Here is a 57671-nt window from a genome sequence, read left to right on the forward strand (position 1 = left end):
GGTTTCCATTGAGCAAGTTTGTTGGTGATACCCCATTTTTATAAGCATACTTTGCCTGAGACTTGCAGTTTTCATTTAGCCATGGCAGTTCTATAATGAGACGCATTATCCAAGGTGCATTTTCTGTCACTTCCTCCAGAAGTGAATCGTTTAGCAACAGGACAGATTCCGCATGACTGACAACAATACCGCATTAAAGAAGGCTGGCCTGAAAGTAACGCTTCCTCGGTTAAAAATCCTTGAAGTGCTTCAGGGTCCAGACAATCACCATGTCAGTGCGGAAGACCTCTATAAACGTCTTATCGACATGGGTGAAGAGATTGGGCTGGCCACCGTTTATCGCGTGCTGAACCAGTTTGATGACGCGGGCATTGTTACCCGTCATAATTTCGAAGGCGGTAAATCTGTTTTCGAACTGACCCAGCAGCAGCACCACGATCACCTGATCTGCCTCGATTGCGGCAAGGTCATTGAATTCAGCGATGATTCTATCGAAGCGCGTCAGCGTGAAATCGCAGCCCGTCATGGCATCCGCCTGACCAACCACAGCCTGTACCTTTACGGTCACTGCGCTGAAGGTGATTGCCGCGAGAATGAACACGCGCACGACGCAAAATAAGTCAGCGTTCATACTCTGAGCCAGCCGAAAGGTTGGCTTTTTTTTGCCTTTTTTGGGCAATAAAAAGCCCGGTAGCGCAGCGCCACCGGGCGTAAAGTAACTTATTTATTGTTATTGCGTATCTCGTTCCAGATCTTATCGCAACGCTTTGCGACTTCCTGATCGTTACCGGTTTTACGCGCCTGGATACAGGCCTGGTAATCCATCACGCGAATATTCTCCTGCGTTGCAAACTGCTCATGCGCTTTCTCTTTCTTCAGCACATTTAGCACGTTCTGACAGGCTTCAATTTTCTCCGGCGATCCTTCCGCACTATTAATACAGGCGCTATACGCCTCCTTCAGACGGGAGTCCTCTTTTGGCGCCTGAGTCTGCGTGCACGCCACCAGCCCTGATGCCAACAGCGCGACGATTACGATTTTTTTCATCATGTGCACTCTCCATACCGGCAGGAGTCACCCCGCCGGTGCGTTCATCAGAAGATAGTGAATGGGGCGATAACCATGAATTTCACGTCACGTTCATCCTGGAAGATGTTGCCGTAACCGCCCGCGTAGCTTGGGATATCGGAGTGGTTGTCATACTGCGTGAAGTGCAGTTTGAACATCGTGCCTTTCGCGCGGCCATCCTGCAGGGTGTAGATAGCATCCAGGCTGTAGGAGGACTCTTTCAGGCGATAGTTTGGATCGTAGTACGCATCCGGCGTAGCCATATCGGCAGGTTTTGCGTCCCAGGCGTAAGCGTAAGAAGCGCCCACTGCCCAGCCCGGCAGGTTCCAGTTTTTCAGGTCATACATGGCGCCGAAGAAGACCGCTTTTTCGCCGTCGGCGTTGAAGTCAGAGCGGTTATCCCACCAGATATCAAGACGGCCGTTAGATGAGGCATAGGTTGGGGTCATACGCTGCAGGAAGTAGCCCTGCTGCCCTTCCGCCTTCACCCATGTGCCTTCCAGGCGTAAATCAACCTGGCCAACCTTGTAGCCGAAGGTCAACGCCTGCAGCCACGCGGTGCCGTTATAAATGTCATTTACACTGCCATCGCTGACTTTATCGCGCGTACCGTAGAACTGATAGCTGGTGCTCAGCGGGCTACCGGCGATATCAAATTTGTAGCTGGCTTTAGCAAAATACTGATCGATATAGCCTTCGGCCTGGCCAAATGCGGCTTCCAGAACCAAATCGTTTTTAAAGTCGTACTTCGCGCCCAGCGAGTGGAGGTATTCGACTTTGGTTTTCTTATCGTTCTGGTAGAACTTATCCATCTCAATGTGCCACGGCGCTTTGTACTCGTTGGTCCACATATAGGAGAAGCTCAACGCACCCGCATCACCATAGTCAAAGTTAGCCCCTGCTTCTGCACCCTGGTAAGTGCCCGGCATAAAGCTCCAGTGCGGCGCTAACAGCGTCTGGCCAGTTGGCTGAATATAGCCCCCACGCGCCCAGACCGGGCCGTATTTAAATTTCGCTGCGGCCTTATAAAGGCTGATACCACTTTTATCCCCGGACCAGTCTTCATCGTAGGCTTTATTGCTGGAGGAGAACGCAATTTCGTTCGGGTGACCGCTATCGCCGTTTTCAGCCATTTCAATCGCGGTAAATGCGGCAATATCCAGACCGAACATATCGGCGGCATAGCCTGACTGGAAGTCCAGGTTGGCGTTCCAGGTAGAATGAGAGAGGTTAGTTTTGTATTTATCTTCAGTGACGTCTTTACGGTCACGCTCACGCTGCCAGTAATAAATACCGCCCGTAAGGGTAGAATCTTCGATGAAACCTGCTGCTTTCGCCTCTGGCACAACCACCAGGCCCGACATTGCTGTCACACCGGCGATAGCCAGCGCCAGCGCACTACGTTTGCCACTGAACGTACGCATAGATTATTCCTCTTTGACGAATTAAAACGCCTTAAACGGCGAAAAACAGAAAAGACCAAATGGTCAGGGGTAGTTATAAATACCCTCGAATTAACTACCGTCTTTAGGTTATTTTTCGCGACGCGAATTATCAATGCTTTTCAGTGGGCAAAAGTCAGGATTATGACGAAGTGCACATAATTGGTAGTGGTTTGTAACATTTAGCGCGAGGCGAGGTTTGGCGGGGCAAGGCGTTAATTTCTGGAGGATAAAACCGTTAAATTTCGCTAATTTCTACTTATTCCGGACTGGTGAAAATATACAAACTTTTTTTTGAAAAATAAGTAGCACCGCATTGACCTGAAATTTCAGCCAGACCTATTTTAGCTCCGCTATAACGATATGATCATTCAATAAAAAAACGCCGCAATAAGCGGCGTTTGTTTCTCATTGACCAGAGCAGCAATATTATTCGCCGATCTTCGTCCAGGTATCACGCAGGCCTACGGTGCGGTTAAATACCGGTTTTTCAGCGGTGCTGTAACGGCTGTCCAGGCAGAAGTAACCTTCACGCTCGAACTGGAACGCTTTGCCCGCTTCAGCCGCTTTAAGCGATGGCTCCGCATAACCCTGTTTGATTACCAGCGATTCCGGGTTGATGGTTGCCAGGAAGTCTTCCGCTGCGCCCGGGTTAGGCACGCTGAACAGACGATCGTACAGACGAATTTCAACCGGCAGCGCGTGGGAAGCGCTCACCCAGTGGATAACGCCTTTCACCTTGCGGCCATCCGCCGGATCTTTGCTCAGCGTTTCAGCATCATAAGAGCAGAAGATGGTGGTGATATTCCCTTCTGCATCTTTCTCTACGCGCTCGGCTTTGATGACGTAGGCGTTACGCAGACGCACTTCTTTACCCAGCACCAGACGCTTGTACTGCTTGTTGGCCTCTTCGCGGAAGTCAGCACGGTCGATCCAGATTTCACCGCTGAACGGCACGTCACGGCTTCCCATTTCCGGTTTGTTCGGATGGTTAGGCATGGAGACCAGTTCACTTCCACCCTGCGGGTAGTTTTCGATAACCAGCTTAACCGGATCGATAACCGCCATTGCACGCGGGGCGTTTTCGTTGAGGTCTTCACGAATGCAGGATTCCAGAGACGCCATTTCGATGGTGTTGTCCTGCTTGGTCACGCCGATGCGTTTGCAGAACTCACGAATAGAGGCGGCAGTGTAACCACGACGGCGCAGACCAGAGATGGTTGGCATACGCGGGTCGTCCCAGCCTTCAACGTGCTTGTCGGTCACCAGCAGGTTCAGCTTACGCTTGGACATCACGGTGTATTCCAGATTCAGACGAGAGAACTCGTACTGGCGCGGATGCACAGGAATGGTGATGTTATCCAGCACCCAGTCGTACAGACGACGGTTGTCCTGGAACTCCAGCGTACACAGGGAGTGCGTAATGCCTTCCAGCGCATCGCTGATGCAGTGGGTGAAGTCGTACATCGGGTAGATGCACCACTTGTTGCCGGTCTGGTGGTGTTCTGCGAACTTAATGCGGTACAGCACCGGATCGCGCATCACGATGAACGGCGATGCCATGTCGATTTTGGCACGCAGGCACGCTTTGCCTTCTTCGAAGCCACCAGCACGCATTTTTTCAAACAGCGCCAGGTTCTCTTCCACGCTGCGATCGCGGAACGGGCTGTTTTTGCCCGGCGCGGTCAGCGTACCGCGGTATTCGCGGATCTCATCGGCAGACAGCTCGTCGACATACGCCAGGCCTTTGTTGATCAGTTCCACCGCATAGGCATACAGCTGATCAAAATAGTCAGATGAGTAGCAGATATCGCCAGACCAGTTGAAGCCCAGCCATTGCACGTCGTTTTTAATGGACTCAACGTATTCGATGTCTTCTTTTACTGGGTTGGTGTCATCGAAACGCAGGTTGCACTGGCCCTGGTAGTCTTGCGCAATACCAAAGTTCAGGCAGATCGATTTCGCGTGACCAATGTGCAGGTAACCGTTCGGCTCCGGCGGGAAACGCGTATGGACTGTGGTGTGCTTACCACTGGCCAGATCTTCATCGATGATCTGACGAATAAAGTTACTCGGGCGGGCTTCTGCCTCACTCATCGTGGATTCCTCAAAGCGTAAACAACGTATAACGGCGTATGATCTTATAAGCAGGACGTAGTGACAACCCTTAGTTACGGAAAATACGTATCAGATGAAAATAATGGGGGCGTTTGCTGCAAAAAAAAGCGGCGGAGGATATCCCCCGCCGCTTAAGGCATGACTCTACTCAGGAGCGATTACTTGCCTTTAATCTCATACAGTGGTGTCTGACCCGCAACCACCTGACCTTTTGCCTGGAGTACCAGACCGCTAAAGTCGTCGATGTTGCTGCACACAACCGGGCTAATCATCGAACGCGCGTTGGCGTTCAGGAAGTCCAGATCCATTTCCAGAATCGGCTGACCGGCCACCACTTCGGCACCCTCTTCCACCAGGCGAGTAAAGCCCTGACCGTTCAGCGCAACGGTATCGATACCCATATGGACAACGATCTCCGCGCCTTTTTCGGTTTCGAGGCAGAACGCGTGGTTAGTGTTGAAGATTTTCACGATGGTACCGGCCGCAGGAGATACAACGGTTTTGTCCGTTGGTTTCACCGCCACGCCGTCACCGACCGCTTTGCTGGCGAACGCTTCGTCAGGCACCTGCTCAAGCGCAACCACGTCACCGGTGACGGGAGAAACCAGCGCAGCGATGGTCACCGCGTTTGGCACCGCCTGCGGTTTTGCAGCCGCTGGCGCAGCGGCAGGTGCGGCAGAAGCTTCTGCAGCGGCTACCGGACCGGTGGTTTTCATGGCGTTAGCAATTTTCTCAGCCACGAAGCCGACGATGATCTGCACGCTGGTTTTGTTCAGGCGGATAACGCCAGAAGCTCCCAGACGTTTTGCCAGCGCTTCGTTCACCAGAGAAGAGTCTTTCACGTTCAGACGCAGACGAGTGATACAGGCGTCAATACCGGTCAGGTTGTCAGAACCGCCCACAGCGGCGATGTACTGACGCGCCAGGCCAGAAACGTCCTGCTCCTGAGCACCGCTCACGTTCACATCCTGACCATCCGCTTCGCTACCGGCCACAGCCAGCTCGCGACCTGGGGTCATCAGGTTGAATTTGGTGATAGTGAAGCGGAACACCACGTAGTAGATAACGAAGAACACCAGACCTTGTGGGATCAGCATCCACCAGTGGGTCGCCAGCGGGTTACGGGACGACAGCACCATATCCACCAGACCGGCGCTGAAGCCGAAACCGGCAATCCACTGCATGCTTGCAGCGATGAACACGGAGATACCGGTCAGCACAGCGTGGATCACATACAGAACCGGCGCAACGAACATGAAGGAGAATTCCAGCGGCTCTGTGATACCGGTGAAGAAGGCAGCGAACGCACCTGCCATCATGATACCCAGCACTTTCGCTTTGTTTTCAGGGCGCGCGCAATGATAGATAGCCAGCGCTGCACCCGGCAGGCCGAACATCATGATTGGGAAGAAGCCCGCCTGATAACGACCGGTGATACCTACCACCGCTTTACCGGCTTCGATGGACTGTGCGCCACCCAGGAAGTTAGGAATATCGTTAATACCGGCAACGTCGAACCAGAACACGGAGTTCAGCGCGTGGTGCAGACCAACCGGGATCAGCAGACGGTTGAAGAACGCGTACACGCCCGCACCGACGGAACCCAGTTTCTGGATGTGTTCACCGAAGTTCACCAGACCGTCGAAGATAACCGGCCAGATGTACATCAGGATGAACGCAACGAAAATCATCACGAAAGAGGTCAGGATGGGCACCAGACGGCGACCGCTGAAGAACGACAGCGCCTTTGGCAGCTCAACGCTGCTGAAGCGGTTGTACAGTTCCGCAGAGATAATACCGACGAGGATACCCACGAACTGGTTGCTGATCTTACCGAACGCGGCTGGAACCTGGTCCGCCGGGATCTTCTGGATCATGGAAACCGCAGCCGGAGAACAGAGCGTGGTCAGCACCAGGAAGCCCACGAAACCGGTCAGCGCCGCAGCACCGTCTTTATCTTTGGACATACCGTAAGCCACACCAATGGCAAACAGCACGGACATGTTGTCGATGATAGCGGAACCAGATTTAATGAAGAACGCCGCTAATGCGTTGTCTCCACCCCAGCCTACCGGGTCAATCCAGTAACCGACACCCATTAATATCGCTGCCGCCGGCAGCGTGGCGACCGGCACCATAAGCGCACGGCCAACCTTCTGTAAATAACCTAGAATACTCACTTTCTTCCCCCTATGAGACCCCGTTTCAGGCACGTTCTCTGCTGTGTTTTTTATTGTGTCACTAACTATTAATACAGTTGATGATTCACTGGCATTGTGAGTGTGTGAAAAATTAATTCGTATCGCAAATTAAACACCCATTTTTTGTGATTTTTGTCACCAAATATCGTAATCACCCCTCCCTTTCACTGGCTAACAGTCAAAACTTATTTTATCATTCAAAAAATCGAGACGGATTGATCCGGCCTGAAAGGTTCCAGGTTACGCTTAAGCATCAGGTTCCGATACCCATCCGCCCACTCTTCTACTTAAACTTTGAGGTGAACAATGAGACTGATTCCCCTGGCAACTGCTGAACAAGTCGGTAAATGGGCCGCTCGCCATATCGTTAACCGTATTAATGCCTTCAAGCCTACTGCCGATCGTCCCTTCGTTCTTGGCCTTCCAACCGGTGGTACTCCACTGACCGCGTACAAAGCGCTGGTTGAAATGCACAAAGCGGGCCAGGTTAGCTTTAAACATGTTGTGACCTTCAACATGGACGAATATGTTGGCCTGCCAAAAGAGCATCCAGAAAGCTACCATAGCTTCATGCACCGCAATTTCTTTGATCACGTTGATATCCCAGCTGAAAATATTAATCTGCTGAATGGAAATGCGCCGGATATTGACGCAGAATGCCGTCAGTACGAAGAAAAAATCCGTTCTTACGGTAAAATCCACCTGTTCATGGGTGGCGTGGGCAACGATGGTCATATCGCGTTCAACGAACCAGCCTCTTCTCTGGCTTCCCGTACCCGTATTAAAACGCTGACCCATGACACCCGCGTGGCAAACTCCCGCTTCTTTGACGGTGACGTGAACCAGGTTCCAAAATACGCCCTGACCGTTGGCGTAGGCACCCTGCTGGATGCCGAAGAAGTGATGATTCTGGTGCTGGGCGGCGTGAAAGCGCAGGCGCTCCAGGCTGCCGTTGAAGGCAACGTTAACCACATGTGGACTATCAGCTGCCTGCAGCTGCATCCGAAATCAGTTATCGTCTGCGACGAGCCGTCCACGATGGAGCTGAAGGTGAAAACGTTGAAATACTTCAATGAGTTAGAAGCTGAGAACATCAAAGGTCTGTAATTGAATAACCGCCTCTTCATCAAGAGGCGGCCGCTTTTTTAACCGGGGGTCGTTATGTACGCTTTAACCCACGGTCGGATTTATACCGGCCATGAAATTCTGGATGACCATGCGATTGTTATCGCCAATGGCCTGATTGAACGTGTTTGTCCGCTGGCAGAACTGCCGCCGGAGATTGAACAGCGCTCACTCAATGGAGCAACGATCTCCCCCGGTTTCATCGACGTACAGCTGAACGGCTGCGGCGGTGTGCAGTTCAATGATACCGCCGAGGCGGTGACGGTTGAAACGCTGGAAATCATGCAGAAAGCTAACGAGAAATCAGGCTGCACCAGCTATCTGCCAACGCTCATCACCAGCAGTGATGACCTGATGAAACAGGGTATCCGCGTGATGCGCGAATACCTGGCGAAATATCCGAATCAGGCGCTGGGCCTGCACCTGGAAGGACCGTGGCTGAACATAGTTAAGAAAGGGACGCATAACCCGGACTACGTTCGCAAACCGGACGCCGAACTGGTCGACTACATGTGTGCCAACGCTGATGTCATCACCAAAGTCACGCTGGCGCCTGAAATGACCGGTACGGAGGTCATCAGCAAACTGGCTGCCGCCGGGATTGTCGTTTCAGCAGGCCATTCAAACGCCACGCTGAAAGAAGCCAAAGCGGGCTTCCGCGCGGGCATTACCTTTGCCACGCACCTTTACAACGCCATGCCGTATATTACCGGCCGTGAACCGGGTCTGGTCGGGGCGATTTTCGACGAACCAGACGTCTACTGCGGCATTATCGCTGATGGCATGCACGTTGATTACACCAATATTCGCAACGCCAAGCGGCTGAAAGGTGACAAGCTCTGCCTGGTCACCGATGCTACCGCGCCAGCAGGTGCAAATATTGAGCAGTTCATTTTTGCCGGTAAAACAATATACTACCGCAACGGACTGTGTGTGGATGAAAACGGTACGCTGAGTGGCTCCTCTTTGACCATGATTGAAGGGGTGCGTAACCTGGTTGAGCATTGTGGGATTGCACTTGATGAAGTCCTGCGTATGGCCACCCTTTATCCTGCTCGCGCGATGGGCGTGGATAAACAGCTTGGCGGAATTGCACCAGGTATGGTTGCAAACCTGACGGCATTCACACACGATTATAAAATTATTAAGACCATCGTTAATGGTAACGAGGTCGTCACTGAGTAAGTAAAAGTATGACACCAGGCGGACAAGCTCAAATCGGTAATGTCGATCTCGTTAAACAACTTAACAGTGCGGCGGTATATCGTCTGATTGACCAACACGGTCCAATCTCGCGGATCCAGATAGCCGAACAAAGCCAGCTTGCTCCCGCCAGCGTGACAAAAATTACCCGCCAGCTCATTGAGCGCGGTTTGATCAAAGAAGTCGATCAGCAGGCCTCCACCGGGGGCCGCCGCGCCATCTCCATTATTACCGAAACCCGTAATTTTCAGGCCATTGGCGTCCGGCTTGGTCGTCATGACACCACGCTCACGCTGTACGATCTGAGCAGCAAAGCCATTGCCGAAGAGCACTACCCGCTGCCAGAGCGCACCCAGGAGACGCTGGAACACGCGCTGCTGAATACCATCGCGCACTTTATTGAAAGCTGTCAGCGTAAAATTCGCGAACTCATCGCCATCTCCGTCATTCTGCCGGGCCTGGTCGACCCGGAAAGCGGCGTTATTCGTTACATGCCGCATATTCAGGTTGAGAACTGGGCGCTGGTCGACGCGCTGGAGAAACGCTTTAAGGTGACCTGTTTTGTCGGCCACGATATTCGATCTTTAGCACTGGCTGAGCACTACTTTGGTGCGAGCCAGGACTGTGAAGACTCTATTCTGGTGCGCGTACACCGCGGTACGGGCGCAGGCATAATCTCCAATGGCCGTATTTTCATTGGTCGAAACGGTAACGTCGGCGAGATTGGCCACATTCAGGTTGAACCGCTCGGCGAACGCTGCCACTGCGGAAACTTCGGCTGCCTTGAAACCATCGCCGCCAACACGGCCATTGAACAGCGCGTTCGCCATCTGCTTGAACAGGGTTATCAAAGCCGCGTCACGCTGGACGATTGCAAGATAGCCACCATCTGCAAAGCCGCCAATAAAGGCGACGCGCTGGCCTGCGAGGTGATAGAGCAGGTAGGTCGCCATCTGGGTAAAACCATCGCCATCGCCATTAACCTGTTTAATCCGCAGAAAGTGGTGATCGCCGGAGAGATTGTTGAAGCGGAAAAGGTGCTGCTCCCCGCCATTGAAGGTTGTATTAACACCCAGGCGCTGAAAGCATTCCGCCAGAATCTTCCGGTGGTTCGTTCAAAGCTTGACCATCGCTCGGCGATTGGCGCGTTCGCGCTGGTCAAACGCGCCATGCTCAACGGAATTCTGCTCCAGCATTTGCTGGAAAGTTGATCGGACCTTATAGTAACGCCTTCTTTTTTTGATGTCGGAATGTCCATGACCATTAAGAATGTAATTTGTGATATCGACGGCGTGCTGATGCACGACAACGTTGCCGTGCCAGGTGCTGCGGAATTTCTTCACCGCATCATCGACAAAGGAATGCCACTGGTTCTACTCACGAACTACCCTTCTCAGACCGGTCAGGATCTGGCGAACCGCTTTGCCACCGCAGGCGTCGACGTGCCGGACAGCGTGTTTTATACCTCGGCAATGGCAACGGCGGATTTTCTGAAGCGTCAGGAAGGGAAAAAAGCTTACGTTGTCGGTGAAGGCGCGCTGATCCATGAGCTGTATAAAGCAGGCTTTACCATTACCGATGTGAACCCGGACTTTGTGATCGTCGGTGAAACGCGCTCCTTTAACTGGGAGATGATGCATAAAGCAGCCTACTTTGTCGCCAGCGGCGCGCGTTTTATCGCCACCAACCCGGATACGCACGGCCGTGGTTTCTATCCGGCCTGCGGCGCGCTCTGCGCCGGTATCGAAAAAATCTCTGGCCGCAAGCCGTTTGTTGTCGGTAAACCGAGCCCGTGGATCATCCGCGCCGCACTGAATACGATGCAGGCGCACTCAGAAGAAACCGTCATTGTCGGCGATAATCTGCGTACGGATATTCTGGCCGGTTTCCAGGCGGGGCTTGAAACCATTCTGGTGCTGTCTGGCGTCTCTCAGCTTGATGACATTGATACGATGCCGTTCCGCCCAAGCTGGATATACCCCTCCGTCGACGAAATCGACGTTATTTGATACCGAACCACGCCTCAGGGCGTGGTTTTTCATTTCCGCCGCCTGAAAACGTTACATCATCTAACAAAATCCGCCTTTCACTGAATAAACCTCAATAAAATCGCTATAGCCATACTCTTTTTTTAAGATTCAGCAATTACCATTGCACTTTTTACGTTTTCACCCGTAAAACGCTTGCGCCCCCTCCCCCTTTTGCGGCATTTTCATAAGCAAGCAACATCACAATGCAACAGGGTTAACGGAGAAGGTTATGTGTTCAATTTTTGGCGTACTGGATATTAAAACTGATGCGGGCGAACTGCGTAAAAAGGCACTCGAATTGTCCCGCCTGATGCGCCATCGCGGCCCGGACTGGTCAGGCGTTTACGCCAGCGACAAAGCGATTCTGGCTCACGAACGTCTGTCTATTGTTGACGTCAACGCCGGTGCACAGCCGCTGTATAACGAGAAAAAAACGCACGCGCTGGCTGTTAACGGTGAAATCTATAACCATCAGGCGCTGCGCGCCGAGTACGGCGACCGCTACGCCTTCCAGACCGGTTCTGACTGTGAAGTGATCCTGGCGCTGTATCAGGAAAAAGGTCCGGAGTTTCTCGACGATCTGCAGGGCATGTTTGCCTTCGTCCTGTACGACAGCGAAAAAGACGCCTACCTGATTGGCCGCGACCACATCGGCATTATCCCGCTGTACATGGGCCACGATGAACACGGCAACTTCTATGTCGCGTCCGAAATGAAAGCCCTGGTTCCGGTCTGCCGCACCATTAAAGAGTTCCCGGCAGGCAGCTATCTGTGGAGTAAAGACGGTGAAATCCGTCCGTACTATCAGCGCGACTGGTTCGATTATGACGCGGTTAAAGACAACGTGACGGATAAAGCCGAGCTGCGTCAGGCGCTGGAAGATTCCGTGAAAAGCCACCTGATGTCAGACGTCCCGTACGGCGTACTGCTCTCCGGCGGCCTGGACTCCTCCGTGATCTCCGCGATCACCAAGAAATTCGCGGCCCGCCGCGTGGAAGATCAGGAGCGTTCCGAGGCCTGGTGGCCGCAGCTGCACTCCTTTGCCGTGGGCCTGGAAGGTGCACCAGATCTGAAAGCCGCGCAGGAAGTGGCGAACCACCTCGGCACCGTGCACCATGAAATTCACTTCACCGTGCAGGAAGGTCTGGATGCGATCCGCGATGTGATCTATCACATTGAGACCTATGACGTGACCACCATTCGCGCCTCCACGCCGATGTATCTGATGTCGCGTAAGATCAAAGCGATGGGCATCAAGATGGTGCTCTCCGGTGAAGGCTCTGACGAAGTGTTTGGCGGCTACCTGTACTTCCACAAGGCGCCGAACGCCAAAGAGCTGCACGAAGAGACCGTGCGCAAGCTGCAGGCGCTGCATATGTTTGACTGTGCACGTGCTAACAAAGCGATGTCGGCCTGGGGCGTTGAAGCGCGCGTGCCGTTCCTGGATAAGAAATTCCTCGACGTCGCGATGCGCATCAACCCGCAGGACAAGATGTGCGGCAACGGCAAAATGGAAAAACATATCCTGCGTGAATGTTTTGAATCCTACCTGCCGGCAAGCGTGGCATGGCGTCAGAAAGAGCAGTTCTCTGATGGTGTTGGCTACAGCTGGATCGACACCCTGAAAGAGGTGGCGGCAAAACAGATTTCTGACCAGCAACTGGAAACTGCGAGCTTCCGCTTCCCGTACAACACCCCGGGCTCGAAAGAAGCGTATCTGTACCGTGAGATCTTTGAAGAGCTGTTCCCGGTTCCAAGCGCTGCCGAGTGTGTTCCTGGCGGTCCGTCAGTGGCCTGTTCCTCCGCGAAAGCCATTGAATGGGATGAATCTTTCAAGGCGATGAACGATCCATCAGGACGCGCGGTTGGCGTTCACCAGTCCGCCTACAAATAATCACAACAATTTCAAACAGGCTCCTCAGGGGCCTGTTTTTTTTGCCTCACATTTCACCACCGAAAACCGATTAATAACCAATAATTGCCGAATATTCGGCCACGCTGTTCGCAACCTAACCAAACAGTCACATTCCGGCTATTTTCGTTGAAAAAGGTGTTGACGCTGCAAGGGTCTATACGCATAATGCGCCCCGCAACGCCGATAAGGTAACGCGAAAAAAGATGGCTACGTAGCTCAGTTGGTTAGAGCACATCACTCATAATGATGGGGTCACAGGTTCGAATCCCGTCGTAGCCACCATCTTTTTTGCGGGAGTGGCGAAATTGGTAGACGCACCAGATTTAGGTTCTGGCGCCGCAAGGTGTGCGAGTTCAAGTCTCGCCTCCCGCACCATTCCCAGGTAAGCGTTGCACGGATGGGGTATCGCCAAGCGGTAAGGCACCGGTTTTTGATACCGGCATTCCCTGGTTCGAATCCAGGTACCCCAGCCATATTTCTTCGATTTTGCGGTTCTCCGCGGTATTGGGGTATCGCCAAGCGGTAAGGCACCGGTTTTTGATACCGGCATTCCCTGGTTCGAATCCAGGTACCCCAGCCATCGAAGATTGCAGTACTGGCTACGTAGCTCAGTTGGTTAGAGCACATCACTCATAATGATGGGGTCACAGGTTCGAATCCCGTCGTAGCCACCAAATTGAGATTATCGATTTGTTTCGGTAATAAAAAATTGTTGGGGTATCGCCAAGCGGTAAGGCACCGGATTCTGATTCCGGCATTCCGAGGTTCGAATCCTCGTACCCCAGCCAATTTAAAAAGTCGTTAAGCAGTCTGTTTAACGCAATTGGGGTGTCGCCAAGCGGTAAGGCTCTGGTTTCTGATACCAGCATTCCGGGGTTCGAATCCCTGCACCCCAGCCACTTAAAACAAACAAGCCCGCTCTGCGGGCTTTTTTGTGCCTGATGCCCTCACCCTAACCCTCTCCCACGGGGAGAGGGAATAAAGATTAGAGTCCGAGGGCGTATTTCAGGGCCTGGCGTTTCAAACCACCGGCACGTTCCGCTGCCATCAATCCAATATTACGCAGAATGCGCACCGGAGCCAGGTCATTGCTGAACCCGGCATAGAACAGATCCATCCCCGACTGCATGATGAAGTTATCCGCCATACGGCGCGTCTGATAGCGCTTCAGCACCTGATGGCTGGCCCAGGCTTCCGCATGAGCGCGTGCGTTGCCCAGCACGTCCAGTAACGCATCGACGTCACGGTATCCAAGGTTGACTCCCTGCCCCGCCAGCGGGTGGATGGTGTGTGCCGCATCGCCCACCAGCGCCAGCCCTTCTCGGGCATACTGCAGAGCATGACGGCGCGTGAGCGGGAATGCCCCTGCGGTGACCGGCGTCACGTTGCCAAGGCGGCTCGGGAAGTGCTGCAGGATTTCCCGCTGCAATTGTTCCATACTCAGCCCCTGCAGCTGGCGAATGCGCGCTGGCTTGTCGTACCACACCAGCGACGCCCAGTTATCGAAGAGCGGTAAAAACGCGTGCGGGCCGTTCGGGGTAAAATGCTGCCAGGTGCTGTCGCCCGGCGCGTTCTCGCACTGGACGGTAATCAGCATGCAGGACTGCTGGTACTGCCAGGCATGAACGCCAATTCCCGCCATCTGTCTGACCTGCGAATTAGCACCATCAGCCCCTACCACCAGCTTTACGGCCAGCTCATCGCCATTGTCCAGCGTCAGAACATAGCCGCCGTCATGGCGATGCAGTGCCTTAAGTGACGCAGGCATACGCAGCGTCACCTTCGGGTGTGCCTCCAGCGCCTGCCAGAGCGCCAGCTGGAGCACGTTATTTTCCACCATATAGCCCAGTCGCGGCAGCTTCAGCTCGGCGGCATCAAACGACACGTGGGCATTTTCCCACTCCCAGGTTTCAAGGCGGCTGTAAGGGTGCGCGCGCATCGCCTGCACCGATTCCCAGACGCCCAGGCCGCGCAGCAGATCGACGGACGCCGCGCTGATGGCGGAAATGCGCACGTCCGGTTTGCTGGCGGGATCGAATGCCGGCGGTGCCGACTGCTCAATTACCGTTACCTCAAATCCCTGCTTCGCCAGCCCCAGCGCCAGCGCGCCGCCGACCATACCGCCGCCGACAACGGCAACTTCGGTGTGTTGGAGTGTCATGGTCAATTTTCCTTATTGGAGAATCCTTTAAGTTTACCGGATTTTTGCGGTCCTGAGACACATAACCTTCATACTGGTCACAACCCCACCAAAGCATTACAATACGCGGCTTGCAATCCTGAGCTGAGCAAGTCGATGACTAAAAAACTCCATATAAAAACCTGGGGCTGTCAGATGAACGAATATGATTCATCCAAGATGGCCGATCTGCTGGATACCACCCACGGATACCAGCTGACTGAAAATGCGAAAGAAGCCGATGTGCTGCTGCTGAACACCTGTTCAATTCGTGAAAAAGCACAGGAAAAAGTCTTTCATGTGTTAGGCCGCTGGAAGCTTCTGAAACGGAAAAATCCGGACCTGATCATCGGTGTCGGTGGCTGCGTCGCGTCGCAGGAAGGTAAGCTTATCCGCCAGAGAGCCCCGTATGTGGATATCGTCTTTGGCCCTCAGACCCTGCACCGCCTGCCGGAGATGATCAATCAGGTTCGCGGCAACCGTAGCCCGGTCGTTGACGTCAGCTTCCCGGAGATCGAAAAGTTTGACCGTCTGCCAGAGCCGCGCGCCGATGGCCCGACCGCCTTCGTCTCGATCATGGAAGGCTGCAACAAATACTGTACTTACTGCGTGGTGCCCTACACCCGCGGTGAAGAGGTCAGCCGTCCGGCGGATGACATTCTGTTTGAAATCGCGCAGCTTGCCGCGCAGGGCGTTCGCGAAGTGAACCTGCTGGGCCAGAACGTGAACGCGTGGCGCGGCGAGAACTATGACGGCACCACCGGCAGCTTTGCCGAACTGCTGCGCCTGGTGGCCGCGATTGACGGCATCGACCGCATTCGCTTTACCACCAGCCATCCGATGGAGTTTACCGACGACATCATTGACGTGTATCGCGATACCCCTGAGCTGGTGAGCTTCCTGCACCTGCCGATTCAGTGCGGCTCTGACCGCGTGCTGAACCTGATGGGCCGCCCGCATACGGTACTGGAGTACAAATCCACCATCCGCAAGCTGCGTGAAGCGCGCCCGGATATTCAAATTAGCTCAGACTTTATCGTCGGCTTCCCTGGCGAAACCGCTGATGACTTCGAGCGCACCATGAAGCTCATCGGTGAAGTGAATTTCGACGTCAGCTACAGCTTCATCTTCTCAGCGCGTCCTGGCACGCCTGCGGCCGACATGGTTGACGATGTGCCGGAAGAGGAGAAAAAGCAGCGTCTGTATATTCTGCAGGAGCGCATCAACCAGCAGGCCAACGCCTGGAGCCGCCGTATGCTCGGCACCGTTCAGCGCATTCTGGTGGAAGGTACCTCCCGTAAAAGCATCATGGAACTGTCCGGTCGAACCGAAAATAACCGCGTGGTGAACTTCGAAGGCACGCCGGACATGATCGGTAAATTTGTGGACGTCGAGATTGTCGAAGTGCTCACCAACTCGCTGCGCGCGAAGGTGGTACGCACCGAGGACGAAATGGGCCTGCGCATTGCCGAGACGCCTGAATCCGTTATCTCTCGCACCCGCAAAGTCAACGACTCTGGTGTGGGTATCTACCAGCCGTGATCCTTCAGGCCTGCCTGTCCGGCAGGCCTTGTATTTCCTCTCATCGTCCCCAATATCTACCGCAACGCTTGCGCCTTTATTCTGTGGCGTGAATAATTTCGGTAATGACCGTTTTATTACGCCGTGTGGCGGCGAGTCAGTTAACTACTCAAAGAGGAACAGTTTGAACATAGATACGCGTGAAATTAGCCTTGAGCCCGCAGACAACGCTCGCCTGCTGAGCCTGTGCGGGCCGTTTGATGACAACATCAAACAACTGGAGCGACGTCTGGGTATCGAAATCAATCGTCGCGATAACCATTTCAAACTCACCGGACGCCCTATCTGCGTCAACGCGGCGGCAGATATTCTGCGCAGCCTGTATGTCGATACCGCCCCGATGCGCGGTGAAATTCAGGATATTGAGCCGGAACAGATCCACCTCGCCATTAAAGAGGCGCGCGTGCTTGAGCAAAGCGCGGAAAGCGTGCCGGACTACGGTAAGGCAATCAATATCAAGACCAAGCGTGGCGTCATTAAGCCGCGTACGCCAAACCAGGCGCAGTACATCGCCAATATCCTCGACCACGACATCACCTTCGGCGTGGGCCCGGCGGGTACGGGTAAAACCTATCTGGCGGTTGCCGCTGCGGTGGATGCGCTGGAGCGTCAGGAGATCCGTCGCATCCTGCTGACCCGCCCTGCCGTTGAAGCGGGCGAAAAGCTGGGCTTTCTGCCCGGCGATCTGAGCCAGAAGGTCGATCCGTATCTGCGTCCTTTATATGACGCGCTGTTCGAAATGCTGGGCTTTGAGAAGGTCGAAAAGCTCATCGAGCGTAACGTTATTGAAGTTGCGCCGCTGGCCTACATGCGCGGCCGTACGCTGAACGACGCGTTCATCATTCTTGATGAAAGCCAGAACACCACCATCGAACAGATGAAGATGTTCCTGACGCGTATCGGCTTCAACTCGAAAGCGGTGATCACCGGTGACGTCACCCAGATCGACTTGCCGCGCAGCACCCAATCCGGCCTGCGTCACGCCATTGAAGTGCTGGCCGAGGTCGATGAAATCAGCTTTAACTTCTTCCACAGTGAAGACGTCGTTCGCCACCCGGTGGTCGCGCGCATCGTTAACGCCTATGAAGCCTGGGAAGAAGCGGATCAAAAACGCAGGGCCGAACAGGCTGCGGAACGTAAGCGCGAAGCGCAGGAGCAAGAACAGAAATGAGTCAGGTGATCCTCGATTTACAGCTGGCATGTGAAGACAATTCCGGCATACCAGAAGAGGCACAGTTTCAGAAATGGCTGGATGCGGTAATCCCCCAGTTTCAGGAAGAATCAGAAGTCACGATTCGCCTGGTGGATGAAGCGGAAAGCCACGAGCTTAACCTGACCTACCGTGGGAAAGATAAGCCAACCAACGTGCTCTCTTTCCCGTTCGAAGCGCCGCCGGGTATTGAGATGCCGCTATTGGGCGATCTGATCATCTGCCGTCAGGTGGTTGAGCAGGAAGCCAAAGAGCAGCAAAAGCCGCTGGAAGCCCACTGGGCGCATATGGTGGTACACGGCAGCCTGCACCTGCTGGGCTACGATCACATTGAAGATGACGAAGCGGAAGAGATGGAGTCCCTCGAGACAGAGATAATGCTTGCTCTGGGCTATGAGGATCCGTACATTGCCGAGAAAGAATAGTCAGTTACTGACTACCATGCTGCCGCGCAGGGACATAGCGCGGCGGTTAACGTTGAACTAACAAGAGAACCCTTAACAAACGCCATGAGCGACGACAATTCACACAGTAGCGACACGACAACCAGTAAAAAGGGATTTTTCTCCCTCATTCTGAACCAGCTTTTCCACGGCGAACCGAAAAATCGTGATGAACTGCTGGAGCTGATTCGTGATTCCGGGCAGAACGACCTTATCGACGAAGATACGCGCGAAATGCTCGAAGGGGTTATGGACATCGCCGACCAGCGCGTCCGCGATATCATGATCCCCCGCTCGCAGATGATTACCCTGAAACGTAACCAGACCCTGGACGAGTGCCTCGATGTGATCATCGAATCCGCCCACTCGCGTTTCCCGGTCATCAGCGAAGATAAAGATCACATCGAAGGGATTTTGATGGCCAAAGATTTGCTGCCGTTTATGCGCAGCGATGCCGAAGCCTTCAGCATGGAAAAAGTGTTACGCCAGGCCGTGGTTGTGCCGGAAAGTAAACGTGTGGATCGGATGCTGAAAGAGTTTCGCTCTCAGCGTTACCACATGGCGATTGTTATTGATGAATTCGGCGGCGTCTCAGGTCTTGTCACGATCGAAGATATTCTTGAACTGATCGTGGGCGAAATCGAAGACGAGTACGACGAAGAAGAAGATATCGACTTCCGTCAGCTCAGCCGTCACACCTGGACCGTGCGCGCGCTGGCCTCAATTGAGGACTTTAACGACGCGTTTGGGACCCACTTCAGCGACGAAGAGGTCGATACCATTGGTGGGCTGGTGATGCAGGCCTTTGGTCATCTTCCGGCACGCGGCGAAACCGTTGACATCGACGGTTACCAATTCAAAGTCGCCATGGCCGACAGTCGACGTATTATTCAGGTTCACGTCAGAACGCCGGACGACTCACCGGTGCCAAAACTGGAAGATTAATGTAAATGGCATTTGCCCCATTGCTTGAACGCCAGCGCGTCCGTTTGCTGCTGGCGCTGTTGCTCGGAGCCAGCGGTACGCTGGCTTTTTCTCCTTACGATATCTGGCCCGCCGCCATTCTCTCCCTGATGGGGCTTCAGGGATTAACCCTGAATCGTCGTCCGGTACAGGCCGCTGCGATCGGCTACTTCTGGGGGCTGGGGCTGTTTGGTTCCGGCATTAACTGGGTCTACGTCAGCATCGCCCAGTTTGGCGGGATGCCGGGGCCGGTTAACGTCTTCCTGGTCGTCCTGCTCGCCGCCTATCTCTCGCTCTATACCGGTCTGTTCGCCGGCATTCTCTCTCGCCTGTGGCCTAAAACCACCTGGCTGCGCGTCGCCATTGCCGCGCCGGTTGTCTGGCAGATTACCGAGTTCCTTCGCGGCTGGGTCCTGACCGGCTTCCCGTGGCTGCAGTTCGGCTACAGCCAGATTGACGGCCCGCTGAAAGGACTGGCGCCGGTCATGGGCGTGGAGGCCATTAACTTCCTGCTGATGGTGGTGAGCGGTCTGCTGGTGCTGGCGCTGGTTACGCGCGGCTGGAAGCCGCTGGTGGTGGCGATTGTGCTGTTCGCCCTGCCCTTCCCGCTGCGCTATATCCAGTGGTTCACGCCTGAGCCTGAGCGCGCTATGCAAGTCTCCATGGTGCAGGGCAATATCCCGCAGTCGATGAAGTGGGATGAGAAAGAGCTGCTGAATACGCTGAAGATCTACGCCAACGCCACCGAAGAGGTGATGGGTAAATCACAGCTGATTATCTGGCCAGAATCTGCTATTCCCGATCTGGAAATTAACCAGCAGCCGTTCCTGAACATGATGAACGACCTGCTGGTGGCGCGCGGCAGCACGCTGATTACCGGCATCGTCGACGCGCGTCTGAATCAGCAGAACCGCTACGACACCTACAACACCATTATTACGCTCGGCAAAGACAGCGAATACAGCTATAACTCCACCGACCGGTACAATAAGAACCACCTGGTACCGTTCGGTGAATTTGTGCCGCTGGAGTCGATCCTGCGTCCGCTGGCACCGTTCTTTGACCTGCCGATGTCCTCCTTCAGCCGCGGCCCGTACGTTCAGCCCCAGCTGCACGCGCACGGTCTGGCCCTGACGGCCGCCATCTGTTACGAAATTATCCTCGGCGAGCAGGTACGGGATAACTTCCGTCCGGATACCGACTATCTGCTGACCATCTCAAACGATGCGTGGTTTGGTAAATCTATCGGCCCGTGGCAGCACTTCCAGATGGCACGCATGCGTTCCCTGGAGCTGGCGCGTCCGCTGCTGCGCAGCACCAACAATGGCATCACCGCCGTGATTGGCCCGCAGGGTGAAATTCAGGCGATGATCCCGCAGTTTACCCGTGAAGTACTGACCACCAAAGTCACGCCAACCACGGGGCTGACCCCTTACGCGCGCACCGGCAACTGGCCGCTGTGGATTTTGACCGCGCTGTTTGGCTTTGGCGCCGTGCTGATGAGCCTGCGTCAGCGTCGGAAATAATCTTATCCCTCATCCTGGCCCTCTCCCCATAGGGGAGAGGGAACAATCCGCGTACCGTTTCACCTCCCTGCTCCGCCTTTCCCCTCTCCCTTCAAGGGAGAGAGTCAGGGTGAGGGTGAATTTCATTTCTGGCACGCCTATTGCTTTGTTTATTCACGCAAACGCAGTTTGGCTTAACGTGCAACCTTGTCGCACCAGCGTAGATCATCGGTAGCACCGAAACGGTGCAACGGGAGATTATTGCCTCTGAATGGTGCGGCGCGCTTCGCAAAAATAAACAATAACGCAGCAAAATCTTTACATTAAGCCAGACTAAATGTTAACAAGCTTGCATAACACTGCACTCGCATCGCGCGAGATATAACAACATCACAATGGGTATCAATGCGTCACTGGCGCTGATAAGAAAGGAGTTGGGTATGCAATTACGTAAACTGGCCACAGCAATGCTGGTTATGGGAATGTCCGCAGGCGTGGTACACGCTGAAGACGCTCCGGCAGCAGGCAGCACTCTCGACAAGATTGCCAAAAACGGCGTAATCGTGGTCGGTCACCGTGAATCTTCTGTCCCGTTCTCTTACTACGACAACACGCAAAAAGTCGTGGGCTATTCACAGGATTACTCCAACGCCATCGTTGAAGCTGTGAAGAAAAAGCTGAACAAACCTGACCTGCAGGTGAAGCTGATCCCAATCACTTCACAGAACCGTATTCCACTGCTGCAAAACGGCACCTTTGACTTCGAGTGTGGCTCAACCACCAACAACCTCGAGCGTCAGAAACAGGCTGCCTTCTCTGACACCATCTTTGTCGTGGGCACCCGTCTGCTGACGAAGAAAGGCGGTGAGATCAAAGACTTTGCTGACCTGAAAGGCAAAGCGGTCGTTGTGACTTCCGGTACCACTTCTGAAGTGCTGCTGCACAAGCTGAACGACGAGAAGAAAATGGACATGCGCATCATCAGCGCGAAAGACCATGGCGACTCCTTCCGTACGCTGGAAAGCGGTCGTGCGGTGGCGTTTATGATGGATGACGCCCTGCTGGCGGGCGAACGTGCGAAGGCGAAAAAACCAGACAACTGGGATATCGTCGGCACCGCGCAGTCCAAAGAAGCTTACGGCTGTATGCTGCGTAAAGACGATCCGCAGTTCAAAAAGCTGATCGATGACACCATCGCTCAGGTGCAGACCTCCGGCGAAGCTGAAAAATGGTTCGACAAGTGGTTCAAGAACCCAATTCCACCAAAAAATCTCAATATGAACTTTGAACTCTCTGACGACATGAAAGCGCTGTTCAAATCTCCAAATGACAAGGCTCTTAACTAATTAGAACAACAGGGGCGGGATCTCCTGCCCTCTCGATTGTCGGGAAGCATGGACAGACTATACGCCGAGTGGTCGTTCCCCACTCAGCGCGAAAAATGAGCTTCTCACCAATCTTCGAGGGTAGCGCTGCTACCCTTTTTTTTCTGGAGTTTATTATGTCAATAGACTGGAACTGGGGCATATTCCTGCAACAAGCCCCGTTCGGCAACACCACCTATCTTGGCTGGCTGTGGAGCGGCTTTCAGGTCACCGTGGCATTATCGATAACGGCGTGGATCATCGCGTTTCTTGTCGGTTCTTTGTTCGGTATTCTGCGCACCGTCCCTAACCGTTTTCTTTCAACAATTGGCACCCTGTACGTGGAACTGTTCCGTAACGTTCCGCTGATCGTACAATTCTTTACCTGGTATCTGGTCATCCCGGAACTGCTGCCGGAAAATATTGGCATGTGGTTCAAGTCGGAGCTGGATCCGAACGTACAGTTCTTTGTCTCCTCCATGATGTGTCTGGGGCTGTTTACCGCTGCGCGCGTTTGCGAGCAGGTGCGTGCCGCCATTCAGTCATTGCCGCGCGGACAAAAAAACGCGGGCCTGGCGATGGGCCTGACCCTGCCACAAACCTACCGCTATGTGCTGCTGCCTAATGCCTACCGCGTTATCGTTCCACCGATGACCTCCGAGATGATGAACCTGGTGAAAAACTCGGCCATCGCCTCAACCATCGGCCTGGTGGATATGGCCGCGCAGGCGGGCAAGCTGCTGGATTACTCCGCTCACGCGTGGGAATCCTTCACCGCGATCACGCTCGCGTATGTTCTGATTAACGCTTTCATCATGCTGGTGATGAACCTGGTTGAACGCAAAGTACGCCTGCCGGGCAATCTGGGGGGCAAATAATGTACGAATTTGACTGGAGTTCTATTGTTCCATCCATGCCTTACCTGCTCGATGGCCTGGTGATCACCTTAAAGATCACCGCGATCGCTATCATCGTAGGTATCGTCTGGGGCACCCTGCTGGCGGTCATGCGCCTGTCGAGCTTTAAGCCGCTCGCCTGGTTCGCGACTGCCTACGTTAACGTCTTCCGCTCCATCCCGCTGGTGATGGTACTGCTGTGGTTTTACCTGATTGTTCCAGGCTTCTTACAGAATGTGCTGGGGCTGTCGCCGAAAACCGATATCCGCCTGATCTCCGCCATGGTGGCGTTCTCGATGTTTGAGGCCGCTTACTACTCCGAAATTATCCGCGCGGGTATCCAGAGTATCTCCCGTGGGCAGTCCAGCGCCGCGCTGGCGCTGGGAATGACGCACTGGCAGTCCATGCAGCTGATTATTCTGCCGCAGGCGTTTCGCGCCATGGTTCCGCTCCTGCTGACCCAGGGCATCGTGCTCTTCCAGGATACCTCTCTGGTTTATGTTCTGAGCCTGGCGGACTTCTTCCGTACCGCGTCGACCATCGGTGAGCGTGATGGTACTCAGGTTGAGATGGTGCTCTTCGCGGGTGCGGTCTATTTTGTGATTAGTTTAAGCGCGTCGCTGTTGGTCAGCTGGCTGAAGAAAAGGACGGTATAATGATTTCCCTGAAAAATGTTTCTAAATGGTATGGGCACTTTCAGGTGCTGACCGACTGCTCCACCGAAGTGAAAAAAGGTGACGTGGTGGTGGTGTGCGGGCCGTCCGGTTCCGGTAAGTCCACGCTGATCAAAACGGTTAATGGTCTGGAACCTGTGCAGCAGGGCGAAATTGTTGTTAACGGCACGAAAGTGAACGACAAGAAAACCAATCTCGCCCAGCTTCGCTCTCACGTTGGCATGGTGTTCCAGCATTTTGAGCTGTTCCCTCACCTCTCTATTATTGAGAACCTGACGCTGGCCCAGGTCAAAGTGCTCAAGCGTGATAAAAAAGCGTCGCGCGAGAAGGGGCTGAAGCTTCTGGAGCGCGTAGGGCTTTCTGCACATGCCGATAAGTTCCCGGCGCAGCTTTCCGGTGGCCAGCAGCAGCGTGTGGCGATTGCGCGCGCGCTGTGCATGGATCCGGTGGCGATGCTGTTCGATGAGCCCACGTCGGCGCTCGATCCTGAAATGATCAACGAAGTGCTGGACGTGATGGTTGAACTGGCGCACGAAGGGATGACCATGATGGTGGTGACGCACGAAATGGGCTTCGCCCGTAAAGTGGCTAACCGCGTGATCTTCATGGACGAAGGCAAGATCGTTGAAGACTCACCGAAAGAAGAGTTCTTCGCTAACCCGAAATCCGAACGCGCTAAAGATTTCCTCGCTAAAATCCTGCACTAATCTTCTCAGTGCGCAATCTGCGGATTGCGCACTGCTTCACGCTTTCACGCTCTGCTTCTCGTCGGCGTCACATTGCAGCGTTAACCTTGTCACAAAATAACGCTACGTATGGAGAACGCTATGGCACAGCCTATTATTCTCGATTGCGATCCGGGTCATGATGACGCGATCGCTCTCGTCCTCGCACTTGCCTCCCCTGAGCTCGACGTAAAAGCCGTCACCTCGTCTTCCGGAAACCAGACGCCTGACAAAACCCTGCGCAACGTGCTGCGCATGCTAACGCTGCTCAGACGCACCGATATTCCCGTCGCGGGCGGTGCCGTGAAGCCGCTGATGCGCGAGCTTATCATTGCCGACAACGTTCACGGTGAAAGCGGGCTGGACGGTCCGGCACTGCCGGAGCCAGGCTTTGCACCGCAAAACTGTACCGCCGTGGAGCTGATGGCGAAGGTGCTGCGTGAGAGCACGGTGCCCGTGACGCTGGTCGCCACCGGACCGCAAACCAACGTTGCGCTGCTGCTGAACAGCCATCCGGAACTGCATAATAAAATTGCCCGTATTGTGATGATGGGCGGCGCGATGGGGCTGGGTAACTGGACGCCTGCGGCGGAATTCAACATCTTTGTCGACCCGGAAGCGGCGGAGATCGTTTTCCAGTCGGGCCTGCCGATTGTAATGGCAGGGCTGGATGTTACCCACCGCGCACAAATTATGGCTGACGATATTGAGCGCTTCCGCGCCGTAGGCAACCCGGTTGCGACGACCGTGGCCGAGCTGCTCGACTTCTTTATGGAGTATCACAAAGCCGAGAAGTGGGGCTTCCATGGCGCGCCGCTGCACGACCCATGCACCATTGCCTGGCTGCTGAAGCCAGAGATGTTTACCACGGTAGAGCGTTGGGTTGGCGTGGAGACGCAGGGGAAATATACCCAGGGGATGACGGTGGTGGATTACTATTCACTGACGGGGAATAAACCGAATACGACGTTGATGGTGGATATCGACCGGGAAGCGTTTGTGGATTTGCTGGCGGAGAGACTCGCATACTACAGTGCGGCCTGATGCCCTCACCCTGGCCCTCTCCCGACGGGAGAGGGAAGAAACCTGCGCTTTTACCTATGGCTCAAACGGCCGACGCTGGAACTGATCGTGCCCGCATTTCGGGCACAGCGGCAGCACGTCCGGCGTATACACCGCAATATGGTGATGGCATTTCTCACACACAAGATTCCCCAGCCCCACGACTTCACCGCTCTGGTACACGCCGTGGTGGTTCAGGTCCTGAAACACCTCACGCCACTCCAGCTGCGTTTTGTCGGTGATGTCCGCCAGCTCCTGCCACAGGCTCTCTTTGATCACCCGCATAAAGACGCTGTCGGCTACCTCGTCCTGGCTCTCTTCGTAGCTACGCGCAAACTCTTCCAGGTCGCGGCGCACCGCGCGGGTTACCTCTTCCACTTCGGTTCGCGTTAACTCACCCGTTTGCGTCACGCGTGCGCGTGCCTGTTCAACCAGCGCGTCAATATCACGCTCGCCGTTACGCAGCCGTTCCGTCAGTGTCGCCACCAGTTCGCGGTAAAATTGAGCAACCTTGTTCATCATTTTGCCTCCCGGGTAAGTAACTATTTCTAATAATAGACCTTATTTCGACGCCGCTTTGTCAGGTGAAGCACAGACCCGGTAAATTCCTGCAAAGTGCATTTGTGCGAAAGGCTGTTTTGACGCGGGCGTTTGGGCTATGCTATGCGGATCTGAATTACCACATCCATTGGCTACATTTGTAGCTGTATTGAAAACAGGACCACTGGCTGCCATGCAAGAGCAATACCGCCCGGAAGAGATAGAATCAAAAGTCCAGCAACACTGGGACGAGAAGCGCACCTTTGAAGTAACCGAAGACGAGAGCAAAGAGAAGTATTACTGCCTGTCGATGCTTCCCTATCCTTCTGGTCGACTACACATGGGCCACGTGCGTAACTACACCATCGGTGATGTGATTGCCCGTTACCAGCGCATGCTGGGCAAAAACGTTCTGCAGCCAATCGGCTGGGATGCGTTCGGCCTGCCTGCAGAAGGCGCCGCGGTTAAAAACAATACCGCTCCGGCACCGTGGACGTACGACAACATCGCGTACATGAAAAACCAGCTCAAAATGCTGGGCTTCGGCTATGACTGGAGCCGCGAGCTGGCGACCTGCACGCCGGAATACTACCGCTGGGAGCAGAAATTCTTCACCGAGCTGTATAAAAAAGGCCTGGTGTATAAGAAAACGTCTGCCGTTAACTGGTGCCCGAATGACCAGACCGTTCTGGCAAACGAGCAGGTTATCGACGGTTGCTGCTGGCGCTGCGACACCAAAGTTGAGCGTAAAGAGATCCCGCAGTGGTTTATCAAAATCACCGCTTACGCTGACGAGCTGCTGAACGATCTGGATACCCTGGATCACTGGCCTGACACCGTTAAGACCATGCAGCGCAACTGGATCGGCCGTTCTGAAGGCGTGGAAATTACCTTTAACGTTGAGCACTACGACCAGACCCTGACCGTGTATACCACCCGTCCGGACACCTTCATGGGCGCGACCTATCTGGCCGTGGCCGCAGGTCACCCGCTGGCGCAGAAAGCGGCAGAGAACAACCCGGAACTGGCCACTTTCATCGACGAATGCCGCAACACCAAAGTGGCTGAAGCCGACATGGCGACGATGGAGAAAAAAGGCGTTGCAACCGGCTTCTATGCTAAGCACCCTCTGACGGGCGAAGCGATCCCGGTCTGGGCAGCAAACTTCGTTCTGATGGAGTACGGTACAGGTGCGGTCATGGCCGTTCCGGGTCACGATCAGCGCGACTACGAGTTTGCCACCAAATACAACCTGCCGATTAAAGCCGTTATTCTGGCCGCCGATGGTTCTGAACCCGACCTGTCCGAGCAAGCGCTGACTGAAAAGGGCACCCTGTTCAATTCCGGCGAATTCAGCGGTCTGAGCTTCGAAGAGGGCTTCAACGCCATCGCCGATAAGCTGGCCTCACTGGGCGTGGGCGAGCGTAAAGTTAACTACCGTCTGCGCGACTGGGGTGTGTCCCGTCAGCGCTACTGGGGTGCACCAATTCCAATGGTGACCCTGGAAGACGGCACCGTAATGCCAACCCCAGAAGATCAGCTGCCGGTGATCCTGCCGGAAGATGTGGTGATGGACGGCATTACCAGCCCGATCAAAGCCGATCCTGAGTGGGCGAAAACCACCGTTAACGGCCAGCCTGCGCTGCGTGAAACCGACACCTTCGACACCTTCATGGAGTCGTCCTGGTACTACGCGCGCTACACCTGCCCGCAGTACAAAGAAGGCATGCTGGATTCCGATGCGGCAAACTACTGGCTGCCGGTAGACATCTACATCGGTGGCATCGAACACGCCATCATGCACCTGCTCTACTTCCGCTTCTTCCACAAGCTGATGCGTGATGCGGGTATGGTGAACTCTGACGAACCAGCAAAACAGCTGCTGTGTCAGGGTATGGTGCTGGCAGATGCCTTCTACTACGTTGGCGCGAACGGCGAACGTAACTGGGTCTCTCCGGTTGATGCAATCGTTGAGCGTGATGAGAAAGGCCGTATCGTTAAGGCGACAGACGCTGATGGTCATGAACTGGTTTATACCGGCATGAGCAAGATGTCTAAGTCTAAAAACAACGGTATCGACCCGCAGGTGATGGTCGAGCGTTACGGCGCGGACACCGTGCGTCTGTTCATGATGTTTGCTTCTCCGGCTGATATGACCCTTGAGTGGCAGGAATCCGGCGTGGAAGGCGCTAACCGCTTCCTGAAACGCGTCTGGAAACTGGTGTACGAACACACCGCACAGGGCGATGCCCCGGCACTGAACGCCGCTGCGCTGAGCGAAGATCAGCAGGCGCTCCGTCGTGATGTTCATAAAACGATTGCGAAAGTGACCGATGATATTGGTCGTCGTCAGACCTTCAATACCGCAATTGCGGCTATTATGGAACTGATGAACAAGCTGGCGAAAGCCCCGCAGGATGGCGAGCAGGATCGTGCCATCATGCGTGAAGCGCTGCTGGCCGTCGTTCGCATGCTGAACCCGTTCACGCCACACGTCAGCTTCACCCTGTGGCAGGAGCTGAAAGGCGAAGGCGATATCGACAACGCGCCGTGGCCGGTTGCTGATGAAGCGGCAATGGTGGAAAACACCACGCTGGTTGTGGTACAGGTTAACGGCAAAGTGCGCGGTAAAATCACCGTGGCCGTTGATGCAACCGAAGAACAGGTTCGCGAACGCGCAGGCCAGGAACCTCTGGTTGCGAAATATCTTGAGGGCGTTACCGTACGTAAAGTGATCTACGTACCGGGTAAACTGCTGAATCTGGTCGTTGGCTAAGCGCGGGAGGAAACGTGCGACAACTGGCAACAATACTCTTATCTCTGGCGGTGCTTGTCACCGCGGGTTGCGGCTGGCACCTGCGCAATACCACGGCAGTGCCACCTGAGATGAAAACGATGATCTTTGATTCCGGAGATCCAAACGGACCGCTCAGCCGGGCAATCCGCAATCAGCTGCGTCTGAATGGCGTTGAGCTTATTGAAAAAGGTACGCTGCGCCAGGATGTACCGTCTCTGCGCGTACTGGGAATGACGCTGGGACAGGATACGGCGTCCATCTTCCAGGACGGCCGCACGGCTGAATATCAGATGGTGCTGTCGGTCAACGCGGCTGTACTGATCCCGGGTAAAGACATCTACCCGATCAGCGCAAAAGTGTATCGTTCGTTCTTTGATAACCCGCAAACGGCGCTGGCAAAAGATGCCGAACAGCAGATTATCATCAATGAAATGTACGACAAGGCGGCGGAACAGCTGATCCGCAAACTGCCAGGTATTGCAGCGTCGACAAGAGAAGGTTCTGACATTGTTGAGAAACCGGACACCGGCACGATTCCTGCTGCCACCTCTCTGGGTAAATGATGATCAGGCTGTATCCTGAACAACTCCGCGCGCAGCTCAATGAAGGGCTGCGCGCGGCGTATCTGCTACTCGGAAACGATCCGTTATTGCTTCAGGAAAGCCTGGATGCCGTGCGGCATGCCGCCGCCGCGCAGGGCTTTGATGAACACCATACCGTCCAGCTGGATAATAATACCGACTGGAATACCCTCTTCTCACTCTGTCAGGCGATGAGCCTTTTTGCGTCGCGCCAGACTATTCAGATCCTGCTGCCGGAGAATGGCCCTAACGCGGCTATCAATGAACAGCTGGCCACGCTCGTCAGCCTGCTTCACAGCGATCTGCTGCTGATTGTGCGCGGCAACAAGCTCACCAAAGCGCAGGAAAATGCGGCGTGGTTCACCCAACTCGCGACCCACGCAGTGCAGGTCACCTGCCAGACACCTGAACAGGCGCATCTGCCAAAATGGGTGGCGGCAAGAGCAAAGCAGAACAATCTTCAACTGGATGATGCAGCGAATCAGCTGCTTTGCTACTGCTATGAAGGCAACCTGCTGGCCCTGGCACAGGCGCTGGACAGGCTCTCCCTGCTCTGGCCGGACGGTAAACTGACGTTACCACGCGTTGAGCAGGCTGTTAACGATGCCGCACACTTCACGCCGTTCCACTGGGTTGATGCATTGCTGTCGGCGAAAAGTAAACGCGCCCTGCATATTCTGCAACAGCTGCGTCTGGAAGGCAGTGAACCCGTCATTCTGCTGCGTACGCTGCAGCGTGAACTGCTGCTGCTGATTACGCTCAAACGTCAGTCTGCCCATACGCCGCTGCGCGCTCTTTTTGATAAACACCGGGTGTGGCAAAACCGCCGGGCGATGACCACTGAGGCCATCAACCGCCTGAGTCATGAACAGCTGCGTCAGGCTGTGCAGCTTCTGATGCGCGCGGAGCTCACCTTAAAACAAGATTACGGCCAGTCGGTGTGGGCGGAGCTGGAAAGTCTTTCCCTGCTGCTCTGCCACAAGGCGCTGGCAGACGTTTTTATTGATGGATAGTATGCATTCTTTACAGGCCCTGTATGGCGGCACCTTCGACCCGGTACATTACGGACACCTGAAGCCGGTGGAAATTCTGGCGAATCTGATTGGCCTGCAGCGCGTCACCATCATGCCCAATAATGTCCCGCCGCACCGTCCCCAGCCTGAGGCCACCAGCGAGCAGCGAAAAGAGATGCTCGCTCTGGCTATTGCAGATAAACCGCTCTTCAGACTTGATGAACGGGAATTGCGTCGCGACACCCCTTCGTGGACATCGCAAACGCTGCAGGAGTGGCGGGCCGAGCAAGGGCCAGACCAGCCGCTGGCCTTTATCATTGGCCAGGATTCCCTGCTCAACTTTCCTACATGGCATAAGTATGAAACCATTCTGGAGAACAGCCATCTGCTCGTCTGCCGCCGTCCGGGTTATCCGCTGACCATGCGCGAAGAGCAGTACCAGCAGTGGCTTGAAGACCATCTCACCGCCAACGTTGAAGATCTTCACAACCAGCCTGCCGGGAAGATTTATCTGGCGGAGACGCCGTGGTTTGATATCTCAGCCACCCTCATTCGTGAGCGTTTACAGCAGGGTTTAGCGTGTGACGATCTGCTTCCCGCCCCGGTGCTGGCGTATATTCATACACATGGTTTGTATCAGAAAAGCGCAGATAAATAACCGGAAGACATAAAAAGCGGCTTATTGATCATCCTGCCTTGACAGGTTAAGCCATACTGTTATCCTCCGCTGCCAGACTTTCCCGCCGATCATTGCTTTACAGAAATTGTTTTACAAAAATGGCGATGCAATCTCAGGCGGAGGGTGGGATGATACCCGCCTTCAAAGGCCCGGCCGGTGACATTTGTCCCGACAAGGGCGTCAGTTCAGGTATACTGTCTGGCTACGAATTCATAGTTGCACAATCTCATTCACCCAGGGGGAAAACTTGCAGGGTAAAGCACTCCAGGATTTTGTTATCGACAAAATTGATGACCTGAAAGGTCAGGACATCATCGCTATCGACGTTAAGGGTAAATCCAGCATCACCGACTGCATGATCATCTGCACCGGGACCTCTACGCGTCATGTTGTTTCGATTGCTGACCACGTGGTTCAGGAATCGCGCGCAGCAGGACTGTTACCGCTTGGCGTTGAAGGTGAAGCGACCGCTGACTGGGTGGTTGTTGACCTCGGCGATGTGATTGTCCATGTCATGCAGGAAGAGAGCCGTCGCCTGTATGAGCTGGAAAAACTCTGGGGTTAATGCGTGAAGTTGCAGCTGGTCGCCGTCGGCACCAAAATGCCGGACTGGGTACAAACCGGTTTTACTGAGTATCTGCGTCGTTTTCCTAAAGATATGCCGTTCGAACTGGTGGAAATTCCCGCCGGGAAGCGCGGCAAGAACGCGGATATCAAACGTATTCTCGATAAAGAGGGCGAACTGATGCTGGCTGCCGCAGGCAAGAACCGCATCGTCACCCTCGATATTCCAGGTAAACCCTGGGATACGCCGCAGCTGGCGCACGAACTGGAGCGCTGGAAGCAGGATGGCCGTGACGTCAGTCTGTTGATTGGCGGACCAGAGGGGTTATCCCCCGCCTGCAAAGCGGCAGCAGAACAAAGTTGGTCACTCTCTGCGCTGACGCTGCCCCACCCGCTCGTGCGGGTCCTGGTAGCAGAAAGTTTGTATCGCGCGTGGAGCATTACTACCAACCACCCTTATCACCGCGAGTAATGACTGACCAGGGTAGATTAAGCAGCGGATGAAACTACAGAATTCTTTTCGCGACTATACGGCTGAGTCCGCGCTGTTTGTGCGCCGGGCGCTGGTCGCCTTTACGGGGATTTTGCTGCTTACCGGCGTGCTGATCGCCAACCTTTATAATCTGCAAATTGTCCGCTTTACCGATTACCAGACGCGTTCAAACGAAAACCGCATTAAGCTGGTGCCTATCGCGCCCAGCCGCGGCATTATCTACGACCGTAACGGCACCCCGTTGGCGTTAAACCGCACCATCTATCAAGTCGAGATGATGCCGGAAAAAGTCGATAACGTGCAGAATACGCTGGAGGCGCTGAGAAGCGTTGTCGATCTTAACGATGACGATATCGCGGCCTTCAAGAAAGAGCGCGCCCGCTCTCACCGTTTCACCTCCATTCCGGTGAAAACCAACCTGACGGAAGTCCAGGTCGCCCGTTTTGCGGTGAACCAGTACCGCTTCCCCGGCGTGGAAGTGAAGGGGTACAAACGTCGCTACTATCCTTACGGCTCCGCGCTGACGCATGTGATTGGCTACGTTTCCAAAATTAACGATAAAGACGTCGAGCGCCTCGATAAAGACGGCAAGCTGGCGAACTACGCCGCAACGCACGATATCGGCAAGCTGGGGATTGAACGCTACTACGAAGATGTCCTGCACGGGCAAACCGGCTATGAAGAAGTCGAGGTTAATAACCGTGGCCGCGTCATCCGCCAGCTTAAAGAAGTGCCGCCTCAGGCGGGGCACGACGTCTATCTGACGCTCGATCTCAAACTGCAGCAGTATATTGAAACCCTGCTGGCAGGCAGCCGTGCCGCCGTGGTGGTCACCGATCCGCGCACCGGCGGCATCCTGGCCATGGTTTCCATGCCAAGCTATGACCCGAACCTCTTTGTTGACGGTATCTCAAGCAAAGACTACTCCGGCCTGCTCAATGATCCTAACACCCCGCTGGTGAACCGCGCCACGCAAGGCGTTTACCCTCCGGCATCAACGGTTAAACCGTACGTGGCGGTCTCAGCGCTGAGCGCGGGCGTCATCAACCGCAATACCAGCCTGTTTGACCCGGGCTGGTGGCAGCTGCCCGGCTCTGAAAAACGCTATCGCGACTGGAAAAAATGGGGCCACGGCCATCTGAACGTCACGAAATCTCTGGAAGAGTCTGCGGACACCTTCTTCTATCAGGTGGCGTATGACATGGGCATTGATCGCCTGTCTGAATGGATGAGCAAATTCGGCTACGGACACTACACCGGTGTGGATCTGGCTGAAGAACGTTCAGGCAACATGCCAACCCGTGAGTGGAAGCTGAAGCGCTTTAAAAAGCCGTGGTATCAGGGCGACACCATTCCGGTGGGTATCGGCCAGGGTTACTGGACGGCCACCCCGCTTCAGATGAACAAAGCGATGATGATCCTCATTAACGACGGCGTGGTTAAAGTTCCGCATCTGCTGCAAAGCACCGTTGAAGACGGCAAAAAAGTGCCATGGATCCAGCCCCATGAAGCGCCAGTGGGCGACATTCATTCCGGCTTCTGGGAAATAGCGAAAGACGGTATGTACGGCGTGGCAAACCGTCCGAATGGTACCGCGCACAAATATTTCGCCGGTACGCCATATAAAGTGGCCGCGAAATCCGGTACGGCGCAGGTCTTTGGTCTGAAAGCCAATGAAACCTATAACGCACACCGCATTGCCGAACGTCTGCGTGACCATAAACTGATGACGGCATTTGCCCCTTATGATAACCCGCAGGTGGCGGTGGCGATGATTCTGGAGAACGGCGGCGCTGGTCCGGCGGTAGGGACCATCATGCGCCAGATCCTCGACCACATTATGCTGGGTGATAACAACACCGAACTGCCGGCTGAAAACCCGGCCGCCGCTGCGGCGGAGGACCAATAATCATGACCGATAATCCAAATAAAAAATCGCTGTGGGATAAAATCCACATCGATCCAGCCATGCTGCTGATCCTGTTGGCTCTGCTGGTTTACAGCGCCCTGGTTATCTGGAGCGCCAGCGGCCAGGACATCGGCATGATGGAGCGCAAGATCGGCCAGATCGCGATGGGGCTGGTTATTATGGTGGTAATGGCGCAGATCCCGCCGCGTGTCTATGAAGGCTGGGCGCCCTATCTCTACATCTTTTGCATTATTTTGCTGGTGGCGGTTGATGCGTTCGGTGCGATCTCAAAAGGGGCGCAGCGTTGGCTGGATCTGGGCGTTGTTCGTTTCCAGCCCTCGGAGATTGCCAAAATCGCGGTCCCGTTGATGGTGGCGCGCTTTATCAACCGCGATGTCTGTCCGCCGTCGCTGAAAAATACCGCCATTGCCCTGGTGCTGATATTCCTGCCGACGCTGCTGGTTGCGGCGCAGCCTGACCTCGGCACCTCGATCCTTATCGCCCTCTCCGGCCTGTTTGTCCTGTTCCTTTCAGGCTTAAGCTGGCGTCTGATTGGTATCGCGGTGGTGCTGGTTGCGGCGTTTATCCCTATCCTCTGGTTCTTCCTGATGCATGATTATCAGCGTCAGCGCGTTATGATGCTGCTCGATCCGGAAACCGATCCACTCGGTGCGGGCTATCATATTATTCAGTCCAAGATTGCGATTGGCTCCGGCGGTCTGCGCGGTAAAGGCTGGCTGCACGGTACGCAGTCGCAGCTGGAGTTTTTACCGGAGCGTCACACCGACTTTATCTTTGCAGTACTGGCAGAGGAGCTGGGGCTGGTCGGCATCCTGATCCTGCTGGCTCTTTACGTGCTGCTGATCATGCGAGGTTTGTGGATTGCCGCCCGCGCGCAAACAACCTTTGGCCGCGTCATGGCGGGTGGATTGATGTTGATTTTATTCGTTTATGTCTTCGTAAATATTGGTATGGTGAGTGGTATTCTGCCGGTGGTAGGCGTACCGCTGCCGCTGGTGAGTTACGGAGGCTCGGCACTGATCGTGTTGATGGCCGGGTTTGGTATCGTGATGTCGATCCACACCCACAGAAAAATGTTGTCAAAAAGCGTATAAAAATAAGGGGATCGGAATGCGTAAGCAGTGGCTGGGGATCTGCATTGCGGCAAGTTTACTTGCGGCCTGCACAAGTGATGATGGTCAGCAACAGGCAACCGTCGCGCCACCGCAGCCTGCGGTGTGTAATGGCCCGATCGTTGAAATCAGCGGCGCCGATCCCGTTTACGAACCGCTGAATGCCAGCGCGAATCAGGATTACGAACGCGACGGCAAAAGCTACAAAATCGTACAGGATCCTTCCCGCTTCAGCCAGGCTGGCTTTGCCGCCATTTATGATGCTGAGCCGGGCAGTAACCTGACGGCATCGGGTGAAACATTTGACCCAATGCAGCTGACCGCAGCACACCCGACGCTGCCGATCCCAAGCTACGCCCGTATTACCAACCTGGCGAACGGCCGTATGATCGTCGTGCGTATTAACGACCGTGGCCCATACGGTAATGACCGGGTGATTTCCCTGTCCCGCGCATCTGCCGATCGCCTGAACACCTCGAACAACACCAAAGTCCGCATTGACCCGATTATCGTGGCGCAGGATGGTTCGCTCTCCGGGCCAGGAACCGCGTGTACCACGGTGGCGAAACAGACTTACGCTCTTCCCGATCGCCCAAATCTGGACGGCGGCATGGGAAGCGTCTCTTCTCCGGCTGAGCCTTCTCAGCCCGCGGGCGAAATTCGCCCAATCAGCAATGACACGCTGCAAAGCGATGATTCCACTGGCGCACCGGTAAAGAGTAGCGGCTTTCTTGGCGCACCGACGACCTTAGCCTCGGGCGTGCTGGAAGGCAACGAACCGGCACCTGCGCCGGTTACCGCCCCCACTGCACAGCCTGCGACTGTAACGGCTCCGGTCGCGACCCAGAGCGCGCCCGCAGCAGCCAGCGGCGGCTTTGTCGTTCAGGTGGGTGCCGTCAGCGATCAGGCCCGTGCCCAGCAGTACCAGCAACGTCTGAGCCAGCAGTTTGGCGTACCCGGGCGCGTTGAGCAGAACGGTGCCGTCTGGCGTATTCAGATGGGGCCGTTTGCCAGCAAATCGCAGGCAGCATCCCTGCAGCAGCGTTTGCAGAGCGAGGCGCAGCTGCAGTCCTTTATCGCTGTTGCGAAGTAATTAATCGGCGGTATCCGAAATGTCAATTTGTGTAAAACACATTCACAAACTCATGCTTAAAGTCGGATGCCTGCCTGAATAGCATTTGCTATAGTAGGGCACTTTTTTAATTCCATCACGGATGTCGTAGTTCTGACCATGAAGACCACTTTTTCTGCTCGTTTTGTGCAGCGCATGGCGCTGACCACGGCCCTTTGCGCGACTGCACTCTCTGCAGCTCATGCTGATGACCTGAATATCAAGACCATGATCCCTGGCGTTCCGCAAATCGATGCGGAATCTTACATCCTGATCGATTACAACTCTGGCAAAGTGCTGGCAGAACAGAATGCCGATGCCCGCCGTGACCCGGCCAGTCTGACCAAAATGATGACCAGCTACGTTATCGGCCAGGCCATGAAAGCCGGCAAGTTTAAGGAAACGGATCTGGTCACCATCGGTAACGATGCGTGGGCAACCGGGAACCCTGTCTTCAAAGGTTCCTCCCTGATGTTCCTGAAACCAGGAATGCAGGTTCCGGTTTCTCAGTTAATCCGTGGTATCAACCTGCAGTCCGGTAACGATGCCTGCGTCGCCATGGCTGATTTCGCCGCCGGTAGTCAGGATGCCTTCGTTGGCCTGATGAACAGCTACGTGACTGCGCTGGGTCTGAAGAACAGCCATTTCCAGACCGTACACGGTCTCGATGCAGACGGTCAGTACAGCTCCGCGCGCGATATGGCGCTGATTGGCCAGGCGCTGATCCGCGACGTTCCTAACGAATACTCCATCTATAAAGAGAAAGAGTTCACCTTCAACGGCATTCGTCAGACCAACCGTAACGGCCTGCTGTGGGATAACAGCCTGAACGTTGACGGCATCAAAACAGGTCATACCGATAAAGCCGGTTACAACCTGGTAGCCTCTGCGACGGAAGGCCAGATGCGTCTGATTTCTGCCGTGATGGGCGGTCGCACCTTTAAGGGCCGTGAAACCGAAAGCAAGAAGCTGCTGACCTGGGGCTTCCGCTTCTTCGAAACCGTGAACCCGCTGAAAGCAGGGAAAGAGTTTGCTTCTGAACCCGTCTGGTTCGGCGATAACGACCGTGCTTCCCTGGGCGTGGATAAAGATCTGTATCTGACCATTCCGCGCGGCCGCATGAAAGATCTGAAAGCGAGCTACGTGCTTAACACAACTGAGCTGCACGCCCCACTGCAGAAAAACCAGGTAGTGGGCACCATCAACTTCCAGCTGGACGGCAAAACAATCGATCAGCGCCCGCTCGTGGTGCTGGAAGAAATTCCTGAAGGCAATTTCTTCGGCAAAATCATTGATTACATTAAACTGATGTTCCATCACTGGTTTGGCTAAAAATCGAACACTTGAAAGTGTGATTTTGATCCCCATATACTAAGTATCCTGATAACTCCCACCCGACGTGGGAGTTATTCTTTTTGACGTTACGCCGGAGCTGACATGAAAACCAAACTTAACGAACTGCTTGAATTCCCTACCTCATTTACCTACAAAGTAATGGGTCTGGCGAAACCTGAGCTGGTTGATCAGGTGGTTGAAGTGGTACAGCGCCATGCGCCGGGTGACTACTCTCCGTCAGTAAAACCAAGCAGCAAGGGCAACTACCACTCGGTTTCTATTACCATCACTGCCACACATATCGAGCAGGTTGAAACGCTGTACGAAGAGCTCGGCAATATCGAAATTGTTCGTATGGTGCTGTAGTCCCTTTGCGGTTACCCGGTTTACCGGGTAACCCCTCTCCCCCGCTGTGATATACTCCCCCGCATCTTTTGTCCCTCGTCTTCGGAGACGCAGTTTTGTATCAGGATAAAATTCTGGTCCGTCATCTCGGGCTGCAACCTTATGAGCCTGTCTCCCAGGCTATGCATGACTTCACCGATTCACGCGATGACACCACCCCTGATGAGATCTGGCTGGTCGAACACCTGCCGGTGTTTACACAGGGTCAGGCGGGTAAAGCGGAACATTTATTAATGACGGGCGATATCCCGGTGATCCAGAGCGATCGCGGGGGTCAGGTGACTTACCACGGGCCTGGTCAGCAGGTGATGTATGTCATGCTTAACCTGAAGCGCAGAAAGCTGGGTGTGCGTGAGCTGGTGACGTTACTGGAACAAACCGTCGTCAACACGCTGGCGGAATATGGTATTGATGCGCATCCGCGTGCCGATGCGCCGGGCGTCTACGTTGGCGAAATGAAGATTTGCTCTCTGGGGCTACGTATTCGTAAAGGCTGTTCTTTCCACGGTCTGGCATTGAATATTAATATGGATCTTACGCCTTTCCAGCGCATAAACCCCTGCGGCTACGCCGGCATGGAAATGACGCAAATGCGCCAGTGGGTCGATACCGCTACGCCAGATAATATACGTCCGGTTCTGCTGAAGAACGTGTTAGCGCTACTTAACAATCCCCCGCACGAATATATCCCTGCTTAATATATCATACAGAATGGCTCGATAATTTGACGGGCCACTGTTTATTTACCGCTTTTACGCTTTACAATAATCCGCAGATTCTATATTTTCGAAGCGCCCGAATATTGCCGTTACATATTATTTAGCCTCCGGTCAGTACGGCATACACAGGCTAAGTAACTTGAGTGATAATCACACAACTGTTTGTTTTTGATAAACAAGTGAAACAAAACAAACACTTTACGAATCTCTACAAGCATAATAAATAAATTCAACTATCATTCATGTTGTGAATGTATACGGAGTAAAAGCGTGGAGTATAATAATTTACCAGCCAAACGCCTGAATGACCCTGGTGGCGAAGACAAGCCGCAAATTTTTCGGACTTTACGTAATATTGATCTCAATTTACTGACTATTTTTGAGGCAGTATATGTCCATAAGGGTATCGTTAACGCTGCGAAAATTCTTAATCTCACGCCATCAGCAATAAGTCAGTCAATTCAAAAGCTGCGCGCTATATTTCCTGACCCGTTATTTATTCGTAAGGGCCAGGGCGTTACGCCGACGGCTTACGCCACGCATCTCCATGAGTACATCAGCCAGGGGCTGGAGTCGATTCTCGGTGCGCTGGATTTAACCGGAAGCTATGACAAACAGAGAACTATCACCATCGGCTGCTCTCCTTCCGTGGGCGTGCTGGTGATGCCTGCCATCTTCCAGGCCGTGAAAGAGCATGCGCCTCAGCTTCTGCTGCGCAATGTGCCTCTCAGCGAGCCTGACGTTCAGCTTGCCCAGTTCCAGACCGATCTGATTATTGAAAGCGGCAGCTTCAATGCCCGAGCGCTGGGGCAAAATGTGCTTTATGCCGATAACCTGGTTCTGGTTTGCCGCCAGCAGCACCCCGTTCTTAGCGAGCCGTTGACCATTGAGAACCTGCGCAACTACGACCACTCGTCTTTCATGACCGAAGGACAATCGAATCATGCCCTGCGCCAGCGTATTGATGAAATTTTCCCGGAACGTCAGATCAGCTTTAGTAGTTACAATATGTTCACCACCGCCTCCCTGATTGGCAGCAGCGATATGCTGTGCATCATGCCTTCACGCCTGTATAACCTGCTGCGTAAACTCTGGCCGCTGGAGAGTATTCCGCTCAGCCAGCTCAATGCGGAATCTATAGAAATTTCACTGCATTACAATAAACTCAGTTTGCGCGATCCGGTTCTGGAAAACGTCATCCGCATTATCCGCCAGGCCTTCTGACAGTATGTGCCAGCACAAGCCCCTGCCACATGCAGGGCAAAAGGCACAAAACAACAACTATTTTACAAATTGGCGACCTGGCAGGCTGCTTTAACGACCGTTTCAATGATATACTGCCTGTCGTTCTTTCAAAAATAGTTGATAAATACAACATTCCCTTGAATTGAAACGCTTTCCTTCGATATTCGCAACTGGAACACGCACGCTATGAGTAAACCCATTGTGATGGAACGCGGTGTTAAATACCGCGATGCCGATAAAATGGCCCTTATCCCGGTTAAAAACGTGGCTACAGAGCGCGAGGCGCTGTTAAGAAAACCGGAATGGATGAAAATCAAACTTCCGGCCGACTCTTCGCGTATCCAGGGGATCAAAGCGGCGATGCGCAAGAATGGTCTTCACTCCGTTTGTGAAGAAGCGTCTTGTCCGAACCTTGCTGAATGTTTCAACCACGGCACCGCGACGTTTATGATTCTGGGTGCCATCTGTACCCGCCGCTGCCCGTTCTGCGATGTTGCTCATGGCCGTCCAGTCGCACCTGATGCTAACGAACCCCAGAAGCTGGCACAAACCATCGCCGATATGGCGCTGCGTTATGTGGTTATCACATCCGTTGACCGTGACGATCTGCGTGATGGTGGAGCTCAGCACTTCGCTGACTGTATTACTGCCATTCGCGAGAAAAGCCCGAGCATCAAAATCGAGACCCTGGTTCCTGACTTCCGCGGCCGTATGGACCGCGCGCTGGAGATCCTGACCGCAACGCCACCAGATGTGTTTAACCACAATCTGGAGAACGTTCCACGCCTCTACCGTCAGGTGCGTCCGGGAGCCGACTATAACTGGTCTCTGAAACTGCTGGAGCGTTTCAAAGAAGCGCATCCACATATTCCTACTAAGTCAGGTCTGATGGTCGGTCTGGGTGAAACCAATGACGAAATCATCGAAGTGATGCGCGATCTTCGCCGTCACGGTGTGACCATGTTGACCCTGGGACAGTATCTGCAGCCAAGCCGTCACCACCTGCCGGTACAGCGCTACGTGAGCCCGGACGAGTTTGACGAGATGAAAGCCGAAGCGCTGGCGATGGGCTTTACCCACGCAGCGTGCGGTCCGTTTGTTCGCTCCTCTTACCATGCGGATATGCAGGCAAAAGGCGAAGAAGTTAAATAGTGCTGTAATATCTGTTTACAGTAATACAAAAAAACCGGCCTCATGAGCCGGTTTTTTTCGCAAGCCCTCAGGCATTGCCGTTACTCTTTGTGGGAAAGCTTCTCTGCCGGGATGTCGTCAGCGCTTTTCTTCGCGGCTGCATCATCGTCGTTCATTGCTTTCTTGAAGCCTTTGATGGCAGCCCCCAGGTCACCACCCAGCGTACGTAACTTCTTGGTACCAAACAGCAGGACGACCAGTGCGGCAACCACCAGCAGTTTGGTAATACTAATCTCACCCATAGATACCTTCTTTACATAAAACAGGCTGCATTCAGCGCCAAAAACCCGATCATATTAACGGTCATCTGGCGCGTGCACACAATAGCAATCTGTAACAAGGTGAATCAAGCATTGTTGAAAAAAACATCACAATAATTGCGGTGGCGCAAAGCGTCGGTTCCTTAGAACAGGTAATTGCTGACGCGCAAGCGCAATTCTTTCTAAAATTATCTCCGCCATCAGCAGAGCTGGCGCTTCTGCGGCGGCGGCAATCGTGACGCCCAGCGGATCCACCACTCTGCTCTGCCCGATGTTTTTATTGCCGCACTCTCCGGCGGCAACAACATAACAGGTTGTGTCCAGCGCGCGCGCCGCAAGCAGCGTTGACCAGTGATGCTCTTTTAGCGGCCCCTTGACCCATGCGGCAGGCAGTACCAGCACGTCAGCACCCTGTAGCGCCAGGTGCAGTGCCAGCTCCGGGAAACGCAGGTCATAGCATGTCATCAGCCCAACCTTAAATCCGTCAATCTCGATGAGCGGCGGAACGCCCTCTCCCGAATCAACGCGCCGGGATTCCTGAACGCTGAACGCATCGTAAAGGTGAAGCTTGGCATAGTGCGCCACAATGGCACCACCGCGGATAGCCACCAGCGTATTCACTGCACGACCCGGCGCGGAGGGAATATGGATCGTTAAGATCGTTGTCATCGTATTGCCCGTGCTCTGGGCGAGCAACTGCTGTAAAAATTCGCCATCCAGCGGCTGCGCGGACTTCACGGATAAATCCGGGTCATTATCATCTCTCGCCAACAGCGCCTCGGGAAGCACCAGTAGTGACGCGCCCTTCTCCCGGGCCTGTTCCATCAGGTTGACGCATTGCAGTGCGTTAACCTGCCAGTCAGGCGTGACCGCAAACTGCCCTACCGCAACATACATATTTGTCCCCTCATCCTAAACAGCGTTAAACTCGCTACTCTTACACATCAAATAGCAGGTATTTAGCGTGTTACAACTCCTTTTAGCTGTTTTTATTGGTGGGGGTACGGGTAGCGTTGCGCGATGGTTCCTGAGTATGCGGTTTAACCCTCTGCATCAGGCGATTCCCATGGGGACACTGGCCGCCAACCTGATCGGAGCCTTTATTATTGGCATGGGGCTGGCCTGGTTTAACCGGATGACGCATATCGATCCTATGTGGAAGGTGTTGATTACCACGGGCTTCTGCGGCGGTTTGACCACCTTCTCTACCTTTTCTGCAGAAACGGTCTTTCTCTTTCAGGAAGGTCGTATCGGCTGGGCGCTGGTGAATATCGCGATCAACATGCTCGGATCTTTCGCGATGACGGGGATCGCATTTTGGCTATTTTCCTCTGTGAGCACACATTAACCGCCGGAGCGTTAATGTTGGCTTAATTTTTCTCTGTCACTCTGAGGGCAATACTGAACGAGGGTGACAGAATGAAACAGAGTTTGATGAGCGCAGGCATGGTGTTGGTGAGCGTACTGATCGTTGCCAGCTTCCTGAAAATGTACCTGATTGGCTGATTCATAACGAAAAAAACCCGCTCAGTGAGCGGGTTTTGAAATTCTTGCTGACGCGTCTGAATTACAGAGCGATTACGTTAGCAGCAGAAGGGCCTTTGGCACCGTTAGTGATTTCGAACTCTACGCGCTGACCTTCAGCCAGAGTTTTGAAACCATTAGACTGGATTGCAGAGAAGTGTACGAACACGTCTTTGCTGCCATCTTCAGGAGTAATGAAACCGAATCCTTTGGACTCATTAAACCACTTAACGTTACCTTTAATCTTAGACATCAAAATTACCTTTACATTAAAAAACGACACAAATGCTGTATCGGTTACCAGTACATCAATTGTGGGACCTTTTGTCCAGCGGATCTTTGATAAAAAGTGACTAAAGTCGCGTTAATTTTCACTGGTAGATTTTTATCGCTTATGAATCAACGGCTGCGCGTTTTTTCACCAGAACGAGCCGTTTTTACAGTTAAAACTGAAAACGCATCCAGGCGAAGTAAACGTTACCGTTGTTATACGTCCCCGGTATGTAGGTCATCTGGAACGTTGCAGGGCCATAGCCAATAGAGGCCAGAGGCAGCAGCACCGGGATCGGAATGTAGTTCCAGTTATCGCGCGCCGTCACCCCTGCGGTGTAGCCCAGACCCACATGGAAGTTCTCATCCGCCAGCGGGCGCCAGGTTTTTTCCCAGCCGTAGCCGCCAATCGGTTCCCACTTGTTAAAGGAATCTTTAAAGGCCATCAGGTAGATGCCATGCCAGTTTCCCTTTTCATCCCAGCGCGACTGACCAAAACCGGCGCCCCACGGACGCTCGTTGTATTTATCTGTTTTCTCTTTGTCATAAGCAAAACGCGCGTGCCACGTTATTGCCGGAACATAGAGATCATAATGTTCAGGCGCTGACCAGGTCTGCGAAACATTATCCGTAAAGGTCGAGAACCAGCCTTTATCCGTCGCGTTGTCATCTGCCTGTGCAACAGAAGAAAACGTTAACTGACCAAAAATAAACACTAAAATAGAGAAAAAAGTATTACGTACGATCACAATGCAATTACCATTCTTAATATTCGAAGCAAAGTTTACCACAAAATAGTTGAACCAAGACTTAACGGCATCAGCACTACTCCTAAATATCAGCCCTCTTAACGGGAATATTCTTAACGCAATACTCAGGCCAACCCGAATAAACCCATACAGTGTACGTCTATTAGGGAGTGACCGGTCCCTGTGGCAACAGGCCGGACCACACAAAGCATTAACATTTTGTTATCATTAAAGAGACATGCTACGTTATTTTGGGCGGTCAACGTTGTGATGAAATAAATGTCTGAGCCATAACAAAAACACTGTTATGCTGCTTCTTAGTCGTCTCTTTATTGATTTTAATCAGCAAAGGTAGCCCATTAATTCGGCACATTTTCATCCTTCTTTTTTTATTAATTATTTGTATCTCAGGGCAAAAAGGCACAGGGGAAATCATGCTTACGTTTATCGAACTCCTTATTGGGGTCGTCGTCATTGTCGGTGTAGCGCGCTACATCATAAAAGGATACTCAGCCACAGGCGTATTATTTGTCGGTGGCTTAACGCTGCTGATTATCAGCGCATTAATGGGTCATCAGGTGTTACCTGCCAGCGCAACCAGCACGGGCTACACCGCCACGGATATTGTTGAATACATTAAAATCCTGCTGATGAGCCGTGGTGGCGATCTCGGTATGATGATCATGATGCTGTGCGGTTTTGCGGCCTACATGACCCATATCGGCGCAAATGACATGGTTGTTAAGCTTGCCTCGAAGCCCCTGCAGTACATTAACTCACCGTATCTGTTGATGGTCGCCGCCTATTTCCTCGCCTGCCTGATGTCGCTGGCCGTTTCGTCGGCAACCGGTCTTGGCGTACTGTTAATGGCCACGCTGTTCCCGGTGATGGTGAACGTCGGCATCAGCCGTGGCGCAGCGGCAGCTATCTGCGCCTCCCCGGCAGCCATTATTCTCTCCCCGACGTCTGGCGACGTTGTGCTGGCGGCAAAAGCCGCCGAGATGTCGCTTATCGACTTCGCCTTTAAGACCACGCTGCCGATCTCAATCGTTGCCATTGTGGGAATGGGCATCGCGCACTTCTTCTGGCAGCGCTATCTCGATAAGAAAGAGAACATCAGCCATGAAATGATGGATGTCAGCGAAATCACCACCACCGCGCCTGCGTTCTATTCCATTTTGCCGTTCACGCCGATTATCGGCGTGCTCATTTTTGACGGAAAATGGGGCCCGCAGCTGCACATCATTACTATTCTGGTCATCTGTATGCTGTTGGCCGCCGTACTGGAGTTCGTGCGCGGTTTCAACACGCAAAAAGTCTTCTCTGGCCTTGAGGTCGCGTATCGCGGGATGGCAGATGCGTTTGCTGGCGTGGTGATGCTGCTGGTTGCAGCAGGTGTCTTTGCCCAGGGTCTGAGCACGATCGGCTTTATCCAGAGCCTGATCTCCATCGCCACCTCGTTTGGTTCGGCCAGTATTATCCTGATGCTGGTCCTGGTGGTACTCACCATGCTGGCGGCGATGACGACCGGCTCCGGCAACGCCCCTTTCTACGCCTTCGTTGAGATGATCCCGAAGCTGGCTCACTCGTCCGGTATCAACCCGGCTTATCTTTCCATTCCCATGCTCCAGGCGTCAAACCTGGGTCGTACCATCTCGCCTGTTTCGGGCGTGGTGGTTGCGGTAGCCGGGATGGCAAAAATCTCGCCGTTTGAGGTGGTGAAACGCACGTCCGTGCCGGTGCTGGTTGGGCTGATCATCGTCATTATTGCCACCGAAGTGCTGGTGCCCGGCGCCGCCTAAGTGAAATTACTGATTTCCAATAAGCGCCTGCGGGCGCTTTTTGTGCTTTAATAACCCGGAGAAATTAATCGCGCACAACCAATCAGGAAATTACATGTTCAGGAAGGATATCGTTATCCCGTCTGGCGCAGTAGCGCTTGCACTCAGTGTCTTCTCAGCACAGGCCGAGCCCCTCAAGGCCACGCAGTATGGCGATTTCGACCGCTACGTGCTGGCTCTCTCCTGGCAAACCGGATTTTGTCAGAGCATGGTCGAGCGTAACCGCAATGAGCCGGATGAATGTCGTCTGCAAAAAGAGAACGAAAATAAAGCCGATTTTCTGACCGTTCACGGGCTATGGCCCGGCCTGCCGAAATCCGTTGCCGCACGCGGCGTGGATGAACGTCGGTGGATGCGATTTGGCTGCGCCACGCGTCCCATTCCCAACATGCCGGAAGTAAAAGCCAGCCGCAAATGCGCGGCAGCCGAAACCGGTCTGTCGCTTTCCGGCGCGGCGAAACTGAACGAGGTGATGCCGGGCGCGGGGGGAAACTCCTGTCTGGAACGTTACGAATATGCCAAACATGGCGTCTGCTTTGGTTTTGATCCCGATGCCTATTTCGGCACCATGGTGAGAATGAACCAGGAAATGAAAAACAGCGCCGTCGGTCAGTTCCTAGCGAAAAACTATGGTAAAACCGTCAGCCGTAGCGACTTTGACAACGCCGTTGCCAAAAGCTGGGGCAAGGAAAATATCAAAGCGTTCAAGCTGACCTGTAACGGCAACCCGGCGTATCTGACCGAGATGCAAATTTCGCTAAAAGCAGACACCATTAACAGCCCGCTGTCTGCGGCATCCTTTGCCCCGCAGCCCCATCCGGGCAACTGCGGAAAGCAATTCGTGATCGATAAAGCCGGTTACTGACCCACCACCGGGCGTACCAGATCAAAGCGATGTTCGTCACTGATGCCATAGTAAGCCGTCGGCCCACCCGCTCGCAGGATGGGCTGCGCTTTCGCCGTCTGGTATATCCCCTCTTCCAGCAGCGTTTCGGCAATATGGATACCCACCACTTCCCCCAGCACCAGCCAGGTGTCAATCGGTGTACCGTCGGCTCCGGTAAGCTGAATGCACTGCGAAAGACGGCACTCAAAATTGACCGGACTTTCCGCCACGCGGGGGGCGCTCACCAGCTTGCTGGCAGCAGGCGTTAATCCTGAAAAAGTAAATTCGTCCTGGTCGTGAGGCAGCGTGGCAGAGGTCTGATTCATCGCTTCCGCGAGCTCCCGCGTCGCCAGGTTCCAGACAAACTCCTTTGTTTCAACAATATTACGCACGCTGTCTTTCCAGCCGTTGCTGGAAAAACCGATGATCGGCGGGCGATAGTTGAAGCAGTTAAAGAAGCTATACGGTGCGAGGTTCATCAGGCCGGCCTGATCGCAGGAGGCGATCCAGCCAATCGGACGGGGCCCGATAATGGCGTTCAGCGGGTCATGCGGCAGGCCGTGCCCCTGAGACGGTTGATAGAAGTACATAGTGCTCTCTCGTTGGTGGGCGGTCGCGAATGACGCTTCGCGCAGCACCCGGGTTCAGGAGATTCAGCGTAACGTAATCCGCCCGGAATTGAGACTGAATAAATTTCAGCGAAAATTCATATGGACCATGAATGTGACTTTCATCACTTCAAACTTGCGCGTTCAGCCAGTATCATCGGGAGAGTTAAACCCTCGCTGCCAGACGGCGAGGGTTTTCTTTTGGATTGGTTTCTGCGTTAGACGCAGCATTAACGACATGGAGTAAAAAATGTCCAGACCTACAATCATCATTAACGAGCTCGACGCAGAACGTATCGACAGGCTGCTGGAAAAAGCAGAGTTTGCCTCACTGCCGGTGGCCGATGCCCTGAATGAGGAACTCGACCGGGCGCAGATGTGCTCGCCGGAGTCGATGCCGCACGACGTGGTCACCATGAACAGCCAGGTGAAATTCCGCAACCTGACTACCGGGGAAGAGCTGACCCGCACGCTGGTTTACCCAGCCCAGATGACGGACAGCGCCGCGCAGCTTTCGGTACTTGCGCCGGTAGGGGCCGCACTGCTGGGGTTGCGTACGGGCGATACCATCCACTGGGAATTGCCGGGCGGCGCGTCCACCCATCTGGAAGTGCTGGAACTGCTTTACCAGCCAGAAGCGGCGGGCGATTACCTGCGTTAATTCCCTTCTGAACAAGCGCTACCCGCGTTGCACAGAGGATGCACCTGCATCCTCTTTCCGGGCATCTTCAGCCGATTGTGCTACATCGCGGTACGGTATCATAAATGCCACTGATGAGTGACCTCACACCACCCCACCCGGGAAGGCATTCACCAGCCCTTTAACCTTCTGCTCTGCGGCCTCAGGCGTTTCTGCGCCCGGCACCAGAATGACCTTGCGGCACTCTTCTTCCCGTTTTTCGAAAATCTTATAGGCGCGTTCCGCGTCAGCAAGCGGAAGATAATGGGTCACAATCTCTTCCGGCGTCAGCAGCCCTTTTTCGATCAGCGGTAACAGTTCACCCAGCCAGGCATGAACATGCGTCTGGCCCATCTTAAACGTCAGCCCCTTGTCGAAAGCATCCCCAAACAGGAAGCCATGGATAAACCCGGCGTACACGCCGGGAACGCTCACCACGCCGCCGCGGCGAACGGCAGCGATACACTGACGCAGCGCTTTGCCGCTGCTGCCTTCAATTTTAAGGTTGCTGAGGATCGTCTCCGTGGTGCTGCCTTTGGCTTCAAACCCGACCGCGTCAATGACGGCATCGACACCCCGCTGCCCGGCGGTTTGCTCAATAATTTTTTCCGCCGCATCGTTATCATCATCGAAGTTGATGGGAATGGCACCGTAACGCGCCTCGGCAAACCGCAGCCGGTAGGGGTGATGGTCAATAACAAAGATCTGCTCAGCCCCTAACAGCCGCGCGCAGGCAATCGTCAACAACCCCACCGGCCCGGCACCGAAAACGGCGACGCTGGAGCCTTTTTCAATCTGCGCATTTTTTGCCGCCTGCCAGGCGGTAGGCAGAATATCTGACAGGAAAAGTGCTTTATCATCAGACAGCAGCTGGGGCACCTTAAACGGCCCCACGTTACCTTTCGGCACGCGCACGTATTCCGCCTGTCCACCCGGCACGCCGCCGTAGAGATGGCTATAGCCAAACAGCGCGGCTGGCGCGGGGATTTGCTTTTTGTTCAGCGCTGCACCCTGCCCGCTATTGGTTTTCTCGCAGGCCGCGTACTGTTGCATCTGGCAAAAAAAGCAGTCACCGCAGGCGATAACAAAGGGGATCACCACGCGATCGCCTTTTTGCAGGTCCTTCACCTCTCGACCGCACTCGACAATCTCGCCCATAAATTCATGTCCAAAAATATCACCGTGCTGCACCTTCGGGATCTTTCCGCGATAGAGATGCAGATCGGAGCCGCAAATCGCCGTGGCCGTCACGCGCAGGATGATATCGTCCGGCTGTTCAATGATGGGATCGGGGACATTATCGACTCGAACATGGTGCGGACCGTGGTAAGTGAGTGCTTTCATGCGACCTCCGAAAGGTTCAGGTAAGTTTATAAAGGGTAGCTACCCCTGAAAGTCTGCCGGAGAATACGCACCTTTTGAGATTTATCCTGGCGAGATAAGAAAAGTGCCGAAGCGATTACAGAAACCATTCACATTTTGTGGTTGAATGTATCCAGCGTTTATAAACAAGGAGAAACGGTTATGTATAAGACAATCATTATGCCGGTTGATGTTTTCGAAATGGAACTGAGCGACAAGGCTGTACGCCACGCGGAATTTCTCGCGCAGCAGGATGGGATCATTCATCTGCTGCATGTTTTACCGGGCTCGGCCAGCCTGAGCCTGCACCGCTTTGCCGCCGACGTCCGTCGCTTTGAAGAACATTTGCAGCACGAAGCCGAAACGCGCCTGCAGACCATGGTCGGGCACTTCAGCATCGACCCTTCCCGCATTAAAACCCACGTCCGGTTCGGTAGCGTACGCGATGCCGTCAATGAACTGGCCGGAGAGCTGAACGCAGACGTGGTGGTGATCGGTTCACGCAACCCTTCCATTACCACTCATCTGCTGGGGTCGAACGCGTCCAGCGTGATCCGCCACACCCACATTCCGGTGATGGTGGTCCGGTAAATGCCCATAAAAAACCCCGCTTTCGCGGGGTTTTGTTTATCAGTACAGATGACCAATATTGACGATAGTGCTGACGGTATCACCGAAGAAGGTCAGACGGCTGAGCACCACGCCCACCAGCAGGATCGCGAATATCGCTTTTTGCATCGGCTGGTGCTTCAGCGACAATGCGCCTCCCACGATGCAGCACAGCAGGCTGCCCAGGTAGAGCGGCGAGCTTAGCCAGGCGTGAGCGGTCATTTTCATGATGGTGCCGCCGCTGAGCCACATCACCGGCGCGGCAATCAGCAGCGCCATCAGGGCGATAATCCCCTGACGCAACGCGGCGTTTGATGCTTTCAGCCCAAGCAGCGGTGCTGCTGCACAGCCCATCACCCAGACGGTCGCAAAGAACAGCATCATGGTGATGCCGTTGGCAATGGCCTGCATCGCCGGTGCCGCGTAGGTCATCCCCTGCACCACCACCAGCAGGATCCCGAACAGGGACGCCAGCAGCGCCGCGCCTTTGTTTCCCTTACTCAGGAAGGCCAGCCCAATCATGGCGCCATACAGGGTCGCGCCCAGAATCTCGCGGCTCAGCCAGGCATGTTTCAGGTTAATCAACGCGTTGTAAGCATGTTCCGGGTGCGCCAGATGCAGCACCGCGGCGATGGAGGCCACGCCCAGAATCAGCCCGGTAATCAGCCAGTGAAGGCGGGTGCCATGCACTTCACCACGCAGCGTGCGCCAGGTCAGGAGCAGCGTCATCCCGACGGACATCTGGCTCAGCACGGTAAAGATAACGAGCGGTATTTCATACTTTTCCATTATTTATCCCCCGGCTGTTTTGGCTGACGGGCCAGAATAAAGCGCGTACCCGGATTAAGCTGAGGCATCTTCGGGAAGCCCGGCGGATACTGCACGGCATTGTTCGGCAGCGAGTCGGCATCCAGATCGATAATAGTCAGCGCGCCGACCGGACAGGCGTTAACGCAGGCCGGGGCCATACCGATATCCAGACGTTCATAGCACATGCTGCACTTCTCAGCCTTTTGCGTCTCTTCATTGAAGCGCGGCGCGCCGTACGGGCAGTTACGGATGCAGTTTTTACAGCCGATGCAGCGCTCAGGGTTATGCACCACCACGCCGTCATCACGTTTGGTGTAGGCTTCCACCGGGCACGCCGCCAGACAGGCCGGGTTTTCACAGTGGTTACAGGCCAGCGAGAAGAACGCACGCTCCTCGTGCGGATAAATTTCTTTATCCAGCGGATAGACATAGCGCCAGAAGCGATCCGGCTCAAGCTGGTTAAAGCTCTTGCAGGCCATAGCGCATCCGCGGCAGCCAATACATTTATCACTGTTCACTAAAAATGCGCGTCTCATGCGTCTGCTCCTTCATTCGCGATAAGGGCAATGTCAACAAACTGGCTGTGGATCGCCGCGCCAGGCGCGCCGCTTGCCATTTTGCCCATATCGGCTGGCGTATCTTTCACGACGTTCTGCACGTTGTACTTAAGCTTGTTAAACCAGGACTCATACATCACCAGGAAATCTTCCGGCACGTTGGTGGTGATCTTCGCCCGCAACTCCACTTCACCCACCTCGTTGAACACGCGGACTCTCGCCAGCTCGCGGATGCCTTTCTTCTGCGCGGCAGCCGGGTGGATATAGACAAACGGCTCCGGCCAGAAGACCTGCATCCAGTCGAGGTTGACGAACTGGGAGTGAAGGCCGTACTGCAAATGTGGGGTAAAAAGATGGAACGGCAGCTTGCCCTCTGCGGCAGGCAGATACTCCGGCAGCGCTTTATGGCCGTTCTTTTCACACAACTCGGAGAGGAACTCATACTTGCCCGATGGCGTTTTAAACTTACGATCGTGCCAGGCCGCCGAGTTGACCATTTTGGCTTTTACCGGCCCATTCAGCAGATCGTCCCACGAGCGGATGCCGAACTGCTTCGCCATGCCGTCGTTAAATTCAAGATCCAGCCATTTTTTCTGGTCAATGTCCTGCGGGAAGGTGCAGGAGCCCGGCTCCAGTTTGTTGATGGTGCGCGAGAGCAGCACGGCAATATCCAGATCGCTCTTGCACTCGTACATCGGCTTAATGGCCGGTTCATTCACCGACAGCCAGTAATGCCAGTATGAGGACGACAGGTTCCAGTGTTCAAAGGTCGTGGTCACCGGCAGCACGATATCGGCATGCTGCACCGTCTCGTTGAAGAACTGATCGACGCAGACCACCATCTCCAGCTTGCTGAAGGCTTTTTCCATTTTGTTGCGGTCAAAGTCCTGCGCGAACGGGTTCTTGCACGCGACCCACAGCATGCGGATGGGCGGATCGTTGGCATCGAGAATGCTCTGCGCGGTCTGGTTCAGGTTCAGCGCGCGGTCGGAATAGTGGCTCTTTTCGCCGCTGTCGCTGACGAACTCGCCTACCGGGCCGCTTTCGCCCACCATGCCAACAGACCCAACCGGTGGCTTCTGCGTCATCGCATGATAGTTGTAACCCCAGGTCTGAAGATGACCGTAGCGGGCACCACCGCCTTCCACACCGATGTTGCCGGTCATAGCAACAAAAGCATCGATGGCGCGCACGTTCGCTCCGCCGTTGACGTGGCGCTGCATCCCGTAACCGATCCAGACGGTGGCAGGTTTGACCGCAGTGAACTCTTCCGCCAGTTGGCGAATCACCTCTGCCGACAGGCCACAGATTTCAGACGCCCACTCAACGGTGATACTGCTGCGCAGATACTGTTCAAACTCCGGGAAGCCGTGCGCGAAGTTGTTTACAAACTCCTGGTCGACGCGGCCAATATCCAGCAGGTGGCGCGCCATACCCAGCGCCAATGCACCGTCTGAGCCAGGACGCACGCGCAGGTACAGATCGGCTTTCGCGGCGGTTTGCGAGAACAGCGGATCAATGACCACCACTTTCGCTCCCTTCTCACGCGCCTGATAGATGTACTTCATGGTGTGCATGGAGCACCATGCCGGGTTTGCGCCCCAGATAATGATGTATTTGGCTTTGACCAGATCTTCCGGGTCGTTGCACCACATGTCGCCCATGTCGTAGTGCTGGGCGTCAATCCCTGCTGGCCAGCATGGCGTACCGGCAAAGCGCGTGGTGTAACCGAGAGAAGACATCATCCCCTCCACGGCATAGCTCATGACGCCCAGGTTGCCGGAGTATTTCGACAGCGCCAGGCCGAGCATGGAGCCGTCTTTCTTCTTGATTTCCAGCATTTTGCTGGCGATGCGCTGCATGGCCTCATCCCAGGAGATACGACGCCATTTACCGCTGCCGCGACCATCCTGGATCATCGGATATTTGATACGGTCCGGGGAGTAGACGCGACGCGGGTAGGTCAGCCCTTTCACGCACGGCGCGCCGTGGGTAAAGGTGGACTCGCTCGCCCCGTCAACGAAGGTGATCACGTCATCCTTGACCCACGTTTTCAGGCTGCAGGTGTCGTAGCAGTTACGCGGGCAGGCGTTACGGAAAATTTTATACGTTTTCGGGTTAAACGGAATGGGGGGCTGTGCCAGAGCACATCGGGAAGATAATAGTCCGCCAGGTAATGCGGCGACGGTACCCAGCGCAATCAGTCCTTTTAAAAAGGAGCGCCGGTTTAGCTGCCCTTTATCAATACTCATAATATTACTCTCGTCTTTAATTCATCAAACCAATTAGTCATCTGTAACGCGAGACATTTAATTGCGGATGTTTTCGCGCAATCATTTATTTTTGCGATAAACGCGGGGAGCCATAATTCAAGATGCCCCTGCACAAAGCGGGCGAGTGCATCATGATATTGCGGCGAATGTCTGGCATGCGCGGAGAGCATCACCACCAGCTCCATTTCATAGCTGACGTGGTCGTCGGGAACGCTATTTTCCTCGGTGACAGTTAGCCCGATGCTGCGCAGGAATTCGCGTACGCTCAGCGTTGTGGCCCCCATCAGCAGAGGCTCATCGTCCAGATACACCGAGGCATATGGCGGCGCCAGCAGCGTTGCCGGGCCGACAAACAGGGCGTTGAAGTCATACTCAACGTCTAACGCCTCATCCTGCAGTCAGGCTCCGCGCTCCGGGAATAAATGGCGTAACGAGGCGCATCGCGATGTCATATCCGCCGCGTTAAAAAAATCACGAAACAGTAATCCCTTTATTTCAAACGGGGTTAATGCCTCATATATTGAAGGGGTGAATATATTCTTATCATTCATGTTAAATATAAATATTTATCAACAAAAAACGACGAGATATTATCAGCAGGCTTATTATTTTCTTTGATCGAAGCAGGTAATTAACGCATGAAGGGGTGAATAACGAGGAGAATTACGGATAAAAAAAACCAAAAAATAAAAAAGCCACCCCGTGATGAGGTGGCTACTGCAGGTATGTCTTACTTTCTTTTATTATGCGGTTTTGGTGCGGATCAGGTAGTCAAACGCGCTCAGGGACGCTTTTGCACCTTCGCCAGTTGCGATGATGATCTGCTTGTACGGCACGGTGGTGCAGTCGCCCGCAGCAAACACGCCCTTCACGCTGGTTTCACATTTCGCATCGATGATGATCTCACCCATGCGGTTGCGCTCAATCGCGCCTTCCAGCCAGGTGGTGTTTGGCAGCAGGCCAATTTGTACGAATATCCCCGAAAGCTGGACGCTATGAACGTCGCCGCTTACGCGATCACGGTACTCCAGGCCGGTCACTTTGCTGCCGTCACCCTTCACTTCGGTGGTCTGCGCGTTCAGCACGATGTCGACGTTTTTCAGGCTGCGAACTTTATCCTGCAGAACCTGGTCGGCCTTCATCTCAGGCGCGAACTCCAGCAGCGTCACGTGTTCAACAATACCCGCCAGGTCGATAGCCGCTTCCACGCCGGAGTTACCGCCGCCAATCACCGCCACGCGTTTGCCTTTAAACAGCGGGCCGTCGCAGTGCGGGCAATAGGTCACGCCTTTGGTGCGGTACTGATCTTCGCCCGGCACGTTCATGTTGCGCCATTTCGCCCCGGTGGCAACGATCACGCTGCGCGCTTTCAGCACCGCGCCAGAAGCGGTTTCAATCTGGTGTAAGCCACCTTCCACCGCCGCCGGAATCAGTTTGCTGGCGCTCTGGCTGTCGATGACATCCACCTCGTAATCGCTGACGTGTGCCTTCAGCGCGCCTGCCAGTTTCTGACCTTCGGTTTTCGGCACGGAAATGTAGTTTTCGATGTCAACGGTATCCAGCACCTGTCCGCCAAAGCGTTCGCCCATCAGACCGGTACGGATCCCTTTACGTGCGGAGTAAACCGCAGCCGCCGCCCCCGCCGGGCCGGAGCCGACAATCAGCACGTCGTAGGCATCGCGCTGGTTCAGCGCTTCCGCCGCGCGTTTTTCTGCGCCGGTATCCACTTTGGCGACGATTTCGGTCAGCGTCATGCGACCCTGGCCAAACTCCTGACCATTCAGGTAAACCGCCGGAACACCCATCACGTTGCGCTCGGTAATTTCGTTCTGGAACGTACCGCCGTCAATCGCCGTGTGCTTAATGCGCGGGTTCAACACCGACATCAGGTTCAGCGCCTGCACCACGTCCGGACAGTTGTGGCAGGAGAGCGAGTAGTAGGTTTCAAACGCAAAGTCACCGTCGATATCGCGGATCTGCTCCAGCAGCGCCTGCGCTTCTTTCGATGGATGACCGCCGGTCCACAGCAGCGCCAGCACCAGCGAGGTAAATTCATGTCCCAGCGGAGAGCCGGCGAAGCGCGGCCCCTGGTCAGAGCCTGGGTTAGTAATCAGGAAAGACGGCTTACGAACCGCAAGTGCGTTATCTTCTTTAAAGGTCACTTTCGGCGACAGCTCGGCGATCTCCGCCAGCAGTTCCTTGATCTCTGCCGATTTCGCGCTGTCGTCCAGCGTGGCAATCAGCTCAACAGGTTTGGTCAGTTTCTCAAGGTAGGCCTTGAGCTGGGTTTTCATGTTTGTGTCGAGCATTGTTCTTCCCTCTCTTAAGACGTCATCATGCAAGCTGCCTTATGCGGGCGGCCTGAATGCAACTTGCATCATGGTGCTGGAATGAAATGGGCGCGGGGTGCGCCCATTGATTGCCGGGTGGCACTTCGTTTACCCAGCCTACGATACTGTAGGCCTGTGCAAGCGCAGCGCCGCCAGGCTTTACAGACTTAGATCTTGCCGACCAGGTCTAAAGATGGAGCCAGGGTCGCTTCGCCTTCTTTCCATTTCGCCGGGCACACTTCGCCTGGGTGAGACGCCACGTACTGAGCTGCTTTCACTTTACGCAGCAGGTCAGATGCATCACGGCCGATACCTTCAGCGGTAACTTCGATAGCCTGGATAATGCCCTGCGGGTCAACAACGAAGGTTGCACGGTCTGCCAGGCCTTCATCTTCACGCATGTTGTCGAAGTTACGGGTCAGGGCGCCAGTCGGGTCGCCGATCATCGCGTATTTGATTTTCGCGATGGTTTCGGAGCTGCTGTGCCACGCTTTGTGGGTGAAGTGGGTATCAGTAGACACAGAGTAAACGTCTACGCCCAGCTTCTGCAGTTCGTCGTAGTGGTCTGCCACGTCACCCAGTTCGGTCGGGCAAACGAAGGTGAAGTCAGCCGGATAGAAGAAGAACACGCTCCAGCGGCCTTCGGTATCTTTCTCGGTAACTTCGATGAACTCACCGTTTTTGAACGCCTGGTTTTTGAAAGGTTTAATTTTGGTATTAATCAAAGACATCTGTACTTCCTCCGTGTTTTCGTTGAGATGTAAGGTAACCAACTTTCTTCATCGGGGCTAATGCGTATGCTTTATCAAATCAATCAGCCAAACCTAACAACATCAACAAGACAGTAAGGTGAACCTTTTTAAAGGAAATGCCAAAAGTAAAAAGGCCGCCCCAACGGGCGGCCCTGATACCTGAATTCCCCGCAGGTACATTCAGTGCCAGCCGAAGCTGGCGTTGCGTTGCGCTCTACATCCTTAATAACAAGGCGGTAACAGCGGTTTGATTACACCATCCGTGCAGAGAATGAGCAATCCATAACTGAGACATTCCTGCCTATGGCTGTGATAGGCAGTGTCGAACATCTTTGCGGAGCGTTATAAATCTATTTTTATGATAAAACTATCTCAATATATAAATGACAATTGTCATTCGACGTGCTCACCCTCACTACTAAGATAAAAATATCTTAATCATCTTTGAAGCGCTATTTCAATAATCTGACAGCGTGATATATTTAGTTGAGTTTAATTTAAAATTAAGAGAGTTAACCACAAGGATTGTAAATGGTTAACTTCAAACTATAGTTATCAGTGATGTGATAACCACAGCAAACACGACATCCTCAGGACGAAACATGGCAAATCTCTACGATCTAAAAAAATTCGACCTCAACCTGCTCGTCATTTTTGAATGCATTTATCAGCATCTGAGTATCAGTAAAGCGGCCGAGACGCTCTATATTACGCCCTCTGCGGTGAGCCAGTCACTGCAGCG

Annotated in this window: 54 protein-coding genes and 7 tRNA genes (1 of these 61 only partly in view); 43 read left to right on the forward strand and 18 right to left on the reverse strand. The window is 54.1% G+C overall.

Translation table 11 applies throughout. The annotated features are described in order from the left end of the window. Positions 1-172 precede the first annotated feature (172 nt). A complete protein-coding gene (gene fur / locus D5066_RS03705) occupies positions 173-619 on the forward strand; it encodes a ferric iron uptake transcriptional regulator (RefSeq protein ID WP_008501066.1) in 447 nt (148 codons plus the stop codon). 101 nt (positions 620-720) lie between these two features. Here fur and chiQ read toward each other — a convergent pair whose 3' ends face one another. The 4 genes from chiQ to nagE all read right to left on the reverse strand — a co-directional run bounded on the left by chiQ (position 721) and on the right by nagE (position 6808). Further along, a complete protein-coding gene (chiQ, locus tag D5066_RS03710) occupies positions 721-1047 on the reverse strand; it encodes a ChiQ/YbfN family lipoprotein (RefSeq protein ID WP_080328169.1) in 327 nt (108 codons plus the stop codon). Positions 1048-1094: 47 nt separating this feature from the next. After that, positions 1095-2492, reverse strand: coding sequence for a chitoporin ChiP (gene chiP, locus D5066_RS03715; RefSeq protein ID WP_080327887.1), 1398 nt, complete (start codon positions 2490-2492; stop codon positions 1095-1097). Between the two features lie 447 nt (positions 2493-2939). Next, on the reverse strand, positions 2940-4607 hold the full coding sequence (gene glnS / locus D5066_RS03720; protein ID WP_041910779.1) for a glutamine--tRNA ligase: 1668 nt from the start codon (positions 4605-4607) through the stop codon (positions 2940-2942). Between the two features lie 179 nt (positions 4608-4786). Continuing rightward, a complete protein-coding gene (gene nagE, locus D5066_RS03725) occupies positions 4787-6808 on the reverse strand; it encodes an N-acetylglucosamine-specific PTS transporter subunit IIBC (protein ID WP_119915095.1) in 2022 nt (673 codons plus the stop codon). Positions 6809-7135: 327 nt separating this feature from the next. Here nagE and nagB point away from each other — a divergent pair, with 327 nt between their 5' ends. The 12 genes from nagB to D5066_RS03790 all read left to right on the forward strand — a co-directional run bounded on the left by nagB (position 7136) and on the right by D5066_RS03790 (position 14001). Next, positions 7136-7936 carry a glucosamine-6-phosphate deaminase gene (gene nagB / locus D5066_RS03730; RefSeq protein ID WP_028012356.1) on the forward strand — a complete coding sequence of 267 codons (801 nt, stop codon included), beginning with the start codon at positions 7136-7138 and terminating at the stop codon, positions 7934-7936. A gap of 54 nt (positions 7937-7990) precedes the next feature. Further along, the gene (nagA, locus tag D5066_RS03735; protein WP_119915096.1) at positions 7991-9139 is read left to right on the forward strand and encodes an N-acetylglucosamine-6-phosphate deacetylase; all 1149 of its coding nucleotides are present in this window, start codon (positions 7991-7993) and stop codon (positions 9137-9139) included. An 8-nt stretch (positions 9140-9147) separates the two neighbouring features. Next, a complete protein-coding gene (gene nagC / locus D5066_RS03740) occupies positions 9148-10368 on the forward strand; it encodes a DNA-binding transcriptional regulator NagC (protein ID WP_080327892.1) in 1221 nt (406 codons plus the stop codon). 45 nt (positions 10369-10413) lie between these two features. After that, positions 10414-11166, forward strand: coding sequence for a ribonucleotide monophosphatase NagD (gene nagD / locus D5066_RS03745; protein WP_061098871.1), 753 nt, complete (start codon positions 10414-10416; stop codon positions 11164-11166). Between the two features lie 250 nt (positions 11167-11416). Further along, positions 11417-13081: an asparagine synthase B gene (asnB, locus tag D5066_RS03750; protein ID WP_119915097.1), complete on the forward strand. Its 1665-nt coding sequence runs from the start codon at positions 11417-11419 to the stop codon at positions 13079-13081. Between the two features lie 226 nt (positions 13082-13307). Further along, positions 13308-13384 (forward strand) — tRNA-Met (locus D5066_RS03760). A gap of 8 nt (positions 13385-13392) precedes the next feature. Continuing rightward, a tRNA-Leu gene (locus D5066_RS03765) sits at positions 13393-13477 on the forward strand. Between the two features lie 23 nt (positions 13478-13500). After that, positions 13501-13575: transfer RNA gene (locus D5066_RS03770), tRNA-Gln, on the forward strand. A 32-nt stretch (positions 13576-13607) separates the two neighbouring features. Continuing rightward, positions 13608-13682, forward strand: a tRNA-Gln gene (locus tag D5066_RS03775). Positions 13683-13699: 17 nt separating this feature from the next. Continuing rightward, a tRNA-Met gene (locus tag D5066_RS03780) sits at positions 13700-13776 on the forward strand. A gap of 39 nt (positions 13777-13815) precedes the next feature. Continuing rightward, positions 13816-13890 (forward strand) — tRNA-Gln (locus D5066_RS03785). 36 nt (positions 13891-13926) lie between these two features. Beyond that, positions 13927-14001 (forward strand) — tRNA-Gln (locus D5066_RS03790). An 86-nt stretch (positions 14002-14087) separates the two neighbouring features. Here the strand turns inward: D5066_RS03790 and ubiF are convergent. Further along, entirely contained in the window at positions 14088-15263 is a 1176-nt protein-coding gene (ubiF, locus tag D5066_RS03795; protein ID WP_119915098.1) for a 3-demethoxyubiquinol 3-hydroxylase, read from the reverse strand. Between the two features lie 135 nt (positions 15264-15398). Between ubiF and miaB the strand changes: the two genes are divergently transcribed. The 10 genes from miaB (at position 15399) to rihA (ending at position 25686) form a co-directional block, all read left to right on the forward strand. Next, on the forward strand, positions 15399-16823 hold the full coding sequence (gene miaB, locus D5066_RS03800) for a tRNA (N6-isopentenyl adenosine(37)-C2)-methylthiotransferase MiaB (protein WP_059357943.1): 1425 nt from the start codon (positions 15399-15401) through the stop codon (positions 16821-16823). A gap of 163 nt (positions 16824-16986) precedes the next feature. Then, a complete protein-coding gene (locus D5066_RS03805; protein WP_119915099.1) occupies positions 16987-18033 on the forward strand; it encodes a PhoH family protein in 1047 nt (348 codons plus the stop codon). Continuing rightward, entirely contained in the window at positions 18030-18497 is a 468-nt protein-coding gene (gene ybeY, locus D5066_RS03810; protein WP_119915100.1) for an rRNA maturation RNase YbeY, read from the forward strand. The genes D5066_RS03805 and ybeY overlap by 4 nt, the downstream gene beginning before the upstream one ends. An 84-nt stretch (positions 18498-18581) precedes the next feature. After that, positions 18582-19460 (forward strand): CNNM family magnesium/cobalt transport protein CorC, encoded by an 879-nt coding sequence (gene corC / locus D5066_RS03815; protein WP_021242574.1) that lies wholly within the window; start codon positions 18582-18584, stop codon positions 19458-19460. A 5-nt stretch (positions 19461-19465) separates the two neighbouring features. After that, positions 19466-21004 carry an apolipoprotein N-acyltransferase gene (lnt, locus tag D5066_RS03820; protein ID WP_119915101.1) on the forward strand — a complete coding sequence of 513 codons (1539 nt, stop codon included), beginning with the start codon at positions 19466-19468 and terminating at the stop codon, positions 21002-21004. A 419-nt stretch (positions 21005-21423) separates the two neighbouring features. Then, on the forward strand, positions 21424-22329 hold the full coding sequence (locus tag D5066_RS03830) for an amino acid ABC transporter substrate-binding protein (RefSeq protein WP_008501049.1): 906 nt from the start codon (positions 21424-21426) through the stop codon (positions 22327-22329). A gap of 155 nt (positions 22330-22484) precedes the next feature. Next, positions 22485-23225 (forward strand): amino acid ABC transporter permease, encoded by a 741-nt coding sequence (locus D5066_RS03835; RefSeq protein ID WP_028012347.1) that lies wholly within the window; start codon positions 22485-22487, stop codon positions 23223-23225. Then, positions 23225-23899 (forward strand): glutamate/aspartate ABC transporter permease GltK, encoded by a 675-nt coding sequence (gene gltK / locus D5066_RS03840; protein WP_013097580.1) that lies wholly within the window; start codon positions 23225-23227, stop codon positions 23897-23899. Before D5066_RS03835 ends, gltK begins: the two co-directional genes overlap by 1 nt. After that, positions 23899-24624, forward strand: coding sequence for an amino acid ABC transporter ATP-binding protein (locus D5066_RS03845; protein ID WP_014883001.1), 726 nt, complete (start codon positions 23899-23901; stop codon positions 24622-24624). Before gltK ends, D5066_RS03845 begins: the two co-directional genes overlap by 1 nt. 120 nt (positions 24625-24744) lie before the next feature. After that, positions 24745-25686 carry a pyrimidine-specific ribonucleoside hydrolase RihA gene (rihA, locus tag D5066_RS03850; RefSeq protein ID WP_119915103.1) on the forward strand — a complete coding sequence of 314 codons (942 nt, stop codon included), beginning with the start codon at positions 24745-24747 and terminating at the stop codon, positions 25684-25686. A gap of 54 nt (positions 25687-25740) precedes the next feature. Here the strand turns inward: rihA and D5066_RS03855 are convergent, their stop codons facing one another. Further along, positions 25741-26223, reverse strand: coding sequence for a zinc ribbon-containing protein (locus D5066_RS03855; RefSeq protein ID WP_047347386.1), 483 nt, complete (start codon positions 26221-26223; stop codon positions 25741-25743). A 214-nt stretch (positions 26224-26437) separates the two neighbouring features. Between D5066_RS03855 and leuS the strand changes: the two genes are divergently transcribed. The 14 genes from leuS to lipA all read left to right on the forward strand — a co-directional run bounded on the left by leuS (position 26438) and on the right by lipA (position 41380). After that, positions 26438-29020, forward strand: coding sequence for a leucine--tRNA ligase (leuS, locus tag D5066_RS03860; RefSeq protein ID WP_165853326.1), 2583 nt, complete (start codon positions 26438-26440; stop codon positions 29018-29020). Between the two features lie 14 nt (positions 29021-29034). Beyond that, a complete protein-coding gene (lptE, locus tag D5066_RS03865) occupies positions 29035-29604 on the forward strand; it encodes an LPS assembly lipoprotein LptE (RefSeq protein WP_119915105.1) in 570 nt (189 codons plus the stop codon). Further along, positions 29604-30635 (forward strand): DNA polymerase III subunit delta, encoded by a 1032-nt coding sequence (gene holA, locus D5066_RS03870; protein ID WP_080327901.1) that lies wholly within the window; start codon positions 29604-29606, stop codon positions 30633-30635. Before lptE ends, holA begins: the two co-directional genes overlap by 1 nt. Further along, positions 30628-31293: a nicotinate-nucleotide adenylyltransferase gene (nadD, locus tag D5066_RS03875; RefSeq protein ID WP_080327902.1), complete on the forward strand. Its 666-nt coding sequence runs from the start codon at positions 30628-30630 to the stop codon at positions 31291-31293. Before holA ends, nadD begins: the two co-directional genes overlap by 8 nt. Before the next feature lie 268 nt (positions 31294-31561). Further along, complete coding sequence (gene rsfS / locus D5066_RS03880; protein ID WP_003858696.1) at positions 31562-31879, forward strand: ribosome silencing factor; 318 nt, start codon at positions 31562-31564, stop codon at positions 31877-31879. 3 nt (positions 31880-31882) lie between these two features. Next, on the forward strand, positions 31883-32350 hold the full coding sequence (rlmH, locus tag D5066_RS03885; protein WP_003858701.1) for a 23S rRNA (pseudouridine(1915)-N(3))-methyltransferase RlmH: 468 nt from the start codon (positions 31883-31885) through the stop codon (positions 32348-32350). Positions 32351-32378: 28 nt separating this feature from the next. Next, on the forward strand, positions 32379-34280 hold the full coding sequence (mrdA, locus tag D5066_RS03890; RefSeq protein WP_080327903.1) for a peptidoglycan DD-transpeptidase MrdA: 1902 nt from the start codon (positions 32379-32381) through the stop codon (positions 34278-34280). Between the two features lie 2 nt (positions 34281-34282). Further along, positions 34283-35395, forward strand: a complete 1113-nt coding sequence (gene mrdB / locus D5066_RS03895) for a peptidoglycan glycosyltransferase MrdB (protein WP_013097590.1) — start codon at positions 34283-34285, stop codon at positions 35393-35395. Between the two features lie 16 nt (positions 35396-35411). Beyond that, a complete protein-coding gene (gene rlpA / locus D5066_RS03900; RefSeq protein WP_119915107.1) occupies positions 35412-36506 on the forward strand; it encodes an endolytic peptidoglycan transglycosylase RlpA in 1095 nt (364 codons plus the stop codon). Between the two features lie 138 nt (positions 36507-36644). Then, positions 36645-37856, forward strand: coding sequence for a D-alanyl-D-alanine carboxypeptidase DacA (dacA, locus tag D5066_RS03905; RefSeq protein ID WP_080327905.1), 1212 nt, complete (start codon positions 36645-36647; stop codon positions 37854-37856). Between the two features lie 105 nt (positions 37857-37961). After that, on the forward strand, positions 37962-38225 hold the full coding sequence (ybeD, locus tag D5066_RS03910; protein WP_006177135.1) for a DUF493 family protein YbeD: 264 nt from the start codon (positions 37962-37964) through the stop codon (positions 38223-38225). 95 nt (positions 38226-38320) lie between these two features. Continuing rightward, a complete protein-coding gene (gene lipB / locus D5066_RS03915) occupies positions 38321-38962 on the forward strand; it encodes a lipoyl(octanoyl) transferase LipB (protein WP_080327906.1) in 642 nt (213 codons plus the stop codon). Between the two features lie 291 nt (positions 38963-39253). After that, the gene (locus D5066_RS03920; protein ID WP_119915108.1) at positions 39254-40207 is read left to right on the forward strand and encodes a YbeF family transcriptional regulator; all 954 of its coding nucleotides are present in this window, start codon (positions 39254-39256) and stop codon (positions 40205-40207) included. A gap of 207 nt (positions 40208-40414) precedes the next feature. Next, positions 40415-41380 carry a lipoyl synthase gene (gene lipA, locus D5066_RS03925; RefSeq protein ID WP_080327908.1) on the forward strand — a complete coding sequence of 322 codons (966 nt, stop codon included), beginning with the start codon at positions 40415-40417 and terminating at the stop codon, positions 41378-41380. 80 nt (positions 41381-41460) lie between these two features. On the opposite strand, the gene tatE is transcribed toward lipA, so the two are convergent. Both tatE and D5066_RS03935 read right to left on the reverse strand, forming a co-directional pair. After that, on the reverse strand, positions 41461-41661 hold the full coding sequence (tatE, locus tag D5066_RS03930) for a twin-arginine translocase subunit TatE (RefSeq protein WP_028012332.1): 201 nt from the start codon (positions 41659-41661) through the stop codon (positions 41461-41463). Positions 41662-41787: 126 nt separating this feature from the next. After that, complete coding sequence (locus D5066_RS03935) at positions 41788-42576, reverse strand: deaminated glutathione amidase (RefSeq protein ID WP_119915109.1); 789 nt, start codon at positions 42574-42576, stop codon at positions 41788-41790. Between the two features lie 67 nt (positions 42577-42643). Between D5066_RS03935 and crcB the strand changes: the two genes are divergently transcribed. Continuing rightward, entirely contained in the window at positions 42644-43027 is a 384-nt protein-coding gene (gene crcB, locus D5066_RS03940; RefSeq protein WP_014882986.1) for a fluoride efflux transporter CrcB, read from the forward strand. A gap of 219 nt (positions 43028-43246) precedes the next feature. Here the strand turns inward: crcB and cspE are convergent, their stop codons facing one another. Beyond that, positions 43247-43456, reverse strand: coding sequence for a transcription antiterminator/RNA stability regulator CspE (cspE, locus tag D5066_RS03945; protein ID WP_002439184.1), 210 nt, complete (start codon positions 43454-43456; stop codon positions 43247-43249). A gap of 190 nt (positions 43457-43646) precedes the next feature. Beyond that, a complete protein-coding gene (gene pagP / locus D5066_RS03950; protein WP_080327910.1) occupies positions 43647-44222 on the reverse strand; it encodes a lipid IV(A) palmitoyltransferase PagP in 576 nt (191 codons plus the stop codon). Positions 44223-44656: 434 nt separating this feature from the next. On the opposite strand from pagP, the gene dcuC reads away from it, so the two are divergent. Then, positions 44657-46024, forward strand: coding sequence for an anaerobic C4-dicarboxylate transporter DcuC (dcuC, locus tag D5066_RS03955; RefSeq protein ID WP_080327911.1), 1368 nt, complete (start codon positions 44657-44659; stop codon positions 46022-46024). Positions 46025-46118: 94 nt separating this feature from the next. Continuing rightward, a complete protein-coding gene (rna, locus tag D5066_RS03960; protein ID WP_119915110.1) occupies positions 46119-46928 on the forward strand; it encodes a ribonuclease I in 810 nt (269 codons plus the stop codon). On the opposite strand, the gene D5066_RS03965 is transcribed toward rna, so the two are convergent. Then, positions 46922-47539, reverse strand: a complete 618-nt coding sequence (locus D5066_RS03965; protein WP_119915111.1) for a flavin reductase family protein — start codon at positions 47537-47539, stop codon at positions 46922-46924. The two genes, rna and D5066_RS03965, sit on opposite strands and share 7 nt — an antisense overlap. Before the next feature lie 268 nt (positions 47540-47807). Between D5066_RS03965 and rnk the strand changes: the two genes are divergently transcribed. Beyond that, the gene (gene rnk, locus D5066_RS03970; RefSeq protein ID WP_080327914.1) at positions 47808-48218 is read left to right on the forward strand and encodes a nucleoside diphosphate kinase regulator; all 411 of its coding nucleotides are present in this window, start codon (positions 47808-47810) and stop codon (positions 48216-48218) included. 123 nt (positions 48219-48341) lie between these two features. Here rnk and D5066_RS03975 read toward each other — a convergent pair whose 3' ends face one another. Continuing rightward, entirely contained in the window at positions 48342-49580 is a 1239-nt protein-coding gene (locus D5066_RS03975) for a zinc-dependent alcohol dehydrogenase (protein ID WP_080327915.1), read from the reverse strand. A gap of 180 nt (positions 49581-49760) precedes the next feature. On the opposite strand from D5066_RS03975, the gene uspG reads away from it, so the two are divergent. After that, positions 49761-50189: a universal stress protein UspG gene (gene uspG / locus D5066_RS03980; RefSeq protein WP_080328170.1), complete on the forward strand. Its 429-nt coding sequence runs from the start codon at positions 49761-49763 to the stop codon at positions 50187-50189. Positions 50190-50228: 39 nt separating this feature from the next. Here the strand turns inward: uspG and D5066_RS03985 are convergent, their stop codons facing one another. From D5066_RS03985 to ahpC, 6 genes are all read right to left on the reverse strand, one after another. Then, entirely contained in the window at positions 50229-50996 is a 768-nt protein-coding gene (locus D5066_RS03985; RefSeq protein WP_119915112.1) for a dimethyl sulfoxide reductase anchor subunit family protein, read from the reverse strand. Further along, positions 50996-51553: a 4Fe-4S dicluster domain-containing protein gene (locus tag D5066_RS03990; protein ID WP_119915113.1), complete on the reverse strand. Its 558-nt coding sequence runs from the start codon at positions 51551-51553 to the stop codon at positions 50996-50998. Before D5066_RS03990 ends, D5066_RS03985 begins: the two co-directional genes overlap by 1 nt. Beyond that, entirely contained in the window at positions 51550-53826 is a 2277-nt protein-coding gene (locus tag D5066_RS03995; RefSeq protein ID WP_119915114.1) for a molybdopterin-dependent oxidoreductase, read from the reverse strand. The genes D5066_RS03990 and D5066_RS03995 overlap by 4 nt, the downstream gene beginning before the upstream one ends. Further along, positions 53823-54245 carry a TorD/DmsD family molecular chaperone gene (locus D5066_RS04000; RefSeq protein WP_276330548.1) on the reverse strand — a complete coding sequence of 141 codons (423 nt, stop codon included), beginning with the start codon at positions 54243-54245 and terminating at the stop codon, positions 53823-53825. Before D5066_RS04000 ends, D5066_RS03995 begins: the two co-directional genes overlap by 4 nt. Positions 54246-54590: 345 nt before the next feature. Further along, complete coding sequence (gene ahpF / locus D5066_RS04005; protein WP_119915115.1) at positions 54591-56156, reverse strand: alkyl hydroperoxide reductase subunit F; 1566 nt, start codon at positions 56154-56156, stop codon at positions 54591-54593. Positions 56157-56344: 188 nt separating this feature from the next. After that, positions 56345-56908 carry an alkyl hydroperoxide reductase subunit C gene (gene ahpC, locus D5066_RS04010; protein ID WP_008501015.1) on the reverse strand — a complete coding sequence of 188 codons (564 nt, stop codon included), beginning with the start codon at positions 56906-56908 and terminating at the stop codon, positions 56345-56347. Positions 56909-57531: 623 nt separating this feature from the next. On the opposite strand from ahpC, the gene citR reads away from it, so the two are divergent. After that, positions 57532-57671, forward strand: the start of a protein-coding gene (gene citR, locus D5066_RS04015) for a DNA-binding transcriptional repressor CitR (protein ID WP_119915116.1). The gene runs 760 nt beyond the window's last position; only the first 140 of its 900 coding nucleotides appear in the window; its start codon is at positions 57532-57534; its stop codon lies off the right edge, out of view.

Source organism: Enterobacter chuandaensis (assembly GCF_003594915.1).
In the GTDB taxonomy this organism is placed as follows: Bacteria; Pseudomonadota; Gammaproteobacteria; order Enterobacterales; family Enterobacteriaceae; genus Enterobacter; species Enterobacter chuandaensis.

Coding starts and splice junctions, on each gene's coding strand:
- asnB (WP_119915097.1), top strand. CDS start 11,417: ATGTGTTCAATTTTTGGCGTACTGGATATTAAAACTGATGCGGGCGAA.
- ybeD (WP_006177135.1), top strand. CDS start 37,962: ATGAAAACCAAACTTAACGAACTGCTTGAATTCCCTACCTCATTTACC.
- nagC (WP_080327892.1), top strand. CDS start 9,148: ATGACACCAGGCGGACAAGCTCAAATCGGTAATGTCGATCTCGTTAAA.
- D5066_RS03835 (WP_028012347.1), top strand. CDS start 22,485: ATGTCAATAGACTGGAACTGGGGCATATTCCTGCAACAAGCCCCGTTC.
- ubiF (WP_119915098.1), bottom strand. CDS start 15,263: ATGACACTCCAACACACCGAAGTTGCCGTTGTCGGCGGCGGTATGGTC.
- cspE (WP_002439184.1), bottom strand. CDS start 43,456: ATGTCTAAGATTAAAGGTAACGTTAAGTGGTTTAATGAGTCCAAAGGA.
- leuS (WP_165853326.1), top strand. CDS start 26,438: ATGCAAGAGCAATACCGCCCGGAAGAGATAGAATCAAAAGTCCAGCAA.
- corC (WP_021242574.1), top strand. CDS start 18,582: ATGAGCGACGACAATTCACACAGTAGCGACACGACAACCAGTAAAAAG.
- rna (WP_119915110.1), top strand. CDS start 46,119: ATGTTCAGGAAGGATATCGTTATCCCGTCTGGCGCAGTAGCGCTTGCA.
- dcuC (WP_080327911.1), top strand. CDS start 44,657: ATGCTTACGTTTATCGAACTCCTTATTGGGGTCGTCGTCATTGTCGGT.
- nadD (WP_080327902.1), top strand. CDS start 30,628: ATGGATAGTATGCATTCTTTACAGGCCCTGTATGGCGGCACCTTCGAC.
- ahpC (WP_008501015.1), bottom strand. CDS start 56,908: ATGTCTTTGATTAATACCAAAATTAAACCTTTCAAAAACCAGGCGTTC.
- D5066_RS03935 (WP_119915109.1), bottom strand. CDS start 42,576: ATGTATGTTGCGGTAGGGCAGTTTGCGGTCACGCCTGACTGGCAGGTT.
- lnt (WP_119915101.1), top strand. CDS start 19,466: ATGGCATTTGCCCCATTGCTTGAACGCCAGCGCGTCCGTTTGCTGCTG.
- D5066_RS03990 (WP_119915113.1), bottom strand. CDS start 51,553: ATGAGACGCGCATTTTTAGTGAACAGTGATAAATGTATTGGCTGCCGC.
- nagB (WP_028012356.1), top strand. CDS start 7,136: ATGAGACTGATTCCCCTGGCAACTGCTGAACAAGTCGGTAAATGGGCC.
- nagD (WP_061098871.1), top strand. CDS start 10,414: ATGACCATTAAGAATGTAATTTGTGATATCGACGGCGTGCTGATGCAC.
- rlpA (WP_119915107.1), top strand. CDS start 35,412: ATGCGTAAGCAGTGGCTGGGGATCTGCATTGCGGCAAGTTTACTTGCG.
- rnk (WP_080327914.1), top strand. CDS start 47,808: ATGTCCAGACCTACAATCATCATTAACGAGCTCGACGCAGAACGTATC.
- fur (WP_008501066.1), top strand. CDS start 173: ATGACTGACAACAATACCGCATTAAAGAAGGCTGGCCTGAAAGTAACG.
- dacA (WP_080327905.1), top strand. CDS start 36,645: ATGAAGACCACTTTTTCTGCTCGTTTTGTGCAGCGCATGGCGCTGACC.
- chiP (WP_080327887.1), bottom strand. CDS start 2,492: ATGCGTACGTTCAGTGGCAAACGTAGTGCGCTGGCGCTGGCTATCGCC.
- D5066_RS03855 (WP_047347386.1), bottom strand. CDS start 26,223: ATGAACAAGGTTGCTCAATTTTACCGCGAACTGGTGGCGACACTGACG.
- glnS (WP_041910779.1), bottom strand. CDS start 4,607: ATGAGTGAGGCAGAAGCCCGCCCGAGTAACTTTATTCGTCAGATCATC.
- ahpF (WP_119915115.1), bottom strand. CDS start 56,156: ATGCTCGACACAAACATGAAAACCCAGCTCAAGGCCTACCTTGAGAAA.
- D5066_RS03830 (WP_008501049.1), top strand. CDS start 21,424: ATGCAATTACGTAAACTGGCCACAGCAATGCTGGTTATGGGAATGTCC.
- rihA (WP_119915103.1), top strand. CDS start 24,745: ATGGCACAGCCTATTATTCTCGATTGCGATCCGGGTCATGATGACGCG.
- D5066_RS03965 (WP_119915111.1), bottom strand. CDS start 47,539: ATGTACTTCTATCAACCGTCTCAGGGGCACGGCCTGCCGCATGACCCG.
- uspG (WP_080328170.1), top strand. CDS start 49,761: ATGTATAAGACAATCATTATGCCGGTTGATGTTTTCGAAATGGAACTG.
- ybeY (WP_119915100.1), top strand. CDS start 18,030: ATGAGTCAGGTGATCCTCGATTTACAGCTGGCATGTGAAGACAATTCC.
- nagA (WP_119915096.1), top strand. CDS start 7,991: ATGTACGCTTTAACCCACGGTCGGATTTATACCGGCCATGAAATTCTG.
- gltK (WP_013097580.1), top strand. CDS start 23,225: ATGTACGAATTTGACTGGAGTTCTATTGTTCCATCCATGCCTTACCTG.
- tatE (WP_028012332.1), bottom strand. CDS start 41,661: ATGGGTGAGATTAGTATTACCAAACTGCTGGTGGTTGCCGCACTGGTC.
- mrdB (WP_013097590.1), top strand. CDS start 34,283: ATGACCGATAATCCAAATAAAAAATCGCTGTGGGATAAAATCCACATC.
- D5066_RS03975 (WP_080327915.1), bottom strand. CDS start 49,580: ATGAAAGCACTCACTTACCACGGTCCGCACCATGTTCGAGTCGATAAT.
- D5066_RS03985 (WP_119915112.1), bottom strand. CDS start 50,996: ATGGAAAAGTATGAAATACCGCTCGTTATCTTTACCGTGCTGAGCCAG.
- chiQ (WP_080328169.1), bottom strand. CDS start 1,047: ATGAAAAAAATCGTAATCGTCGCGCTGTTGGCATCAGGGCTGGTGGCG.
- D5066_RS03845 (WP_014883001.1), top strand. CDS start 23,899: ATGATTTCCCTGAAAAATGTTTCTAAATGGTATGGGCACTTTCAGGTG.
- miaB (WP_059357943.1), top strand. CDS start 15,399: ATGACTAAAAAACTCCATATAAAAACCTGGGGCTGTCAGATGAACGAA.
- D5066_RS03995 (WP_119915114.1), bottom strand. CDS start 53,826: ATGAGTATTGATAAAGGGCAGCTAAACCGGCGCTCCTTTTTAAAAGGA.
- lipA (WP_080327908.1), top strand. CDS start 40,415: ATGAGTAAACCCATTGTGATGGAACGCGGTGTTAAATACCGCGATGCC.
- holA (WP_080327901.1), top strand. CDS start 29,604: ATGATCAGGCTGTATCCTGAACAACTCCGCGCGCAGCTCAATGAAGGG.
- mrdA (WP_080327903.1), top strand. CDS start 32,379: ATGAAACTACAGAATTCTTTTCGCGACTATACGGCTGAGTCCGCGCTG.